The organism is Pseudomonas sp. FG13, from assembly GCF_057809755.1.
This window is the reverse complement of the sequence record NZ_JBMDKO010000019.1, coordinates 56,703-108,215: the sequence shown is the minus strand read 5'-3', so window position 1 is coordinate 108,215 and position 51,513 is coordinate 56,703. Positions and strand designations below refer to the sequence as shown.

At 61.2% G+C, this 51,513-nt stretch carries 41 protein-coding genes and 1 tRNA gene (1 of these 42 cut by a window edge); 27 read left to right on the top strand and 15 right to left on the bottom strand.

The features are described from left to right. Nucleotides 1-94 precede the first annotated feature (94 nt). Nucleotides 95-598 carry an outer membrane protein assembly factor BamE gene (locus ACODTO_RS16845; RefSeq protein ID WP_139647846.1) on the bottom strand — a complete coding sequence of 168 codons (504 nt, stop codon included), beginning with the start codon at nucleotides 596-598 and terminating at the stop codon, nucleotides 95-97. A 456-nt stretch (nucleotides 599-1,054) separates the two neighbouring features. Between ACODTO_RS16845 and mgtE the strand changes: the two genes are divergently transcribed. Then, nucleotides 1,055-2,497 (top strand): magnesium transporter, encoded by a 1,443-nt coding sequence (mgtE, locus tag ACODTO_RS16840; protein ID WP_041023496.1) that lies wholly within the window; start codon nucleotides 1,055-1,057, stop codon nucleotides 2,495-2,497. Between the two features lie 308 nt (nucleotides 2,498-2,805). Here the strand turns inward: mgtE and ACODTO_RS16835 are convergent, their stop codons facing one another. Beyond that, nucleotides 2,806-3,132: an Arc family DNA-binding protein gene (locus tag ACODTO_RS16835; RefSeq protein WP_047701087.1), complete on the bottom strand. Its 327-nt coding sequence runs from the start codon at nucleotides 3,130-3,132 to the stop codon at nucleotides 2,806-2,808. A gap of 530 nt (nucleotides 3,133-3,662) precedes the next feature. On the opposite strand from ACODTO_RS16835, the gene ACODTO_RS16830 reads away from it, so the two are divergent. The 10 genes from ACODTO_RS16830 (at nucleotide 3,663) to ACODTO_RS16785 (ending at nucleotide 22,956) form a co-directional block, all read left to right on the top strand. Then, a tRNA-Arg gene (locus tag ACODTO_RS16830) sits at nucleotides 3,663-3,739 on the top strand. A 284-nt stretch (nucleotides 3,740-4,023) separates the two neighbouring features. Further along, nucleotides 4,024-5,805: a ShlB/FhaC/HecB family hemolysin secretion/activation protein gene (locus ACODTO_RS16825; RefSeq protein WP_139647848.1), complete on the top strand. Its 1,782-nt coding sequence runs from the start codon at nucleotides 4,024-4,026 to the stop codon at nucleotides 5,803-5,805. A 9-nt stretch (nucleotides 5,806-5,814) separates the two neighbouring features. Beyond that, nucleotides 5,815-6,333: a toxin-activating lysine-acyltransferase gene (locus tag ACODTO_RS16820; RefSeq protein ID WP_042728505.1), complete on the top strand. Its 519-nt coding sequence runs from the start codon at nucleotides 5,815-5,817 to the stop codon at nucleotides 6,331-6,333. 47 nt (nucleotides 6,334-6,380) lie between these two features. Then, entirely contained in the window at nucleotides 6,381-15,599 is a 9,219-nt protein-coding gene (locus ACODTO_RS16815) for a two-partner secretion domain-containing protein (RefSeq protein WP_489106746.1), read from the top strand. Next, complete coding sequence (locus tag ACODTO_RS16810) at nucleotides 15,599-15,931, top strand: hypothetical protein (RefSeq protein ID WP_139647852.1); 333 nt, start codon at nucleotides 15,599-15,601, stop codon at nucleotides 15,929-15,931. Before ACODTO_RS16815 ends, ACODTO_RS16810 begins: the two co-directional genes overlap by 1 nt. A 524-nt stretch (nucleotides 15,932-16,455) precedes the next feature. Next, nucleotides 16,456-17,352: a PoNi-like cognate immunity protein gene (locus tag ACODTO_RS16805; protein WP_489106745.1), complete on the top strand. Its 897-nt coding sequence runs from the start codon at nucleotides 16,456-16,458 to the stop codon at nucleotides 17,350-17,352. 321 nt (nucleotides 17,353-17,673) lie between these two features. Next, nucleotides 17,674-19,281: a tetratricopeptide repeat-containing response regulator gene (locus tag ACODTO_RS16800; RefSeq protein WP_175363335.1), complete on the top strand. Its 1,608-nt coding sequence runs from the start codon at nucleotides 17,674-17,676 to the stop codon at nucleotides 19,279-19,281. Next, nucleotides 19,274-19,966 carry a sensor histidine kinase gene (locus tag ACODTO_RS16795; protein WP_139647860.1) on the top strand — a complete coding sequence of 231 codons (693 nt, stop codon included), beginning with the start codon at nucleotides 19,274-19,276 and terminating at the stop codon, nucleotides 19,964-19,966. The genes ACODTO_RS16800 and ACODTO_RS16795 overlap by 8 nt, the downstream gene beginning before the upstream one ends. Nucleotides 19,967-20,307: 341 nt before the next feature. Then, a complete protein-coding gene (locus ACODTO_RS16790; RefSeq protein WP_489106748.1) occupies nucleotides 20,308-21,549 on the top strand; it encodes a glutamine synthetase family protein in 1,242 nt (413 codons plus the stop codon). A gap of 69 nt (nucleotides 21,550-21,618) precedes the next feature. After that, on the top strand, nucleotides 21,619-22,956 hold the full coding sequence (locus ACODTO_RS16785; protein ID WP_139647864.1) for an MFS transporter: 1,338 nt from the start codon (nucleotides 21,619-21,621) through the stop codon (nucleotides 22,954-22,956). A gap of 122 nt (nucleotides 22,957-23,078) precedes the next feature. On the opposite strand, the gene ACODTO_RS16780 is transcribed toward ACODTO_RS16785, so the two are convergent. The 4 genes from ACODTO_RS16780 to flgA form a co-directional block, all read right to left on the bottom strand. Continuing rightward, entirely contained in the window at nucleotides 23,079-23,825 is a 747-nt protein-coding gene (locus ACODTO_RS16780) for a flagellar brake protein (protein ID WP_139647867.1), read from the bottom strand. Between the two features lie 92 nt (nucleotides 23,826-23,917). Beyond that, the gene (locus ACODTO_RS16775) at nucleotides 23,918-24,385 is read right to left on the bottom strand and encodes a flagella synthesis protein FlgN (protein ID WP_139647869.1); all 468 of its coding nucleotides are present in this window, start codon (nucleotides 24,383-24,385) and stop codon (nucleotides 23,918-23,920) included. Between the two features lie 46 nt (nucleotides 24,386-24,431). Then, nucleotides 24,432-24,737: a flagellar biosynthesis anti-sigma factor FlgM gene (gene flgM / locus ACODTO_RS16770; protein WP_139647871.1), complete on the bottom strand. Its 306-nt coding sequence runs from the start codon at nucleotides 24,735-24,737 to the stop codon at nucleotides 24,432-24,434. 171 nt (nucleotides 24,738-24,908) lie between these two features. After that, nucleotides 24,909-25,673, bottom strand: coding sequence for a flagellar basal body P-ring formation chaperone FlgA (flgA, locus tag ACODTO_RS16765; RefSeq protein ID WP_041024270.1), 765 nt, complete (start codon nucleotides 25,671-25,673; stop codon nucleotides 24,909-24,911). Nucleotides 25,674-25,751: 78 nt separating this feature from the next. Between flgA and ACODTO_RS16760 the strand changes: the two genes are divergently transcribed. The 6 genes from ACODTO_RS16760 to flgE all read left to right on the top strand — a co-directional run bounded on the left by ACODTO_RS16760 (nucleotide 25,752) and on the right by flgE (nucleotide 30,880). Further along, complete coding sequence (locus tag ACODTO_RS16760; protein WP_139647873.1) at nucleotides 25,752-26,678, top strand: chemotaxis protein CheV; 927 nt, start codon at nucleotides 25,752-25,754, stop codon at nucleotides 26,676-26,678. 53 nt (nucleotides 26,679-26,731) lie between these two features. Further along, nucleotides 26,732-27,559 (top strand): protein-glutamate O-methyltransferase CheR, encoded by an 828-nt coding sequence (gene cheR / locus ACODTO_RS16755; RefSeq protein ID WP_489106744.1) that lies wholly within the window; start codon nucleotides 26,732-26,734, stop codon nucleotides 27,557-27,559. A gap of 382 nt (nucleotides 27,560-27,941) precedes the next feature. Next, complete coding sequence (flgB, locus tag ACODTO_RS16750; protein WP_024779770.1) at nucleotides 27,942-28,349, top strand: flagellar basal body rod protein FlgB; 408 nt, start codon at nucleotides 27,942-27,944, stop codon at nucleotides 28,347-28,349. Between the two features lie 3 nt (nucleotides 28,350-28,352). Then, a complete protein-coding gene (gene flgC / locus ACODTO_RS16745) occupies nucleotides 28,353-28,796 on the top strand; it encodes a flagellar basal body rod protein FlgC (protein WP_139647875.1) in 444 nt (147 codons plus the stop codon). Between the two features lie 15 nt (nucleotides 28,797-28,811). Next, a complete protein-coding gene (gene flgD, locus ACODTO_RS16740; RefSeq protein ID WP_139647878.1) occupies nucleotides 28,812-29,534 on the top strand; it encodes a flagellar hook assembly protein FlgD in 723 nt (240 codons plus the stop codon). Between the two features lie 29 nt (nucleotides 29,535-29,563). Next, a complete protein-coding gene (flgE, locus tag ACODTO_RS16735; protein ID WP_139647880.1) occupies nucleotides 29,564-30,880 on the top strand; it encodes a flagellar hook protein FlgE in 1,317 nt (438 codons plus the stop codon). Between the two features lie 269 nt (nucleotides 30,881-31,149). Here flgE and ACODTO_RS16730 read toward each other — a convergent pair whose 3' ends face one another. After that, nucleotides 31,150-34,041 carry a ribonucleoside-diphosphate reductase subunit alpha gene (locus ACODTO_RS16730; RefSeq protein ID WP_139647881.1) on the bottom strand — a complete coding sequence of 964 codons (2,892 nt, stop codon included), beginning with the start codon at nucleotides 34,039-34,041 and terminating at the stop codon, nucleotides 31,150-31,152. Between the two features lie 874 nt (nucleotides 34,042-34,915). On the opposite strand from ACODTO_RS16730, the gene ACODTO_RS16725 reads away from it, so the two are divergent. Then, nucleotides 34,916-35,638 (top strand): response regulator, encoded by a 723-nt coding sequence (locus ACODTO_RS16725; protein WP_464709526.1) that lies wholly within the window; start codon nucleotides 34,916-34,918, stop codon nucleotides 35,636-35,638. Next, a complete protein-coding gene (locus ACODTO_RS16720) occupies nucleotides 35,635-37,245 on the top strand; it encodes an ATP-binding protein (protein WP_489106743.1) in 1,611 nt (536 codons plus the stop codon). Before ACODTO_RS16725 ends, ACODTO_RS16720 begins: the two co-directional genes overlap by 4 nt. A 117-nt stretch (nucleotides 37,246-37,362) precedes the next feature. Here ACODTO_RS16720 and ACODTO_RS16715 read toward each other — a convergent pair whose 3' ends face one another. Together ACODTO_RS16715 and ACODTO_RS16710 are read right to left on the bottom strand one after the other, a co-directional pair. Next, nucleotides 37,363-38,088, bottom strand: coding sequence for a 4'-phosphopantetheinyl transferase family protein (locus ACODTO_RS16715; protein ID WP_218938877.1), 726 nt, complete (start codon nucleotides 38,086-38,088; stop codon nucleotides 37,363-37,365). Between the two features lie 213 nt (nucleotides 38,089-38,301). Further along, on the bottom strand, nucleotides 38,302-39,093 hold the full coding sequence (locus ACODTO_RS16710; RefSeq protein WP_139647888.1) for a dienelactone hydrolase family protein: 792 nt from the start codon (nucleotides 39,091-39,093) through the stop codon (nucleotides 38,302-38,304). Nucleotides 39,094-39,248: 155 nt separating this feature from the next. On the opposite strand from ACODTO_RS16710, the gene ACODTO_RS16705 reads away from it, so the two are divergent. The 3 genes from ACODTO_RS16705 (at nucleotide 39,249) to ACODTO_RS16695 (ending at nucleotide 41,975) form a co-directional block, all read left to right on the top strand. Next, the gene (locus tag ACODTO_RS16705) at nucleotides 39,249-39,848 is read left to right on the top strand and encodes an outer membrane beta-barrel protein (RefSeq protein WP_047701062.1); all 600 of its coding nucleotides are present in this window, start codon (nucleotides 39,249-39,251) and stop codon (nucleotides 39,846-39,848) included. Between the two features lie 106 nt (nucleotides 39,849-39,954). Then, nucleotides 39,955-40,632, top strand: coding sequence for a response regulator (locus ACODTO_RS16700; protein WP_139647890.1), 678 nt, complete (start codon nucleotides 39,955-39,957; stop codon nucleotides 40,630-40,632). Beyond that, nucleotides 40,629-41,975, top strand: coding sequence for an ATP-binding protein (locus tag ACODTO_RS16695; protein WP_175385792.1), 1,347 nt, complete (start codon nucleotides 40,629-40,631; stop codon nucleotides 41,973-41,975). The genes ACODTO_RS16700 and ACODTO_RS16695 overlap by 4 nt, the downstream gene beginning before the upstream one ends. A gap of 135 nt (nucleotides 41,976-42,110) precedes the next feature. On the opposite strand, the gene ACODTO_RS16690 is transcribed toward ACODTO_RS16695, so the two are convergent. After that, a complete protein-coding gene (locus ACODTO_RS16690; RefSeq protein WP_139647894.1) occupies nucleotides 42,111-43,109 on the bottom strand; it encodes an AraC family transcriptional regulator in 999 nt (332 codons plus the stop codon). 334 nt (nucleotides 43,110-43,443) lie between these two features. Here ACODTO_RS16690 and ACODTO_RS16685 point away from each other — a divergent pair, with 334 nt between their 5' ends. Next, on the top strand, nucleotides 43,444-44,796 hold the full coding sequence (locus ACODTO_RS16685; RefSeq protein ID WP_139647896.1) for a dicarboxylate/amino acid:cation symporter: 1,353 nt from the start codon (nucleotides 43,444-43,446) through the stop codon (nucleotides 44,794-44,796). Between the two features lie 194 nt (nucleotides 44,797-44,990). Further along, nucleotides 44,991-46,172, top strand: coding sequence for a CaiB/BaiF CoA transferase family protein (locus ACODTO_RS16680; protein WP_489106742.1), 1,182 nt, complete (start codon nucleotides 44,991-44,993; stop codon nucleotides 46,170-46,172). 119 nt (nucleotides 46,173-46,291) lie between these two features. On the opposite strand, the gene ACODTO_RS16675 is transcribed toward ACODTO_RS16680, so the two are convergent. Continuing rightward, nucleotides 46,292-46,786, bottom strand: coding sequence for a SprT family zinc-dependent metalloprotease (locus ACODTO_RS16675; protein ID WP_139647900.1), 495 nt, complete (start codon nucleotides 46,784-46,786; stop codon nucleotides 46,292-46,294). A gap of 155 nt (nucleotides 46,787-46,941) precedes the next feature. Continuing rightward, nucleotides 46,942-47,544, bottom strand: coding sequence for a Yip1 family protein (locus ACODTO_RS16670; RefSeq protein WP_139647902.1), 603 nt, complete (start codon nucleotides 47,542-47,544; stop codon nucleotides 46,942-46,944). A 444-nt stretch (nucleotides 47,545-47,988) separates the two neighbouring features. Between ACODTO_RS16670 and ttcA the strand changes: the two genes are divergently transcribed. Next, nucleotides 47,989-48,813 carry a tRNA 2-thiocytidine(32) synthetase TtcA gene (gene ttcA, locus ACODTO_RS16665; protein ID WP_139647904.1) on the top strand — a complete coding sequence of 275 codons (825 nt, stop codon included), beginning with the start codon at nucleotides 47,989-47,991 and terminating at the stop codon, nucleotides 48,811-48,813. A 28-nt stretch (nucleotides 48,814-48,841) separates the two neighbouring features. Then, nucleotides 48,842-49,516: a DNA-3-methyladenine glycosylase I gene (locus ACODTO_RS16660; protein ID WP_139647905.1), complete on the top strand. Its 675-nt coding sequence runs from the start codon at nucleotides 48,842-48,844 to the stop codon at nucleotides 49,514-49,516. A 99-nt stretch (nucleotides 49,517-49,615) separates the two neighbouring features. Here the strand turns inward: ACODTO_RS16660 and ACODTO_RS16655 are convergent, their stop codons facing one another. The 3 genes from ACODTO_RS16655 to arsC are packed head-to-tail and all read right to left on the bottom strand — an operon-like array spanning nucleotide 49,616 to nucleotide 50,989. Next, complete coding sequence (locus ACODTO_RS16655; RefSeq protein WP_139647907.1) at nucleotides 49,616-50,041, bottom strand: DUF2069 domain-containing protein; 426 nt, start codon at nucleotides 50,039-50,041, stop codon at nucleotides 49,616-49,618. Next, the gene (gene wrbA / locus ACODTO_RS16650; protein WP_041020225.1) at nucleotides 50,034-50,639 is read right to left on the bottom strand and encodes an NAD(P)H:quinone oxidoreductase; all 606 of its coding nucleotides are present in this window, start codon (nucleotides 50,637-50,639) and stop codon (nucleotides 50,034-50,036) included. The genes ACODTO_RS16655 and wrbA overlap by 8 nt, the downstream gene beginning before the upstream one ends. Then, nucleotides 50,636-50,989 (bottom strand): arsenate reductase (glutaredoxin), encoded by a 354-nt coding sequence (gene arsC, locus ACODTO_RS16645; protein WP_175363120.1) that lies wholly within the window; start codon nucleotides 50,987-50,989, stop codon nucleotides 50,636-50,638. Before arsC ends, wrbA begins: the two co-directional genes overlap by 4 nt. Before the next feature lie 89 nt (nucleotides 50,990-51,078). On the opposite strand from arsC, the gene ACODTO_RS16640 reads away from it, so the two are divergent. Next, nucleotides 51,079-51,513, top strand: partial view of a TlpA disulfide reductase family protein gene (locus ACODTO_RS16640; protein ID WP_139647911.1) — the 5' portion only. The gene runs 33 nt beyond the window's last position; 435 of the gene's 468 nt are visible here — the first part of the coding sequence; the start codon lies at nucleotides 51,079-51,081; its stop codon lies off the right edge, out of view.

The window sequence follows — 51,513 nt, the reverse complement described above, 5'->3', positions numbered from 1 at the left end:
AGTACTCGGCTACGAACCGAGCGGTCACAGGTTCGAATCCTGTCGAGTGCACCATATATCAAAAAGCCCGCGTTTAACGCGGGCTTTTTGTTGTCTACGATTTGCCTTTCACACAGCCTTTCTCATCGAACACGACCTCTGCGCTGCGACCGTTTCTCGCTTTATAGGTGTAGCGGGTGCTCGAATTCCTGATCCTGATTGAATCGGGTTTGCCGAGGGCGCTTTCCACGTCCTGCTGGTTCATGCCGGTGACGATTCGCCTGTCCATGATTGCATCACGACGCTGCCCGGGGCTCAGCAGGTTCCCGCAGCGCTCTTCGAGCTGGCCAACGACCGTCGGTTCCCTGCGCTTGGTTTTGTTGCTGGATGTTTGTCGGTGTTCCGCTTCGGGCAGCATAGATTCGCGGGTTGGCTCGGTTGAGCCCGGGCTGTACGGATGGATTCGTTGCAATGACAGATCCTCCCCTGGCCCGCAGCTCAAGGTGGTAAAGGTGACATGCCCTGCGCTGTTTTCGCAGCGATGAACGGTGTGTTCGGTGCCCCATGAGGGCAGGCAGTACAGGGTGGCGAGCAGAAAAATATAGCGATTGAGCGGCATTCGAGCGCCTTCCTTGCGGATGAAAGGTGGGAGTTGATGCATTCATTACCTGTGGGAGCAAAGCTTGCTCGCGACAGCGGCAGCTCAACCGATTCGCTGTCTGTTGACTGGCTGCAATCGCGAGCAAGCTTTGCTCCCACGGCTCGTGATCGGCTGACTGACCTCAGGGTAGCCGCTCCATTTTTGCCGGGTGGTGTGTTTTCTTTTCAGGATAAAACGTCGTAAATCCACAGGTTCAGCCTGTGTTCAGGTTTGTCTCGCAAGCGCTTGTTCTTGCCATGATTTTTTAACGTTTTAAAACGCCAAGCGGTGTATGATTGCGCCCGTCAGCCCCGCCGGGGCTTTGGAATACTTCCATGGACTTACCCAGTAGTTACTCAAAAGCTCGTTTCACCAATCATGAATTGACTGATTGATCCTTCCGGCGCGCCCCACTGCTGGGAGTGGAGTTCGCCTATGACCGAAGTTGAAGTAAAGAAAACGCAGGAAAGCCTTCAGGACCGTCTCGCGCAAGTCGTTGAGCTGCTGCATCGCCAGCGGGTCGTGGAGGACCTGACGCATCGTCAGGAAGGCCCACATCATGACCGGGTCGAGAACCTGGTCCACCGGCAGAACCTCGTTGAGCTGCAACGCAAGCTCGATGACCTGCACTCCGCCGACGTTGCCTACATCCTTGAAGCCTTGCCACTGGAAGAGCGTCTGACGGTCTGGCAACTGGTCAAGGCTGATCGCGACGGTGACATCCTGCTCGAAGTGTCCGACTCGGTTCGTGAAACCCTGATCGCCGACATGGATGATCACGAATTGTTGGCGGCGGCCAAGGAAATGGACGCTGACGAGCTCGCCGACCTTGCGCCCGAACTGCCACGGGACGTTGTTCACGAACTGATGGAAACCCTCGACGGCCAGCAGCGTGAGCGCGTGCGCTCGGCGTTGTCCTATGACGAGGAGCAGGTCGGTGCGCTGATGGACTTCGAGATGGTGACGATCCGTGAGGATGTCAGCCTTGAAGTGGTATTGCGCTACCTGCGTCGTCTCAAGGAACTACCGGGGCATACCGACAAGCTCTTTGTGGTCGATTACGACGGCGTGCTCAAAGGCGTGCTGCCGATCAAGCGATTGCTGGTCAACGATCCTGAGAAGCAGGTCGCCGAGGTCATGGCCAGCGATCCGGTGAGTTTTCATCCAGACGAAGACGCCTATGATGCGGCCCAGGCGTTCGAGCGTTATGACTTGATTTCCGCCCCGGTGGTCGACAAGAACGGCAAGCTGATCGGCCGTCTGACCATCGATGAAATGGTCGACTTGATTCGTGAGGAAAGCGAAAGCGAAGTCCTCAACATGGCCGGTCTGCGTGAAGAGGAAGACATCTTCGCCTCGGTCTGGAAATCCCTGCGCAACCGTTGGGCCTGGCTGGCCATCAACCTGATCACGGCGTTTGTCGCCTCCCGGGTCATCGGTTTGTTCGAGGGCTCCATCGAGCGGTTGGTGGCGCTTGCGGCGCTGATGCCTATCGTTGCCGGTATTGGCGGCAACTCCGGCAACCAGACCATCACCATGATCGTTCGTGCCATGGCGCTCGACCAGGTCAGCACCGGCAATACCTCGCGATTGATGCGCAAGGAGCTGGCGGTGGCCCTGATCAACGGCGTGCTGTGGGGCGGAGTGATCGGTGTGGTGGCGTATCTGCTTTATGGCAGTTGGTCATTGGGAGTGGTCATGACGGCCGCGATGACCCTCAACCTGCTGTTGGCGGCATTGATGGGCGTCTTGATCCCCATGACCCTCGCCCGCTTGGGGCGTGACCCGGCCATGGGTGCGAGTGTAATGATTACCGCCATGACCGACAGCGGCGGGTTCTTTATTTTCCTGGGGCTGGCGACCATCTTCCTGCTCTGAGTCGCTGGTCAAAAAAACCGCTTATCTGGTGTAACGCTGTCCACTTAAGGCTTGCCCAGCTCATTGTGGCGAGGGGATTTATCCCCGCTGGGGCGCGCAGCGGCCCTAAAATCAGACTACTCGGTGCATCAGGCAGAGCGAGTCGACTGCTTTGGGGCTACTGCGCAGCCCAGCGGGGATAAATCCCCTCGCCACAACGGCATTACGCTTGTCTGGCGGTTTTTTATGGGGCTCGAAAATACAAGTCGAGCCCAAATCCCAGGCAAAAAAAAGCCAGCGCAAGGCTGGCTTTGGGTATTGCAGTGCGATCAGGACGCGTCGGCGGCCATCTCTGCGTCGTGGGCAATCAGCGAAACGAGGGCGTTCTGCTGGCGGTGGGAGAGTTGTCGGAAGCGTTGAAGCAGTTCGCGCTCATGGAGTGACAGCTCCGGGCTGTCCAAGCGCATGCTCAATTCTTCACCCAACGCGCCTTCCTGGATAAGGCTTTGCTCGAGGCGCGCGATGATTTCTGAGTTCATGCTGCGGTGATGATTGCGAGCCACCTCGGCAATGCGTTCCCGCATTCCGTCTGGCAGACGTACGACGAACTTGTCAGCCGTACGGCTGGAATAAATTGCCTTTGTCATTGGGCGCATATTTATTTAACCGGTTAGTTCAGGGGAGCGGTTCTCGGGATTGGCCGCAGGATGTCGCATAGGACAAGCACCGTGACCAAATGTTCAACCTGAATTGTTAAGAGGCCCGCATCATGCCTCAAAATTGCCAGATCATTGGCGCCAATTCTGTGACAAATATTGATCCGCGTAAAGGCGTTCTGCCATTACCCTTCATCAAAAATGCGGACTGGTTTGAAAAACCAACAGGTCTGCACGTTGTGACCACCGCATCGTGTCTATGTGCCATACCGTCCGGCGGATAACCGAAACGACAGCAAAGACCGGTGCTGTCCTTGTATTGTATAGGATAGTGGCAATTTGCCGATTTACTAGCAGGGGCGGGCTGGGGAGGATGAGCGGCGTCCCGTTTATCCGTGTCATCGCACGGAGGGGTGGTGAACGGCAGCATTTGCCTACACTTAAAAAGCCTACGGACGACATGACAAACGCCAGGCCGGCCGTTAACATGCACGCCGTCCATCGCACCGCGTTTCTCGTGGTCGACCTGTGTCTCAGTAGCTCAATTGGATAGAGCATCCCCCTCCTAAGGGGAAGGTTGGCAGTTCGAACCTGCCCTGGGACACCACTATTGTCAGCCTGCCTCCCTGTAGCGCATTACCCCTTCCTCTATTCACATGATCGATTGGCGTTAACCGTCAGCCAGCACGGCCTCCCGCAGCCCGTGCTGTGAACCAGTGCCCATTTTTTCAACCGTGTCACAAACGCGTTTACCGGACGCGAAACTTTCTCCTCTGATGGCAATCTGACCGTCTCGGTACGTTGTAGGAAACTTCCTAATTACGTGCCTTTTTAATGGGCATCAGTGCCGATGCTCACCGTACTCCCGGATTCAAGCCACAAGGATGTGTCATGCGCGCAGCCGCACCTTGCCGAACGCGTCAATCACGCACTGCTCGTCGCCCGGTCGACCGCGCTCGTTCTTCTTCACAAAACGCTCAGCGGCTTGCGCTGCTGTTGCTGGCCGCCTGGACGGTGGGGGCGGGGAGCGTTGCCCAGGCGGCTGGGCCGGAAGAAGAGTTGCTGCGTCAGCGTGAGCGTGAGCGGGTGTTGCGTGATCAGTTGGAGTCCCGGCCGGATGTGCGCCTGCAAGCGGCGCCTGTCGCGGACGGTGCCGATCGCCTGCCCGCCAAGGAAAGCCCATGCTTTGCCATCGACGACATCCGCCTGATCGGCGAGGCGTCGGAAAAATTCCAGTGGGCCTTGCGCGCCGCCAACCCCAAGCATGATCCGGCTATCGGTCGTTGCCTGGGGGGCGCGGGGATCAACCTGACGATGAAGCGCATGCAGAATGCGATCATCGAGGCCGGCTATGTCACCACTCGGGTGCTCGCCGAATCCCAGGACTTGAACAGTGGCGTCCTGGTGTTGACCCTGGTGCCGGGGCGCATTCGCGAGATTCGCTTCCAGGAGGGCACCAGTTCCCGGGCCAATGCCTGGAATGCTATGCCGGCCAATCCGGGCGACCTGCTCAACCTGCGGGACATCGAGCAGGCGCTGGAAAACTTCAAGCGCGTGCCGACCGCCGAAGCCGACATTCAGATTGCACCGGCCCGTGCCGCCGACGCCAAGCCCGGTGAAAGCGACGTGGTGATCGCCTGGACCCAGCAGTTCCCGGCCCGCGTCAGCCTGTCGGTGGACAACTCGGGTAGCAAGACCACCGGTAAGTACCAAGGCAACGTGTCGTTGTCCCTGGACAACCTGCTGTCGCTCAACGATCTGTTCTACGCCAGCGTCAACCACGACCTGGGTGGCGGCGAGTCCGGCCATCGCGGCTCCGACGGCAACACCCTGCATTATTCGCTGCCGTTCGGTTACTGGCAGTTGGGTTTCACCACCAGTGAATACAACTACGAACAGTCCGTCGCTGGCGCCAACCAGACCTATCAGTACCGCGGCGAGAGTCGTAACAACGAACTGCGCCTGTCGCGCCTGCTGTATCGCGATGCCGTTCGCAAGACCACCGCGTGGGGCAGCCTGTGGACGCGTTCGTCGGAGAACTTCATTGACGACACCGAGATCGGCAACCAGAAACGGCGCATGGCCGGCTGGCAACTGGGGCTGAACCATCGCGAGTTCATCGGCGCCTCGATTCTCGACCTGGGCGCCGCCTACCGCCGTGGCACCGGGGCCCATGACGCGCTCAGGGCGCCTGAAGAAGATTTCGACGCGGGCACCTCACGCTCGCAGATCATCACTGCCGACGCCCAGTTGCAGGTGCCGTTCCAGGTCAGTGACCAGCGCCTGCGCTACATCGGCGGCTGGCGTGCGCAATGGAACCGGACGCCGCTGGTGCCCCAGGACCGCTTCTCGATTGGCGGGCGCTACAGCGTGCGGGGCTTCGACGGGGAAAACATTCTGTCCGCCGACCGTGGCTGGACCCTGCGCAACGAGGTCGGCCTGTTTTTGGGGCAGACCGGCCAGGAACTCTACACCGGCATCGACTATGGCGAGGTCAGCGGCCCTTCCAGCGAGTTCCTGATCGGCAAGCGTCTGGCGGGGGCCGTGGTGGGTATACGCGGCGGCTACAAGGGCCTGTCCTATGACTGGTCGTTCGGGACGCCATTGAAGAAGCCCGATGGTTTCGAGACGGCCAACGTGACCAGCGCGTTCACCGTCATCTGGTCATTCTGAGGTGATCCCATGCAGTTCGAGACGCTAGACATCATTGCCCCCGGCTTGATCGACGAGCCCTGGAACGAGGCTGCCGTGTTCGGCTCGGCCACTTGGTTGTGGATGCATTCCAAGGCCCACCGCGATGCGCCGTTGCACAGCTTGCCGACGTTGTTGTTGCCGGCCCTCAAGCATCGTCAGTTCGTGCTCGCCAGCGAACAGGGAAAACCGGTGTTCTACCTGTCCTGGCTCAACCTCGACGCGGCCACCGAGCAACGCTACCTGAGGCAATCGCCACTGACCCTGACAGAGGCCGACTGGAACAGCGGCGAGCGCCTCTGGCTCAACGACTGGGTCGCGCCGTTCGGCCACACCGGCGTGGTCACCCGCCTGCTGCATCGACAGTTGTTCGCCAACCGGTGTGGGCGTGCGCTCTATCACCGAGGCGAGGAGCGCGGCCTGCGGGTCAAGACATTCCAAGGGATCGGTGTCATCCCTGAACAGGCCAAGGCCTGGTTTGCCGCTCACCCGCTGGCAGTCGCACCGTAACGCTAACCCCGAGTTAATTGCGGGCCAGAACCGCAAATGGAATTGCCATGAACAAGCACCTGTACCGAATCGTTTTCAACAAGGCTCGCGGACTGCTGATGGTGGTGGCCGAGAATGTCACCAGCCAGGTCAAGGCTCCGGGGACCCGTTGCGGCCCGATGACGGGACCGGTGGCTTGTACGGCGACCCTCGGGCCGTTGCGCTTTGCGGTGATGGCGGCGATCGGGCTGGTGTCCTTGAGTGCGGCGCCTGCCTGGGCCGCTACCATCGTGGCGGACCCCGGGGCGCCGGCCGGCCAGCGCCCCGGCGTGATCGAAAGCGCCAACGGTACGCCCCAGGTGAACATCCAGGCCCCCAGCGCGGGGGGCGTTTCGCGCAATACCTACAGCCAGTTCGACGTCGACAACCGTGGCGTGATCCTCAACAACGCCACGACCAACAGCCAGACCAAACTGGGCGGCTGGATCGAAGGCAACCCGATGCTGGGCAATGGCAGCGCGCGGGTTATTCTCAACGAAGTCAACTCCGCCAACCCCAGCCAACTGCGCGGCTATGTCGAAGTCGCGGGCCAGCGCGCCGAAGTGGTGATTGCCAACCCGTCCGGCATTACTTGCAACGGCTGCGGCTTCATCAATGCCGACCGGGCGACCCTCAGCACCGGTCGGGCGCAGTTGGAGAACGGACGCATCAGCGGCTACACCGTGCAGGGCGGGACGATCAATATTGAAGGCAAGGGCCTGGATGCCCGCGAGACCGACTACACGGACCTGATCGCTCGTAGCGTGCAGGTCAACGCCGGAGTCTGGGCCAACGACCTGAAGGTCACGACCGGACGCAACCAGGTCAACGCCGATAACACCCAGGCCACGCCACTGCCGGGTGACGACGCAGAAAAGCCCAGCGTGGCCATCGACGTCGCCAAGCTGGGCGGCATGTACGCCGGCAAAATCATGCTGGTGGGCACCGAGTCCGGCGTGGGTGTGCGCAACGCCGGGCAGATTGGCGCCATGGCCGGTGAGGTGGTCGTCAGCGCCGACGGTAAGTTGCAGAACCAGGGCGCGATCAGCAGCGCTACCGCGACCCGCATCAAGGCCACCGAGGTCGACAACAGCGGCACGCTCTACGCCAAGGGCGACATGACGCTCGACAGCACTGGCGACATCGACAACAGCGGCACCGTTGCCAGCCAGAACCACACGACGCTGACCGCCCGCAACATCCGCAGCACCCAGGCGTCCAGCGTGGCGGCGGGTGTCGGCGCGGACGGCAAGCTGGCCGGCGCGGGCAACCTCGCGCTGCGGGCCGGCACGGTCAAGGCGCAAGGGCAGAACCTGGCGTCCGGGGACGTCAGCGTCGCCGCTGCTGACCTGGATCTGAGCGGCAGCCAGACCCAGGGGCGCAATGTCACCCTGACCGCCAGCACGGGCGACGCTAATCTCGCCGGCAGCCAGGTCGATGCCACCCAGGCGCTGAACGCAACGGCGGCCAAGACCCTGCGCACCGACGCGGCCAAGGTCAACGCCGGCAACCTGCAATTGAGCGCCCGGGACATTGCCAACACCGGCGGTGAGCTGATCCAGACCGGCACTGCAGACGCCTCGATCAAGGCCAGCGCGACCCTCGACAACCGCGACGGGCGAATCGCCGCCAATGCCGACAACCTGAAGCTGGGCGCCAGTCGCCTGGACAACGGCAAGGGCAAGGTCGAGCACGCCGGCAAAGGCACCCTGGATATCCAGGCCAATCAATTGGCCGGCGGCAAAGGCAGCGTGGCCAGCAACGGCAAGGTGACGATCAAGGCTACTGACGTGGTGGTGGACGATGGCCTGACCCAAGGCCAGCAGATCACGTTCGACACCCAGACCCTGTCCAACCAGCGCGGACAGATTGTGCAGACCGGCGCGCAGCCCTTGCAGGTGACCGCCCGTGAGCGCTTCGACAACCAGGACGGGCGCGTCAGCAGTGCCGGCGCGGTGAACCTGGATGTCGGCACGCTGAACAACCAGGGCGGCAAAGTCGTCGCCACCGACGGCGGGGCGCTGACGGTGACCGCCGGCCAACGGATCGACAACAGCTCAGGCACCCTGGCCGCCAGCGGCAACGCTCAGGTGAAGGGTGCCCGCCTGGACAACAGCCAGGGTACCGTGAGTGCTGGGGGCGAGTTGCGGGCGACGTTCGATCAGTTGAACAACATCGGCGGCACGATGGCCGCCACCCAGCGCATGGAGATCATCGCCGGGCAATTCAATAACACCAATGGCGTGCTGGGCTCGGTGCAGTCCGGGCTGCGGGTCAGCGTCTCCGGCGATGGGCTGAACAACAGCGGCGGGCGTCTTGAAGCGCTGGGTGACATCACACTGTCGGCCCTGGGCCTGAATAACCAAAGTGGCGTGATCAGCGGCGGCGCCCTGGACCTGGACAGCCACGGCAACCGGGTGGACAACAGCCAGGGCACGCTGAACGCCACCGCAACCCTCGACCTGCGCAGCGGCCAATTGCATAACGCCGCCGGCTTGATCCAGGCCAAGGGCAAGCTGCTGATCGACACCGGCAACCAGGCGCTGAACAACCTGCAGTCGGGCACCACCCAAGGGATCAGTGGCCAGGACAGCGTCGAGATCCGCACGGCCAGCCTCGACAACAGCGCGGGCTTCCTGGGGGCCAAGGGGGCCCTGTTGCTCAAGGCCACCGACCTGGGCAATGGCAGCGGCGGCCAGATCATTGGCGAGAAAACCGTACGGGTCGAGAGCGCCCGGGTGGACAATCGTGGCGGTCAGTTGCAAGGCCTCGGCGATGTCCAGATGGTGCTGGGGAAGACGCTCAATAACCAGGGCGGGTTGATCCGCAGCGCAGGAACGCTGGACGTACGCGCCGACGTGCTCGACAACAGCGCCACCCGAGGCACCCAGCAAGGCCTCGAAGGCCGTGCCATGACCCTGGCGGTCAATACGCTTTCCAACCAGTCCGGTGCGATCCGCGCCGACCAGGGGCTGAGCCTGGGGATCAGCCAGGCGTTGAACAACGAAGGCGGGCTGATTTCCTCCGGCGCTGGCTTGAGCATCAGCGACCGCGACCCGGCGCAACGGCGCCAGGCCGTGCACAATCAGGGCGGCACCTTGCTCGCGGGCAGCCTGCTATCGCTCAATGCGGCCTACTACGGTGGCACCGGCAGGGCCCTGAGCCTGGGTGACCTGACCTTCAGGCTGCAAGGCGGCCTGGACCTGAGCGGCCAGATCCAGGCCAACGGTCAGGTCGACCTGAGCACCGAGGGCGCCTTCAACAACAGCGGGCAACTGCTGGCCGGTAACCTGCTGACGGTCCGGGCGCAGACGCTGGACAATGCCGGCACCGGCGAGATCAGCGCCGGCCAGGTTCGCCTGACCGTCAACGACAGCCTGACCAACCGTGGCCTGATAGATGGCCAGCAGGTGCGGGTGCAGGCCCTCTCGCTCAACAACATGGGCACGGGCCGGCTCTACGGCGACCGCCTGGCGATCAGCGCTTCGACGCTAAACAACCGGGACGAAAACGGCATCGGCGCGACCATCGCCGCCCGCGAGTCGCTGGACATTGGCGCCGGTAGCCTGGACAACCGCGAGCAGGCCCTGATCTTCAGCGCTGGCGACCTCGCCATCGGTGGCGCATTGAGCGCGGCTGACAAGGCCCAGGACCGCGCCCAGTTGCTGACCAACGCCAGCGCGACCATCGAGGCCCTCGGCAACCTGTCGCTGAACGTGCAAAGCGTGCGCAACACCAACGAGCATTTCAGCACCCGGCAGGTGGAAGTCAGTCGTACCGCCTTGCAGGAATTCCAACTCACCGGTTCGACGAACCGCTACCAGGGCAACCAGGTTTCGGTCAGCAGCGACGAGGTGCTCTACCTGGCCACCCCCGAGGGCCGGCAGGACAACTGGAACCGCTACGACTACACCCGGGTGGTGGAGGAAACCCAGATCGCCACCTCGGCACCGGCGCAGATCCTCTCCGGCGGGACGATGCAGATCAGCGCCGGCGACGTGCTCAACGACAAGAGCCGGATCATTGCCGGCGGACTGCTGCAAGCCGACATCGGCAGCCTGACCAACACTGAGCTGACGGGCCAGCGCACCACCACCGACAGCGGCACCGCCACCCACTTCTATCGCATCCAGCGCAAGGGGCGCGACCGCCAGGGCACGGCCGTCACAGGCTACACGCCGGCACCGATGATCCAGGACATCACCCTGCAACCGACCGTGTTCGCCGAGAACACCGCGGGCAACGGCACCGGCACCCAGATCGCCGCGCGCGCCACCCAGGGCGTCACCGAGCAGGTCGCCGCCGCAGGCGCGGTCAACGCCACGGGCAGCCGCACCCACCAGGTCGCGCCGATCGTCCAGGTCGCCGCCCAGACCACCCTGAACAGCAAAGGCGTGGCCGAGCAGATCCGCAGCGGCGGGCCGTCCCTCGAGCTGCCCAACAACAGCCTGTTCAACACCAACCCGCAGAACACCGGCGGCTACCTGATCGAAACCGACCCGCGCTTTGCCAGCTACCGCACCTGGCTGTCCTCGGACTACATGCTGCAGCGTCTGCAAGTCGACCCGGCCCTGACCCAACAGCGCCTGGGCGACGGTTTCTACGAACAGAAGCTGATTCGCGAGCAAGTGGCGCAACTCACCGGCCGACGTTTCCTCGATGGCTACGCCAATGATGAACTGCAGTATCGTGCCCTGATCGACAACGCCGTCACCGTCGCCAACCAATGGCAATTGGTGCCCGGCGTGGCGCTGACGTCCGAGCAGATGGCCCAATTGACCAGTGACATCGTCTGGCTGGTGCAAAAGCAGGTGACCCTCCCTAACGGCGACACCCGCAACGTGCTGGTGCCGCAGGTCTACGTGCGGGTCCAGGAAGGCGACCTCAACGGTTCCGGTGCGCTGATCGCCGGGCAGCGCCTGAACCTGAACATCGCCGGCGACCTGGTCAACAGCGGCAGCCTGGCCGGGCGCAGTGTCATGGCGATCACCGCGCAGAACATCGAGAACCTGGGTGGGCGTATCCAAGCCGACAACGCCTCGGTCACCGCCAGGGACAACCTCAACAACCTCGGTGGCCTGATCGGCGCCGTGGACAATCTGTCGGTGAAGGCTGGGCAGGACATCAACGTCATTTCCAGCAGTCGCGACAGCAGCAGTGCCCAAGGTACCCGGACGCAGTTGTCACGGGTGGCCGGGCTGTTCGTCAGCGGTGCCCAGGGCACGATGAATGTCAGCGCCGGCAAGGACCTGAATCTCACCGGGGCCCAGGTCGTGAATGCAGGCCAGGGCGGCAGCACGTCGCTGGAGGCCGGCAACAACCTCAACCTCGGCACCGTGGGCGAGGCGCATCAGCAAGCGTTGACCTGGAACAGCAGCAACTGGCGCAACGACGCCAGCCAGACCGAAGTCGGCTCGCTGATCCAGGGCCAGGGCGACGTCCGCCTGAGCGCGGGCCAGGACCTCAACGCCCGCGCCGCCCACGTGACCAGCGAGCAGGGCGCGGTGTTTGCCGAGGCCAAGCGTGACGTCAACCTCACCAAGGCCCAGAACTACCAGTTCGCCGACGAAGCGCACAAGGTCAAAGGCAAGAGCGGGTGGTTCTCCAGCAAGACCACCACCACCCGCGACACCGTCAGCCAGACCCAGGCCGAAGGCTCCACCCTGAGTGGCGAGCAGACTTATGTGCAGGCTGGTCGCGACATCAATCTGAGTGGCAGCAACGTGGTTTCCACCACCAAGACCATCCTGGTGGCGGACAACAACGTCAACATCGAGGCGGCCACCGCCAGCAGCAGCGAACGCCACGACAAGACCGTCAAGAAAAGCGGCTTGTTCAGCGGCGGCGGCATCGCCGTGACCCTCGGTACCCAGAAACAGAGCGTCAAGGATCTCGCCACGGAGCACACGGCCGTGGCGAGCACCGTGGGCTCGACCACCGGCGATGTGCTGATCGAAGCGGGCAAGGGGTACCGTCAGGTGGGCAGCCAGGTGTCGGCGCCCCAAGGCAACATCGACGTCACGGCGCAGACCATTGATGTCGTCGAAGCCCGTAACACCCGTGAGCGCGAGCGCGAAACCCTGTTCAAGCAAACCGGGTTCACCCTCACCGTGACCAACCCGGTGATCAGCGCGATTCAAACCAACCAGCAGATGAAACGGGCCTCGGAGAAAACCGACGACGGACGCATGAAGGCCCTGGCCGCCGCGACCGCCGTGCTGGCGACCAACAACGCCGCCACCGCCGTGGCGATGGACCCAGGCTCGGCCGGCGGGATCAACATCAGCCTGTCGCTGGGCACCAAGAAAAACCAAAGCACCACCACCTACACCAGCGACAGCGCGGCCGGCTCGACCATGACCGCCGGCAACGACATCCGCCTGCGTGCCACTGGCGCGGGGGCGGCCAGCGACATCACCGTGCAAGGCAGCGATATCAAGGCCGGACGCAACGCCAGCCTGCTGGCGGACGGCGACATCAACCTGCTCGCCGCCCGCAATGTCGACAAGCAGGAGACCGACAGCAAAGGCAGCAGCGCGAGCATCGGCGTCGGCTTTTCCCTCGGTGCCCGCAACGGTTTCACCCTGGACCTGGGAGCGTCCGGCAGCCGTGGCCAGGCAGACGGCGATGGCCTCACTCACACCAATACCCATGTGCAGGCGGGTAACCAGTTGCTGTTGTCCTCGGGCGGCGATACTCACCTCAAGGGCGCGGTGGCCAGTGGCAAACAGGTACTGGCCGACGTCGGCGGCGACCTGACCATCGAAAGCTTGCAAGACACCAACACCTACGTCGTCGATGAGAAGAGCCTGGGCGTTGGCATCAGCCTGTGCGTCCCGCCGTTCTGCTACGGCATGAGTTCGGTCAACGGCATGAGTGGCAGCTTCGGGGCCACGGACATCGACTCCAACTACGCCAGCGTGATCGAGCAATCCGGGATCAAGGCCGGCGACGAGGGCTTCGACATTCGCGTGGGCGGCAACACCGACCTGGTCGGCGGGGTGATCGCCAGCAGCGACAAGGCCGTGCAGGACGGCAAGAATCGCCTGGTCACCGCCAGCCTCACCAGCCGCGACATCAAGAACAAGGCCGAATACGACGCCAGTTCCGTCAGCGTCGGGGGCGGCTATCGCGAAGTCGGCAAGGACCAGCAGGGCAACGCCACCAGCGGCGGCACGCAAACCCCGGGTACCGGGCTGCCGCAGAACGGCAATGAGCTCAGCGCCACCATGCCGATTGCCATCAGTGCCAGCGACGACGCCAGCAGCGTCACCCGCAGCGGCATCAGTGGCGGCACGGTCGTCATCACCGATGATGCCGAGCAGCAGAAGCGCACCGGCAAGAATGGCGAGCAAACCGTCGCCAGCCTCAATCGCGACGTCTCCAGCGACCGCGATACCAGCAACGCGCTCAAGCCGATCTTCGACGAAGATGAGATCCGCGCCGGTTTCGAGATTGTCGGCGCGTTCGCCAACGAAGCCAGCACTTTGCTCGCCAACAAGGCCAAGGAGGTCGATGCCAAGCGCAACCAGGCCGAGGAAGACAGGGCCAAGGCCCTCGACCCGAATGCGAACCTGACCGACGCCGAGCGATTGGCGTTGCTCAACAATTCCCAGCGGCTGACTGTCGAAGCCCGCGACATCGCCGACAAGTGGGGCGCGGGCGGCACTTACCGCCAGATCACCACCGCCCTGGTGGGCGCGGCCAGCGGCAACATCAGCGGCAGTAACGGCGCATTCGTCCAGAGCCTGGTGGTCAACTACGTGCAACAGCAAGGCGCGGGCTACATCGGCGACCTGGTGGCGGACGGCAAACTCACTGAAGGCTCGCCGCTGCATGCCGCGCTGCATGGCATCGTCGCCTGCGCGGGCGCCGCGGCCAGTAGCCAGAGCTGCGGCAGTGGCGCAGCGGGCGCGGCGGCGTCGAGCCTGCTCACTGGCTTGTTCTCCGAAGCCAGCCCCAACGAAAGCGAAGCCCAGCGCGAAGCCAAGCGAAACCTGATCGTCAGCCTGGTCACCGGCCTGGCCGCCAGCAGCGCCTCGCTCGACCCGGCCACCGCCAACAGCGCGGCCGGCGCGGCGGTGGACAACAACTGGCTGGCGACCCAGCAACTGGTCCAGGCCGAGAAGGAATACAGCGCAGCCGATGGGCTGGCGGCCAAGGCGCAGGTGCTCGCCAAATGGGCCTACATCAACCAGAAACAAGACGTACTGACCCGCTTCGGCGTGGGCAAGGGCCTGGTGCAGGCGGGATGGGGCGACGTCGAAGGCCTGGCGCAGTTCCTCCTCCATCCGATTGACGGAATCAACGGCCTCAAGGCCCTGATCAACGACCCCGAGGCCCGCAAGCAGTTCGGCGATGGCGTGGTCAATGAACTCAACGCCAAACTCGATCGCGTCAAGGATGCCCTGGAAAATGGCGGCGACGACCGCGCCGTGCAGTTGGGTCAGGACCTGGGCGAACTGGTTTGGCAGGTGGGTAGTATTGCCACGGGCGTGGGTACGGCGGCCAAAGGCGGCGTGGCGCTGGCAAAAACAGGGATCAAGGTTGGGGCGCAAGGGCTTGAAAAGATGGCCGATATGGCCAAAATTGCCAAAGCTGAAGCGTCGGCTGGTAAGCCGGTGCAGTGGAGCAGCGTGGAGGGAGCCTATAGCGGGAAGCTTGAGGGGGGGTATGGCCCTGGCACGACGACCGTTAATGGGAAGGTTGTTGAAAATCCTGGGGATTACAGTGCTGGGATAAAAAAACCTAGTAAAGTGCTTCGCGAAGTAGAAATTAACTCTGGTGGTAAGGGCGCATGGTCCAAAGAGCTCAACAAACCTGAACCCAATACAATTTATAAAGTTGATGGGAACAAAATTTATCAAACAGATAGTTTGGGGCGCGTTGAAAAAGTTGAGTCTGATCTTTCTTTTGTGAAGAATGACAGGAACACGTATCAGCAGTGTGTGGCTGGTAAATGCGGGGTGGCGGGTGATGAGGGTGGGCACCTAATTGCAAGTATTTTTAACGGTCCAGGTGAAAAGTTAAATCTACTCCCCATGAATGGGAACTTAAACAAGGGTGTCTGGAAAGCAATGGAGAATGCTTGGGCGGATGCTCTAAAGGAGGGTAAGGCTGTTAGGGTAAAAATTGAGCCTGTTTACTCTGGTGGGAATGTTCGGCCAGATAGTTTTAACGTCGAGTACTCAATTGGTGGTGGTCGTCCTAAAGAAGTTTTGTTTAATAATTCACCAGGAGGTATCTGATGCGTAACGATAGCGATATTTATAATGATATTGGCGCGATTTTATTTGATGTCGCTCCAGAGGGGGCGTGTAAAGTTGTAATGCGCGCACAGTTAGCGCAGGAGTTGGACAGCTGCGAATATGAATATGACTTCGTGGATGAGCAAGGTAACGTGTCCTGGTTTACTGCTGGAGGACGTGCAAATGCTGATATGTTGAAGCTGTTGGTGGAACTCCGAAATTGGTATTTCCAGAATAAGCTAACGGCAGGTATGTCTGTTTGGAGTGGCTGTGAAGTGACGATTGACTTGGTTGAGGGAAAAATCGGGATTGAGTTTGTATATCCGCAATGAGGACGACTTCTGTGCGGGAAGTTTTGGGTCTTAAGTTTTGATTATGGGGCGGGACAGGATGTATTTAGAGGGAGGGTTTTTAATTGCTTGATTTTTAATGGTTTTTCCCTGTTTTATGAGGATTTCTGGGGCGAAGTGATGGGGGGAAGTGTTGTTTCAATCTTGAGAGAAGGGCTAGCTCAAGCACTGGAGGAACTATGTAAGTTTCATTTCTCCAATTCTTAGGACGGCGGTGCGGCGTGGGGTCCTGAGTTCAAATACACACCTTTCGATCTGCTACCTTTAGAGATTCACGCAATTTTCCGTGTGCGATAAAAACTAGGTTTGACTACGCCGGTTGTGGCAAGTCCTTTGCTGTTTGCCGAGGCGGTTGAGCTAGAGAGCATAGGCATCATTCTGATCAGCTTGTTGACCGGGTGGAGGCAGCCTACGCGCGTTTCTTCGGACTTCAGCAGCAAGAGTGACTACGGGTTCCTAACGTAAATACCAGAAATTTTCACGATATGGGCTTGAAGGAAACTTAAATGGTTCGGGCACCACTGGGAGATTCTCGCTACTGGTCTGAATGGGTTGCGTATGTTGACGAACGCATTGCCCGAGCGCTTGAGAACGCGCGGGCCCCGGCGGGCGATCCCGACTACGCGCCGCAGTACGTCTATACCATCGCCCAGGACCATTGGCACCAGATGCTAAGTCGCTACTCTGCCGGATGCCCTGTCGCCGACTTGCCTCCTTATTTCCCTGGGCTACTCGATGCCTGGGAAGAGGCCGAACGCCTGGGGGCAACGGTCTGGACACCTGAGCAGCAATTCACCCGCCACAGCTGGCGCGTCAACTATGACCATTACATCGTCTGCTTCTGGCTGGTGGGCTTGGGGTTGGCTCTGGAGATACCAGATGATCAATGGCGAAGGCTGCTGACCCTTATCGGCAACGAAGGCGAGGACGTGTTGCTCGACCGGGTCATCGCGAGTCGCACTCCCGAGCGCAAAGTGGGGGCCGCTCTCCTTTATCCCAAACCTTATGGACGACTGTTGGCGGCGGTGGATGCGCCGGTGGAGACGCAGGCTTCCAAGTTGGAAGCCTTTGTCAGTCACTGGTATCAGGAAGTCCGAACAGGGGCGAAATCCGGCTCCGATCCCCAGGCAGTCAGTTACAAGCATCCCTACTGGTACACCTATGGCGACGAGAATTTTGAAGGTGGCGCGTATTTCGGTCGCTGGTGCGTGGAAGCCGTGGCGGCGGTGAAGGCTTTTGGGTTGGATGATTCGCAGTGCCTGGGGCTTGAGCATTATCCAGGGGATTTACTCCGGTCCGATGGTCCGAGTACGCATCCGGTAAGGCAGGAGGTCGTGCCACCTGCGCCAGTGGTCGAGGAGACTAAAGTGGGATTTTGGGGACGGCTGTTGGGGCGTCGCTAAGTGACGATCTGACGAGCAAAGCCGGGCATGGCGCTGCCAGTTCAGCGAATCCCAAGTGGGCACGCTGTGGCGAGGGAGCTTGCTCCCGCTGGGCTGCGCAGCGGCCCCGACAAGGCAAGGGCCGCTTCGTGCCCCCGCGGGAGCAAGCTCCCTCGCCACAGATTCCACCTGGGGCTGCCAGATCTTTCTGACGAACTGGCATTAGCGCCTTTCTCGCACTAAACCTCTCCCATACGATCGGTTAACGGAACGCCACTTGCGGCCGATAAGCTGACGAGCACCCTTTTGGGCGCATCTTTTTTACTTGCCTGGACATCCTCGATGCTGGCGTACCACCAAAAAAGTTTTCTGATCGTCGATGATTTCTCGGATTTCCGCAGCTCGATCCGTTCCATGTTGCGTGAGCTGGGCGTCAAGGACGTGGACACCGCCGATACCGGCGAAGTGGCGCTGCGCATGTGTTCGCAGAAGCGCTATGACTTCATCCTGCAGGACTATCACCTGGGCGACGGCCGCAAGAACGGTCAGCAGGTGCTGGAAGACCTGATGATCGAGAAGCTCATCAGTCATGAAAGCGTGTTTCTCATGGTGACTGCCGAGACCAGCCAGGCCATGGTACTCAGTGCCCTGGAGCATGAGCCCGATGCCTACCTGACCAAGCCTTTCAACCGCTCCGGCCTGGCCCAGCGGCTGGAGCGGCTGGAGCAGCGCAAGACCCTGCTCAAGCCGATTCTCCAAGCGCTGGATCGTGGCAAGCCGCTGGAAGTGCTCAATGCCTGCATCGCCCTGTGCAAGCAGGATCCGCGCTACGGGCCGTTGTGCCTGCGATATCGGGCCGATGCGCTGCGGGACCTGAACCAGAACGAAGCCCTGGAGCGCCTGTACAACACCATCCTGGCTGATCGTCCGTTGCCTTGGGCCTATGCGGGCCTGGGCAAATTGATGTTCAAGCGCGGTCAGGTGGCGCAGGCCAAGGCCGTTTATGAAAAGGCCCTCAAGACATTTCCGATGATGCCTGCCTTGTATGACGGCATGGCCGATGTCCTGGTGGCCGAAGGTGACACGAAACAGGCGCAGGAGGTGCTGGAGGAAGCGGTTCGCCTGTCGCCCCTGGCGGTGCGTCGACAATCGCTGCTGGGCAAGTTGGCAATGACCAACGAAGATTACGACACCGCCTCCAGGGCCTACCGCCAGGCGGTCGGGCAGGGCGCGCAGTCGCGTTTCAAGGATCCGGAAAGCAACCTCGGCCTGGCCCATGCACTGATCAGCAAGGGCAGCGAGAAAGGCCTCGACACCCGGACCCGGCTGGAGATCAACACGACCCTCAGCGCGGTGGCGAAGGAAAATCTCAACGACCCGGGACTGCAGGTCCGGGCGCGACTGATGAAAGCCACGAGCCTGTTGCTGAACGATGCCGAAACCGCGGAAAAACTCACCGAGCAGGCTTTGCAGCGTCTCGACGGCATGGAGCAATTCATGAGCGCCGAGGCCGCGCTGCTGGTGGCCAAGCAGTTGCAGATGCTCGGCCAGACCAGCGCCGGCGAATCGATGCTCAAGAACTGTGCGGAAATCTACGGTGATGACCCGACGGTAATGCAAGGCATTGCCAAGCTCACTGACGACCCGAATATTCTCAATCAGGGCAATGCCGCCGCCGAGCTGAACCGCGAAGGTGTGCGTGTCTACAAGACCGGTGCGTTGCCCGAGGCGCGGGAGTTGTTCCGCCGTGCGCTGAAGATGCAACCGAAGAACATCAGTATTGCCCTGAACATGGCGCAATCCCTGCTGCATGGCACCGATACCAGTGTGGAATCGGAGCTGCTGGAGGAATGTCGCGCCTGCCTGAAACTGGTGGGCATGATGCCCGACACCGATGCGCGTTTTGCGCGCTATCAGAAACTGCGAAGCAAGGCATTTGGCGATGAATGACAGCGAACAGGCACTCGATTTTTCCACGGTGATCGCGTCGACCGTGCACGACATGAAAAACTCCCTGACCTTGCTCATGCAGGCTCATACCCAGTGGCTCGAGCGCCTGCCCGAAGCGGCGCAGCAGACCCCCGAGCAGGGTGTGATGGAGTTTGAGTTCGCCCACCTCAATGGCTTGATGGTGCAACTGCTGGGACTGTACAAGCTGGGTGTCAACCAGTTGCCGCTGCACCCGGCCTACCATGAGTTGGACGATTTCATCGAGGCGCAGTTGGCCGGCCATCAGGAGGTGTTCCGCAGCCGTGGGATCATGGTCACCTATGAGGTCGATCCTTTGAGCCCCCTGGGCTTTTTCGACCGAGAGCTGATTGCTTCGGTGCTCGACAACTGCATCAACAATGCCATTCGCCACGCCCGGCAGACGCTGTTGATCAGTGCGAGCGATGAAGCCGGGCAGTTGGTGCTCACCATCAACGACGACGGCCCAGGCTACCCACCCGAAATGATCGAGCGTCAGGCCGACTATGTTCAGGGCATCAATCACAGCAGCGGCAGCACCGGGCTGGGCCTGTACTTCGCCGCGCGGATCGCCGGGCTGCACCAGCGCGGCGGTGTGTGCGGGCGAACCGAAATTGCCAATGGCGGTGTGCTGGGGGGAGGCGTGTTCAGGATTTATCTGCCCTGAGCCTGTCCCACGCAGGAGGCCCTGGCCGCCTGCATCCTTGTGGGAGCGAGCCTGCTCGCGATAGCGCCGGGTCGGTTTATGCCGGGTTGTCTGATACGCCGCCATCGCGAGCAGGCTCGCTCCCACAGGGTGTTCCCAGGCTCGATGTTTATTGTCTCCAGGTGCTTGATATTCCGAACAGCTGAAGCCTATTTTGTACGGGTTGCCGTTCGCGGCTCGCACATAACAAGGAATGCGTCATGACGACCGATGGCCTGGGTTCACTCGCGCAGCGACTGACGGGCATTGATGAGATTGAATGTGTCACGCCGGACCTCAATGGCGTACCGCGGGGCAAGGTGATGACCGCTGCGGGTTTCCTGGAGGGGCGGCGGTTGCAGATGGCCCGGGGTGTGCTGCTGCAATGCATCATGGGCGGTTATCCGCCATCGCGCTTCTATGGCAGTGACGATGGCGATCTGGCGTTGGTGGCCGATCCGAAACAGATCCACCGTCTGCCCTGGAGTTCGCACCCCCGCGCCCTGGCAATCTGCGATGCCGATGAACTGACCGGTGAAAGCTCTCGTCTCTCGACACGCGGCCAGCTCAAGACGGTGATCGCCCGGTATGCTGCCCGGGGCTTGGCGCCGGTGGTGGCGACCGAACTGGAATTTTTCGTCTTCGCGCCCAACCCGGATCCGACCCAGCCATTCCAGCCCCCGGTGGGCTTGGATGGACGTCGTGAAGACGGCCACTCGGCATTCAGTGTCAGTTCCAACAACGGCCTGCGCCCATTCTTCAACGAGGTCTATGAATGCATGGCAGCCCTGGGGTTGCCGCGCGATACCTTCATGCATGAAATGGGTGTGAGCCAGTTCGAGATCAATCTGCTGCATGGCGATGCTCTGCTGCTGGCCGACCAGACCTTCCTGTTCAAGCACCTGCTCAAGGAGGTCGCTCTCAAGCACGGCCTGACCGTGGTGTGCATGGCCAAACCGCTGGCCCATACGCCGGGCAGTTCGATGCATATTCACCAGAGTCTCGTCGAGCTGGACAGCGGCCGTAATGTGTTCAGCGACGAGGCCTGCGAGCCAACGGCGGCGTTCAGGCACTTCATCGGCGGGCAACAGGCCGGCATGGCGGACTTCACGGCGCTGTTCGCGCCGAACGTCAACTCCTACCAGCGCCTGTGTCATCCGTTCGCGTCGCCGAACAATGCCTGTTGGTCTCACGACAATCGCTCGGCCGGGTTACGGATTCCGGCCAGTTCACCAGTGGCCCGACGGGTCGAAAATCGCTTGCCCGGGGCCGATGCCAACCCTTACCTGGCTATCGCTGCCAGCCTGGCGGCCGGTCTTCATGGGATTGAAAATCGCCTGGAGCCGAGCGCTGCGATCCAGGGTGAATTCCAGGTGCCGGATAATCTATCGTTGCCATGTACCTTGCATGCTGCCCTGGAGCGTCTGAGACGTAGCCTTCTGGCGAAGGAACTGTTCGGTACAGAGTTCATCGAAGGCTACATCGCGACGAAAACCCTGGAACTGACCAGCTACTTTGATGAAATCACGCCCTGGGAACGGCGTGTGCTGGCAGCCCAGGCTTAACGAAACGTCGCATTCGGGCTGCCTTCACAGGCGGCCCCTACTTATCTCAAGGAGCCGCTCGGAACGCCGATGCGCCAAGTCTGGAAACCTTTTCGAGCGCTTTATTTCGCCTCGCTGATGATGCTGATCGGTTCGGGGCTGTTGAGTACTTACCTGGCCTTGCGCCTGGCTGCCGAGCATGTGGACAGCCTGTGGGTCGGTGCGCTGATGGCCGCCAACTATTTCGGCCTGGTGCTGGGCGGCAAGATCGGCCATCGGCTGATTGCCCGTGTCGGGCATATTCGTGCCTACTCGGCCTGTGCAGGGATCGTCGGTGCGGCGGTGCTGGGTCACGGCCTGGTGAGCTGGCTGCCGGCCTGGGTGGTGCTGCGGGTGATCGTCGGTCTCGGCATGATGTGCCAGTACATGGTCATCGAGAGCTGGCTCAACGAGCAGGCCGATGCGAAGCAGCGTGGGGTGGTGTTCAGCGGCTACATGATCGCCTCGTACCTGGGGATGGTGCTGGGTCAACTGATCCTGGTGATCCACCCGGCCCTGGGGCTGGAACTGCTGATGCTGGTGGCGCTGTGCTTTGCCCTGTGCCTGGTGCCGGTGGCGTTGACCCGCCGGATCCACCCGGCGCCGTTGCGTCCGGCACCGATGGAGCCGCGGTTCTTCATCAAGCGCGTGCCACAGTCATTGAGTACGGTGTTGGGCTCCGGGCTGATCGTTGGCTCGTTCTATGGCCTGGCGCCGCTCTATGCCTCCCAGCAAGGGCTGTCGACCGAGCAGGTCGGCCTGTTCATGGGTAGCTGCATCTTTGCCGGCCTGCTGGTGCAGTGGCCGCTGGGTTGGCTGTCCGACCGTTACGATCGCGCGCTGCTGATCCGTTGCTTTGCCCTGTGCCTGGCGGTTTTCGCAGCGCCATTGGCAATTCTGTCGGCGGTGCCGCTGGAGGTGCTGTTCATCGCGGGGTTCTTCTGTTCGCTGATGCAATTCTGTTTGTACCCGCTGGCGGTGGCGTTTTCCAACGACCACGTCGAAGCTGATCGCCGGGTGTCGCTGACCGCCATGCTGCTGGTGACCTACGGTGTGGGTGCGAGTATCGGCCCGTTGGTGGCCGGGGTGCTGATGAAGTCGTTCGGCAGCCACATGCTGTATGCCTTCTTCACCTTTTTTGCATTGGTACTGGTGTGGCGCATACGGCCGAAAGCGGTGACCAACCTGCATCAGGTCGATGACGCACCGCTGCATCACGTGGCGATGCCCGACAGCATGTCCAGTTCGCCGCTGGTGGCGTGTCTCGATCCGAGGGTTGATGAGCAGGTGGTGCAGGAGCAGATGCAGGTGTCGCCGAATCCGGAGGTCGAGCCGGTGGCAGAGCCGGTTACCGAGGCGGCTGAGGCTGAGGAGCCTCAGGCCAGGTAAGAGAAGTGCGGCGCGCCCATCGCGAGCAGGCTCGCTCCCACAGGGACTTGGGTAACCCTTGTGGGAGCGAGCCTGCTCGCGATGAGGTCAGTCCAGAAGCAGCGATACTTTAGGGCTGAAGATCAGAGATCGTCTTTATCGAAACGGCGAGCTTCACGCTGCAACTGATAAACGAAACGCTCGACCTGCCGCTGCACCAGGCCACTGATATTGTGGAAGCGCACGCCGGCGAAAGTGGTGTTGATGCGCTCTTCGAAATGCAGGTAGCGCAGCTCGACCGGCGCCGTCATATTGCCAAAGGGCAGGGCGGCGATGAAGCGCTCATACACCTGGCCCAATTGCAGGCGCTCGGTGATGTCGCCATCGAAGCGCAGCTTGCAGCCGGTGGCGGAGATATCCAGCAGTTTGCCGTTCACCGGTGACTTGAGCTTGTCGCCGCCCAGTTCGATGTTCACCAGTTGCGCCAGTTTCAGGGCGGCGCGGAAGGCGTTGCGACGTTGGTGATAAACCACTTCGTCGGGCAAGGCGCCGCGATAGCAGCGGCCATCGTTGGACTCATTGATCGTCAGCGGGCCATTGCCTTCCCATGCGATGCGCACGCCATCATGGAAACCCTCGACCCGAAACGGCTCGCCCGCGAGCAGGAAGCGTTCTCCGTCGCGAGGGATCATTTCATCCAGGGCAATGGTGTTCTTCTCGCGGTCGACGTCGACCAGGTAGCTCTGGAAGCGTTGGGTGCGTTCATGAAAGGTAATGATCAGTGGATCGTGACTATCTTGCAGCATCCGCAAGTTGCCGGAGATTTCCAGGGGCGTGGTAAGGACCTTAGGCGGTTGCGGAGCATCATCCGCGTTTGAGGCGTTGAACACGGTGGGTCAATCTCCAGGCAAAATACGACTACGAATGGCTGGCATTTTGCCAGCATCTATCGCGGGTTGATAGAGCGCATGCATGGTTCGTTTCATGCCTGGCTGAGCGGGCGATGCTTGACCATTTTGGCGGTCGAGCCGCGAGCATCGTAAAGCGTCGGGATTTCACCGCCATTGAGGATGCGCAACTGGTTGGCGGTAGCGGCCTGCTGGAGTTGGATCGATTGGCCATTGCGGGCGTTGGCGGCCTGGCACTGGGCGAGCAGCTCATTGAGCACTGCACTTTGGGAGAGCAACTGATCGCCGATCGTCGACTGGCTCGCCAGTTGCTCGAGGCCATCGTTGTTCGCGGGCAGGTTAAGGCTGGCGAGAATCTCGCTACGTTTACGGCCATGCTGATCGAGCAAAATGATCAATGCCTGTTTCTGTGCCAGGATATTTTCCAGCAAGGGCATGTCGCGACCGTGCAGCGCCAGGGATTCGGTCTGCAGGAGTTCCAGCAATTGTTGCGCTGGAACAAAATCGTCGATGATCAGTTGCAATAAATGAGTGTCGTGCATGGCTGGCCTTGGGTCTTAGCGTCCAAAAGCCTGCGCAGGCGGCGGCCTAGCGCTGGGCTTCGAAGTTGAGCAGTTTGCTGGCTACACGGTTGCTGTCGACTTTATAGCTGCCATCGGCGATGGCTGCTTTCAACTCGGCCACGCGGGCGTTGTTGACGACAGGTTGATCGCGCAGCTTGTCAGTGACCTTCTGCAACTGTTGAGCCTCATCACTGAGGTGTACCGATTCCCCATTCTTGACGACTGTCGCTTGCTCGGCCGGCGAGGATTTTTCGGTTTCCTTGCTGGCGCTGGGGCGCGTGGTGCCCGTCAATGGTGAAGAGCTGTTTAAACGGTTGAAATCGATGACCATGGTAAAAAACCTCTGGGTATTTGGACGCTTGCCATGTTTTCGGCCATCCCCAAAAAAACTTTAGGCTCATTTGTTCAATGAGCGTGCGCACGTCTGCGCTTGCCTTGCGTAAGGCACAGTCTAGGGAACAGCAGGGTCAAGCGCCAGCTTTCTACCCATTTCCACCGATCGCTACATAGCCACTTCCACCTGGCCTGGGGCTATCACCTGCGCCTTGATGACGCGCTGGGAATTGAGGTTTTTCACCCGAATCTGTTCATTCATGCCGCCATTGGACAGGGCTTCACCAGGCATTCGTACGGCCAGGGTGCCGCTGCGGGCGGTGATCACTACCTGGTCACCTTTACGAACGACTTCGGCCTGCTCCAGATGCACGAGGGTCACGATCTGATCGGCTACCATTGGTCGGACAAGTTTCTGTCCAATGGCCTGATCGACGGAGGTCAGGAAGCCCTGGGTTATCTGGCTGACGTCCCGTTCACGCAGCGTCACGTCCTGAGGTTCAACGATTCCGGCCCGTTTCAATGGTCGGGTGGTGGTGACGATTTCGCGGAACAGGCGCACCTGGGCCGGCACGAATACCGTCCAGGGCGCCGCGCTGTCGCAACGGACCTTTACTGTTACACGTCCCAGGGGCCTGGCGGGGCTTTCCAGGGAGGCAGTCAATTCCTTGTCGCACATCGGCATGCGCAGGCGCGGGTCGATCTGGTTGACTTCGATTTCGTAGCGACCTTCGGTTTGACTGGAAGCCAGATAGTCTTCTACGGTGAATTCAAGAAAGCCCTGAGTGACGCCGATAAGGAGATCAGGCAAGGTAACCGGAGCATCGGCAAGGGCACGTCCCCCCGAGGCGAACAGGCAGGCAGCCAACAGCACACCGAGCCAGAGGCGGCAATGAGTGGTCAGGCGTCGAGAAAATGTCGTTTGTGCGTTCATGCCGGTTGAATAGCAAGCCCCGTGCCGTTTAGTGATGAATGCGCGTCGGACACATTAGCGTTAGGTAGGAGTCAGGGCATGGCGGGAGTGATGGATTCGGTAAACCAGCGCACGCAGCTGGTCGGTCAGAATCGCCTGGAGCTGTTGTTGTTCCGTCTCGATGGCCAGCAGTTATATGGGATCAACGTATTCAAGGTCCGCGAGGTGCTGCAATGCCCCAAGCTGACCTTGATGCCCAAGTCCAGTCCCGTCGTGTGCGGTGTGGCGAACATTCGGGGAGCGACCATTCCGATTCTCGATCTGGCGATGGCCACCGGTTCCGGTCGGCTGCTGGATCAGAGCAGTCCGTTTGTGATCATCACCGAGTACAACACCAAGACCCAGGGATTCCTGGTGCGCTCGGTGGAGCGCATCGTCAACATGAACTGGGAGGAGATCCATCCACCGCCCAAGGGGACCGGCCGCGATCACTACCTGACGGCGGTGACCCGGGTTGATGGCCAGTTGGTGGAAATCATCGACGTGGAGAAAATCCTCGCCGAAGTGGCGCCGACCACGGAAACCATCTCCCACGGTGTGGTGGATGCCGAAACCCAGCACAAGGCGGTTTCGCTGCGGGTGCTGACGGTGGACGATTCGTCGGTGGCGCGTAAGCAGGTGACCCGTTGCCTGCAGACGATCGGCGTCGAAGTGATTGCATTGAACGATGGGCGGCAGGCGCTGGATTACCTGCGCAAGTTGGTCGACGAGGGCAAGAAGCCGGAAGAAGAGTTCCTGATGATGATCTCCGACATCGAGATGCCGGAGATGGACGGGTACACCCTGACATCGGAAATCCGCAGTGATCCGCGTATGCAAAAGCTGCACATCATCCTGCATACGTCCCTGTCGGGTGTCTTCAACCAAGCGATGGTCAAGAAAGTCGGTGCCGATGATTTTCTCGCCAAGTTCCGCCCTGACGACCTGGCTTCCCGGGTAGTCGATCGGATCAAGACAGCGGAATAAAGGTCGGGCGCGTTGTGCGCCCGGCAAATCAACACAATGAAAGAGGCGGTAACTTGTCTACGGGTAATTTGGATTTCGAACAGTTCCGGGTCTTCCTGGAAAAAGCCTGTGGCATATTGCTTGGTGAAAACAAGCAATATCTGGTGTCGAGCCGTCTCAACAAATTGATGGAGCAGCAGGGCCTCAAATCGTTGGGCGAACTGGTGCAGCGTATCCAGACCCAGCCGCGCAGCGGTTTGCGCGAAATGGTGGTGGACGCCATGACCACCAATGAAACCCTGTGGTTTCGTGATACCTATCCGTTCGAAGTCTTGAAGAACAAAGTGCTGCCGGCGGCCATCAAGGCCAGCCCGGGCCAGCGCCTGCGGGTCTGGTCGGCCGCCTGTTCGTCGGGTCAGGAACCGTATTCGCTGTCGATGTCCATCGACGAGTTCGAGCGGACCAATATCGGCCAGTTGAAGGGGGGCGTGCAGATCGTCGCCACGGACCTGTCCGGAACCATGCTCAACAACTGCAAGACCGGTGAGTACGACAGCCTGGCTATCGGCCGCGGCCTGTCGCCCGATCGCCTGCAACGCTACTTCGATCCGAAAGGGCCGGGGCGCTGGGTGGTCAAGGCACCGATCAAGAGCCGGGTGGAGTTCCGCTCGTTCAACCTGCTGGACAGCTACGCCAGCCTGGGCAAGTTCGACATCGTGTTCTGCCGCAACGTGCTGATCTACTTCTCCGCCGAAGTGAAGAAGGACATCCTGTTGCGCATCCACGGCACTCTGAAGCCCGGCGGCTACCTGTTCCTAGGCGCCTCTGAAGCACTGAACGGCTTGCCGGATCATTACCAGATGATCCAGTGCAGTCCGGGGATCATCTACCAGGCGAAGTGATGCAGTCGGGTCGTCAAAAAGCGGGAGCCCCTACAGGCTCCCGTTTTTTTTTGCCTGCTGATTAGTGCTTCGCTCACTCTGTGGAGCGAGCTTCTGTGGGAGCCGAGCTTGCTCGCGATGCAGGCAACACGGTTTCAACTCCCGTCCGCGTCATCGTTCATCGCGAGCAAGCTCGGCTCCCACCAAAGCTCGGTCCCACTGTAATTGCCAGTGTCACTCAAAAAGCGGCAGAAAAGCGGCAGCCGGCGGAAAACGGTTGCCGCTTTTCTGGCATTGCCGCCTTGCCGATGCCCGCAAAGCCCCGGTTTATGGGGTTTTGGGAAGTGGCACGACGCTTGCTAGGTCCATGTACGTACATTCTGGTCACCCAAAGGTTTCCGACATGAGCATCAGCTTCGATAAAGCGCTCGGTATCCACGAACAGGCCCTGAGCTTCCGCGCCCAGCGTGCCGAAGTTCTGGCCAACAACATCGCCAACGCCGACACCCCGAACTACAAGGCTCGGGATCTGGACTTCTCCAAAGTGCTCGCCGAGCAGAATGAGAAAACCAAGAACGGCTCCTTCGCCCTGAACATGACCAACAGCCGTCATATCGAGGCCGAAGGCTTGGGCAACGGCGACGAGTCGCTGATGTATCGCACGCCGATGCAGCCTTCGATCGACCAGAACACCGTGGACGCTCAACTGGAACAGTCCAACTACGCGGAGAACTCCGTGAACTTCCAGGCCAGCTTCACCCTGCTCAACAGCAAATTCAAAGGGCTGATCTCGGCCCTGCGCGGAGAGTAAGTCATGTCGATTGCGAGCGTATTCAACATCGCCGGCAGTGCCATGAGTGCCCAGACCACTCGCCTGAACACTGTCGCCAGTAACATCGCCAACGCCGAGACCGTTTCGTCGAGCATCGACCAGACCTACCGCGCCCGTCACCCGGTGTTCGCCACCATGTTTCAAGGTGGCCAGTCGAATGGCAGCGGCTCGCTGTTCCAGGAGCAGGACGCGGCCGGGCAGGGCGTGCAGGTAATGGGCGTGGTCGAAGACCAGAGCAACCTCGAAGCGCGCTATGAGCCGAACCATCCGGCTGCCGACGCCAAGGGCTATGTCTATTACCCGAACGTCAACGTCGTCGAAGAAATGGCCGACATGATTTCCGCCAGTCGTTCGTTCCAGACCAACGCCGAAATGATGAACACCGCCAAAACCATGATGCAGAAGGTCCTGACCCTGGGTCAGTGATAAGGGGCGAGTCACATGAGCGTTACCAACACCACCAGCGGTTTGAGCCTCAACGAGATTCTGGCCAACTCCTCGGTCAAGACCAACACCACCACCGACGGCCTGGGCTCGCTGACAGGTGCGGCGACCGGCAAGAAGGAGCTGGGCAAGGATGCGTTCCTGCAACTGCTCGTCACCCAGCTGAAAAACCAGGACCCGTTGTCGCCGCAGGACAACGGTGAGTTCGTTGCCCAGCTGGCCCAGTTCAGTAGCCTGGAAGGCATCACCACCCTCAACGATACCGTGAGCGGGTTGGCCAGCAACTACAACTCGTCCCAGGCCTTGCAGGCCTCGTCGCTGGTGGGGCGTTCAGTCATTGCCCCTGGCGACAAGGCGGTGGTCGACACCTCCAAGAGCCTCAACGGCACGGTGGTGGTGCCCTCGGCGGTATCGTCCGTCGCGGTCAAGATCGTGGACAAGGATGGCAAGACGGTTCGCACCATCGACTTGGGCAGCCAGAAGGCCGGTAACTCCGCCTTTATCTGGGATGGCAAGAACGATGCGGGCACGACGGTCGAAGCGGGTACTTACAGCTTCGTAGCCTCGACCACCATCGACGGCCAGGCCACGTCGCTGATCACCAACCTGCCGGCGACCGTCAGCAGCGTGACGATCAGCCAGACAGGGGGAGAGCTGATGCTCAACCTCGCCGGGCTGGGCAGCATCGCCCTGTCCAAAGTACAAACTATTGGTATGTAGAGCCGACTAACCCGGCAAAGGAGTGGAATATGTCTTTCAACATCGGCCTTAGCGGTCTCTATGCTGCCAACAAACAGCTGGACGTCACCGGTAACAACATCGCCAACGTGGCAACCACCGGCTTCAAATCGTCCCGCGCGGAATTCGAAGACGTCTACTCGGCCACCAAGCTGGGTTCGGGCAGCAAAACCGTGGGTAACGGCGTGCGCCTGTCCAACGTTTCCCAGCAGTTTGGCCAGGGCGACGTCAACAACACCGGCAACGTGCTGGACATGGGTATCCAGGGCCAGGGCTTCTTCGTCCTGAGCAACGACGGTTCCCTGAGCTACACCCGTGCCGGTACGTTCAAGACCGACAAGGAAGGCTATATCACCAACAGTGACGGCACTTCGAGGCTGCAGGGCTATGGCGTGGATGCGAACGGCAAGATCCAGAACGGGATCCTGACCGACCTGCGTATCGACACCTCCAACCTGCCACCGAGCGCTACCAGCCTGGTTTCGTCGACCATCAACCTGAACTCCACGGCCACTGCTATTACCGCTGCGTTCAATCCGACCGATACTTCGACCTTTACCAAGCAGTTCACTACGCCGGTCTACGACACCCAGGGTAACCAGCACTCCATGGACCAGTACATGGTCAAGACGGCTGGCAATACCTGGAACGTTTATACCTTGATCGATGGTCGTAACCTGGACGGTAGCTTGCCGACCACGACCGGTGCGACCGCGCCGATTCCTTCGACCATGACCTTCGATTCGAGCGGCAAACTGACCCAGGTCAGCACTCCGCCAGTGCCACCTGCCACTGTGCCGACTATCAACAGCGATCTGGTCTTGACTGGCTGGGTGCCTGGCACAGTGACCAACGGCGTATGGGCCGCCAACGGTGCCGCGAGTGCGCCAACCATCACGATCTCCATGGGCAACACCACCCAGTTCAACGCCGACACCGCGCGTTCGATCCCGACCCAGAACGGTTACGCCACCGGCCAGATCACTAACCTGACCATCGATGGTTCTGGTGTACTGCTGGCCAACTTCAGCAACAACCAGACCAAGCCGATCGGTCAGCTCGCCCTCGCCAGCTTCACCAACGAGCAAGGCCTGCAGCCGGTAGGCGGCACCAGCTGGAAGGAAACCTTCTCGTCGGGTATCCCGGGCTACGATGCTCCAACCACCGGTACCTTGGGTTCCATCGTTTCCAACGCCTTGGAAGAGTCCAACGTCAACCTGACCAACGAACTGGTCGAGCTGATCAAGGCCCAGAGCAACTACCAGGCAAACGCCAAGACCATCTCCACCCAGAGCACGATCATGCAGACCATCATTCAGATGGCCTGATTCTCGATGGTTGCTTGAAAGGTTACACAAGGAGCCCCTCGCAAGAGGGGCTTCTTTTTGGGCGGGTGTTTTGTGCTGCCTGGACTGGCCTCATCGCGAGCAGGCTCGCTCCCACAGGGGAACGCATTCCAATGTGGGAGCGAGCCTGCTCGCGATGAGGTCAGCCCGGCCACCACTTTCCTCCAGGCAAAAGAAAACCCCCGATAAACCAGCGGTCTATCGGGGGCTTTCTTTAAAGGTAGGCGCCTTGCAGCGCCCACCCGCTCAGCTTATTGGCAAGCTTCGCAATCCGGTTCGTCGATCGCGCAGGCCTTTGGCACTGGCGCCGGGCCTGCTGGAGCAGCCAGGACCGAATCGTCACCGTGGTTGCCGCCGCTGGAAACAGCGTTCAGCTTGCCGGTGTTGATGGTCGACTTCTCGGTGCTGGTGGCGGCCAGGGCACGGAGGTAGTAAGTGGTTTTCAGGCCACGGTACCAGGCCATGCGGTAGGTCACGTCCAGCTTCTTGCCCGAGGCGCCGGCGATGTACAGGTTCAGCGATTGAGCCTGGTCGATCCACTTCTGGCGACGGCTGGCTGCGTCGACGATCCAACGGGTGTCCACTTCGAACGCGGTCGCGTAGAGCTCCTTGAGCTCCTGCGGAATGCGCTCGATCTGCTGTACCGAACCGTCGTAGTACTTCAGGTCGTTGATCATGACCGAGTCCCACAGGCCGCGGGCCTTGAGGTCGCGGACCAGGTACGGGTTGATCACGGTGAACTCGCCCGACAGGTTCGATTTCACGTACAGGTTCTGGTAGGTCGGTTCGATCGACTGCGACACGCCGGTGATGTTGGCGATGGTGGCGGTCGGTGCGATGGCCATGATGTTGGAGTTACGGATGCCTTTCTGTACACGGGCGCGAACCGGTGCCCAGTCCAGGGACTCGGTCAGGTCGACGTCGATGTACTTCTCGCCACGGGACGCGATCAGGATCTGTTGCGAGTCCAGCGGCAGGATGCCCTTGGACCACAGCGAGCCCTGGAACGTCTCATAGGCGCCACGCTCGTCGGCCAGGTCGCAGGAAGCCTGGATCGCGTAGTAGCTGACCGCTTCCATGGACTTGTCGGCGAACTCGATGGCCGCGTCCGAACCGTACGGGATGTGCTGCAGGTACAGCGCGTCCTGGAAGCCCATGATGCCGAGGCCGACCGGACGGTGCTTGAAGTTGGAGTTCTTCGCCTGCGGCACCGAGTAGTAGTTGATGTCGATCACGTTGTCGAGCATGCGCACGGCGGTGTTCACGGTGCGTTGCAGCTTGGCGGTGTCCAGCTTGCCGTCGACGATGTGGTTCGGCAGGTTGATCGAGCCCAGGTTGCAGACGGCGATCTCGTCCTTGTTGGTGTTCAGGGTGATCTCGGTGCACAGGTTCGAGCTGTGGACCACGCCTACGTGCTGCTGCGGGCTGCGCAGGTTGCACGGGTCCTTGAAGGTCAGCCATGGGTGGCCGGTCTCGAACAGCATCGACAGCATCTTGCGCCACAGGTCTTTGGCCTGGACGACCTTGAACAGCTTGATCTTGTTGTACTCGGTCAGGGCTTCGTAGTACTCGTAGCGCTCTTCGAAGGCCTTGCCGGTCAGGTCATGCAGGTCCGGTACTTCGGATGGCGAGAACAGGGTCCACTTGCCGTCGTCGAAGACACGCTTCATGAACAGGTCGGGGATCCAGTTGGCGGTGTTCATGTCGTGGGTACGACGACGATCGTCACCGGTGTTCTTGCGCAGCTCGATGAACTCTTCAATGTCCATGTGCCAGGTTTCCAGGTAGGCACAGACCGCGCCCTTGCGCTTGCCACCCTGGTTGACCGCGACAGCGGTGTCGTTGACGACTTTGAGGAACGGTACGACGCCCTGGGATTTACCGTTGGTGCCCTTGATGTACGAGCCCAGCGCACGAACCGGCGTCCAGTCGTTGCCCAGGCCACCGGCGAATTTCGACAGCATGGCGTTGTCGTGGATCGCGCCGTAGATGCCCGACAGGTCGTCCGGCACGGTGGTCAGGTAGCAGCTCGACAACTGTGGACGCAGGGTGCCGGCGTTGAACAGGGTCGGGGTCGATGCCATGTAGTCGAAGGACGACAGCAGGTTGTAGAACTCGATGGCACGCTCTTCTTTCTGCTTCTCTTCGATGGCCAGGCCCATGGCCACACGCATGAAAAAGATCTGCGGCAGTTCGAAGCGGATACCGTCCTTGTGGATGAAGTAACGGTCGTACAGGGTTTGCAGGCCCAGGTACGTGAACTGCTGGTCGCGCTCGTGGTTGATCGCCTTGCCGAGTTTTTCCAGGTCGAAAGAGGCCAGGACCGGGTTCAGCAATTCGAATTCGATACCCTTGGCTACATAGGCCGGCAGGGCCTTGGCGTACAGGTCGGCCATTTCGTGGTGGGTCGCGCTCTCGGCGACTTCCAGGAAGCCCAGGCCTTCGGCGCGCAGGGTGTCCATCAGCAGACGGGCGGTCACGAAGGAGTAGTTCGGCTCGCGTTCCACCAGGGTCCGCGCAGTCATCACCAGAGCGGTGTTGACGTCCTTGAGCGCGACGCCGTCATAGAGGTTCTTCAGGGTTTCGCGCTGGATCAGGTCGCCATCGACTTCTTCCAGACCTTCGCAGGCCTCGGTGACGATGGTGTTCAGGCGGCCCATGTCCAGCGGCGCCAGGCTGCCATCGGCGCGAGCGATGCGGATCGACGGGTGGGCCTGGACCGGTGCGTCGGCCGGGTTGCGGGTGGCGCGTTCCTTGGCACGGGAGTCGCGGTAGATCACGTAGTCACGCGCTACCTTTTGCTCGCCGGCACGCATCAGGGCCAGTTCGACCTGGTCCTGGATTTCTTCGATGTGGATGGTACCGCCCGACGGCATGCGACGCTTGAAGGTCGCGGTGACCTGTTCGGTCAGGCGGGCCACGGTGTCGTGGATGCGCGACGAAGCGGCAGCGGTGCCACCTTCAACTGCGAGAAATGCTTTGGTGATGGCGACGGTGATCTTGTCATCGGTGTAAGGAACGACAGTGCCGTTACGCTTGATCACACGCAGTTGGCCAGGCGCGGTGGCAGCCAGATCCGGAGTCGAATCAGCGGCCAGCGGCGCGGTGCCCTGCGGGTTCTCGCGAGTTGTGTCGGTGTGCATGGGTGTCTCCACGTTCTCTATGTTTGTTTGGGCACCATCACGGTGCCCACCGTTCCGTCCTGAAGCACTACAACCGACTGGCGCCGGGTATAACAACTTCGGGACAGTAGGAAGCAGCCCTGTGGGGCTGCGTCCATCCGAAGTTCATGGGTTGCGAGCCTGGGCTCGAAACCGGGGTTGCAGGGGTGGCAGCAATGGACTGCAACACCCGTACCGTTTCGGTCGTTTTCGACCTTTGAAACAGTGGCCATCCGCAGGGGCGGTCTGGTCTTGGGAAAACACGATGTTTCAAGTGGAGAGAGGCACGAAAAGCGCTTGAATTCTCTGTCCGACTTGTGTTTGGTTTTTGGCTTCAACCCCTACATGTAGGGTTTTTTTTGCAGCGGGCTACAAGATAATGCGTTTTGGGGGATGAATGCAACGTACTGCCTGTGGATAAACCTGTGCGTAATTTGTGTGCGAAACAGGGAACTGCGCTGTAGGCCGCGACCCTGCTGGAGTGGGCCTTTTTTCATCGTTTTCGAGGCGCTGAAAACAGCCTGCCGGTTTTTGCGGGCGCGGACGTTACCACACAAATCCCGCTCGACCGAACGCATTTGTCCGCTTGTTTTCTCCCAAGGCGCCGTTTATACAATCGGCCCGTGCGTCGGACAGGGTTATCCTCCTTTGACATGACAAAAGAGCGAGGGGGCGAGCTCGAATATCCTTGTGGCGAGGGGATTTATCCCCGTTGGGCTGCAAAGCAGCCCCAAATCAGTCGCTTAGCTGTGTCAGGCAGAACACAGGAGTCGCTTCGCGACCCAACGGGGATAAATCCCCTCGCCACAAGGGATGAGCATTTGTCCTTTTATATTCACAGCAGACGAGGTCCCCCGTGGAACAAGAAGCCTGGCATATATTGATCGTCGAGGATGACCAGCGTCTGGCCGAGCTGACCCGTGACTACCTGGAAAGCAACGGGCTGCGTGTCGCCATCGAAGGCGACGGCGCGGTGGCGGCGCAGCGGATCGTCGCCGAGCAGCCGGACCTGGTGATCCTCGACCTGATGCTGCCCGGCGAAGACGGCCTGAGCATCTGTCGCAAGGTCCGCACGCAGTACGACGGGCCGATCCTGATGCTCACGGCCCGCACCGACGACGCCGACCAGATCCAGGGCCTGGACCTGGGCGCCGACGATTATGTCTGCAAGCCGGTTCGCCCGCGTTTGTTGTTGGCGCGTATCCAGGCCCTGCTGCGGCGTAGCGAGCCGGAGCCGTCCTCCCCGCAGAAATCGCGGCGCCTGCAATTCGGCCCCTTGGTGGTGGACGACGCTCTGCGCGAGGCCTGGTTGCAGGGCAACGGCATCGAACTGACCAGCGCCGAGTTCGACCTGCTGTGGCTGCTGGTGTCCAATGCCGGGCGCATCCTGTCCCGGGAGGAAATCTTCACCGCCCTGCGTGGTATCGGGTATGACGGCCAGGATCGCTCCATCGACGTAAGGATCTCGCGCATCCGGCCCAAGATCGGCGATGACCCGGAGCATCCACGGCTGATCAAGACCATCCGCAGCAAAGGTTACCTGTTCGTGCCTGAAGCTTGTGTAGACCCGGCACCGTGAATTCGATCTTTCTGCGCATCTATGGCGGCATGTGTGCGGCGCTGGTGCTGGTGGCGGTGCTGGGAGTGCTGGCCCTGCACTTGCTCAACCAGACCCGTAGCGAGCAATACCGCGAGCGCCTGGCCCATGGTACGTTTTCCCTGATGGCCGAAAACCTGCGGCCGATGAACGACACCGAGCGTCACCGGGCGCTGCTGTTATGGGAGCGGCTGCTGGGGATCCCCCTGGCGTTGCAGACCTTCGCCCAGACCGACCTGGACCTGAGGCAGCGCACCCGCGTGCTGCGTGGCCAGGCGCTGGTCGAACAGACCGGGCCCCATGCGGCGAAGGTCTATCGACTGGTCAGCGATGGCGAGCAATTGATGTTGGTGGGGGAAGTCCAGCAGATCAGCGAGCAACTGGCCCGGGCAACTATCTATCTGCTGGCCGACGAACTGGTGCGCTACCCGGTGGGCGAGCAACCCCGGCGACTCGCCCAGCTCATGGAAGAAAAAGGTTTCGGCTTCGATCTGCGGTTGATGACCGCCGAGCAGGCGGACATGGACGAAGACCAGCGCCGTCGTGTGTCCGAGGGCGATACGGTGATGGCCTTGGGCAAGGGGGGCGATTCGATCCGAGTGTTCGCCGGCATGGTGGGCACGCCGTGGGTATTGGAAATCGGCCCGCTGTACCAGATGAATCCTTACCCGCCCGAATGGCTGGTGCTGATCGCCGCGTTGGGCTTGAGCCTGATCGGGTTGATCGTCTACCTGTTGGTGCGTCAGTTGGAACGGCGCCTGAGTGGCCTGGAGGCCGCCGCCACCCAGATTGCCCAGGGCAGTCTGGAAACCCGCGTGCCAGCTCGTGGTGCCGACTCGGTCGGTCGGTTGGCCGCCGCGTTCAACGGCATGGCCGAGCACCTGCAACAACTGTTGGCGATCCAGCGTGAGTTGGTACGGGCGGTTTCCCACGAACTGCGTACCCCGGTGGCGCGCCTGCGTTTCGGCCTGGAAATGCTCGGCAGCGCTGCCACCCCCCAGGCCCGGGAAAAATACCTGGCGGGCATGGACCATGACATCGAAGACCTGGATCGGTTGGTGGACGAGATGCTGACCTATGCGCGACTGGAGCAAGGCTCACCGGCGCTGAACTTCCAGCGGGTGGATCTGGATGCGCTGGTCAACCAGGTAATCGAGGAACTCGGCCCGTTGCGGGCCGGGGTCACGGTCGAGCGCGGGCTGTGCCTGTCTGCCGTCGATTGTGACGGCGCCTGGGTCGAGGCCGAGCCACGCTTCCTGCATCGCGCCTTGCAGAACCTGGTGGGCAACGCCATGCGCCATGCCAAGTCCCGGGTGACCGTCAGCTATCAGGTGGGCCAACTGCGTTGCCGGGTGGACGTCGAGGATGACGGGCCCGGTGTGCCGGAGGCGGCCTGGGAGCGGGTGTTCAAGCCCTTCCTGCGCCTGGACGACAGCCGTGCCCGGGCTTCGGGCGGTCATGGGTTGGGGCTGTCGATCGTGCGACGGATCATTTACTGGCATGGCGGCCGGGCGTTGATCGCCAAGAGCAAGAGTCTGGGTGGGGCATGTTTCAGCTTGAGCTGGCCGAGGCATCAGGACAGAGGTTGAAGGATATAGCGACTGGATTGTCCTCATCGCGAGCAGGCTCGCTCCCACATGGGAACGCATACCCCCTGTGGGAGCGAGCCTGCTCGCGATGGCGCCGTCAAAAGCGACAGGAAAGCTTCAGGCCTTGACGCCCACCAGACTCAACAACTGCCCATCCTTCACCCCAAACCGCGCCTGCAACTCACTGCCATGGCGCCATTCGGCCGACAGGTCCGTCAGCAAGCGCAATCGCACCTGCCCGTCGCGGGTCCATTCCAGCATCTCGGCATGTTCGAAATAGAAGCGCTGCCCGACGATCGGGTACAACGCCTTGAACAGGCTTTCCTTCACCGAAAAGGTCAACGTCACCAGCAAGGCCCGGTCATCTCGCCGGGTGGTGGCCATGCGTTGCAGTTCCGGTGGGGTCAGGATTTCACTCGCCAGCCGCTCGGCGCGCTCCGGGTCGAGCAGGTTCTCCAGATCCATGCCGAGCCCTTGCCAGTGGTCCTTGCTGGCGACGATGGCCGCCGCCCGGCCGGTGCTATGGGTGATCGAGCCGCTGACATGGGCCGGCCAGATGGGAGCACGGTCTTCGCCGATCGCCGGTACGCAGTGCTGGCCGTTCAGCTGATGAAGGGCTGCCCGGGCACAGATCCGCCCGGCAAGGAATTCGGCCTGGCGCTTGGGCACCGAACGCTGGATGCTCGCGGGCGGCTCGATGGCACTGTTCGGAAAGTCGTCACCGATCAGCAACAGCGGATCGAAGCGGGTGCTCAGCAGGATTGTATCGGGCAGGGCGTCGGGCAACAGCCAATGTTCATCCAGGGGCGAGCAGCAGGCGGGCAGGGCAGGAAGTCGGTTCATGCCGGGCATTTTGCCGGGTTGGCTTGATGCTGGGTAGTGGGTGACGCCGGGGAGTTGTGAACACTGTTGTGGCGAGGGGATTTATCCCCGCTGGGCTGCGAAGCAGCCCCATCCCAGAACACTCGATCTGTCTGACATACCGAGTCAGCAGGTTTTGGGGCTGCTGCGCAGCCCAGCGGGGATGAATCCCCTCGCCACAGATAGCTTCAGTGATCAACCAAAGATCTTCTTGAAGAACTTCTGCATATCCGCCCACGACTGCTCATCGGCCGCCTTGTTGTAGCCGATGTCCGGTCCGCCATGTTCACCGTGGCTCAAGCGGTCGGCATCGGGGTTGCTGAAGCCGTGCTTGGCGCCTTTCAGGCTGACGAACTTGTAGTCGGCGCCGGCCTTGTCCATCTCGCTCTTGAACGCGCTGACGTTTTCTTCGGTGACCATGCTATCCAGCGCGCCGTGTTCGACCAGTACCTTCGCCTTGACGCTGCCGGGCGTGGCCGGGGTGTTGGTCACCAGGGCGCCGTGGAAGCTCACCACGCCGGCCAGCGGAACGCCCTGGCGAGCCGCATCCAGCACCACTTTGCCGCCGAAGCAGTAGCCGATGGCGGCGAGTTTGTCCGGATCGGTCTGGGGCTGTTTCTTCAACAGGTCGAGCCCGGCCTGGAATCGCGCGCTGGCGGCTTTGCTGTCCTTGAGCGCCGCTTGCATGAACGCCATGGCGTCCGTGGGGTGCTCGGTGTTCTTGCCATCGCCGTACATGTCGATGGCCATGGCGCTGTAGCCCAGGCCAGCGAGGTCGCGGGCACGGCGCTTGGCATAGTCGTTCAGCCCCCACCATTCATGCACCACCACCACGCCCGGGCGCGGCCCCTTGATCGCATCGTCGTAGGCGTAATAGCCGATCAGCTTCGTGCCGTCGGCACTGGTGTAGGGGATTTCCTGGGTCTGGACGGCGGCGTGGCCCGCGCCGCTCAAGGCCAGAAGTACAACTGCAAGCAACCTGCGCATGGGGAATCTCCTTGAAAGAATGGGTTCGCTCGAGACTGGACACTCTAGCCGATTCATTCAGCGCAGGTTCAGAGAACGTTCAAGGGGTGTTCAGGGACCGCTGGTTAACGTGACCACGACTTCACACACCACCCACGTTTCAAAGGAACCTGAACATGACACACATGAAAAAACTGCTGCTGGCTTTCACTGTGCTGGGTGCCAGCGCCATGGCCCATGCCGATGACAACTTCGCCAGCCTGACCCTTGGCCAAACCAGCGACAAGGTCAAGAAGTCCAGTGCCCTGGACCAGGCGCTGAACAATCCGAACGCCGACGGCGTGATCGGCAAGGACACCACCTATGGCCTGCGCCTGGGCAAGCAGAACGACCAGGGCCGCTACTACGCCACTTACGACAACGTTTCAGGGACCCACAACGGCATCAAGTTGCGCCAGGAAAACCTGCTGGGCAGCTACGACCTGTTCTACCCCGTCACTGGCAGCACCAAACTGTTCGGCGGTGCGACGGCGGGCCTGACCAAAGTCACCCAGGACTCCCCCGGCTTCAGTCGCGACAGCGACATCGGTTTCACGGCAGGCCTGCAGGGCGGCGTCCTGCAACAAATTTCGCAGAACACCTCGGTGGAACTGGGTTACCGTTACCTGCGCAGCAACGCCAGCACCGAGATGAGCCCCCACGGCGGCGACAAGGTGGGGTCGCTGGACCTGACCAGCAGTGCCCAGACCTACCTGTCCGCCAACTACACGTTCTAAGCGGTCGGAGGGTGAGCGTGTCCCGCCGGATCGGCCCAAGACGATCCGGCGGCTTTCGTTGCGCTGCACAGCATCGGATTGTCTGATTTGCCTGGAGAGAGGCTCCATGAAGTTACTGGTCGTCGAAGACGAAGCGCTGTTGCGCCATCACCTGCAAACCCGTCTCACCGACAGCGGCCATGTGGTGCAGGCCGTCGCCAATGCCGAGGAGGCGCTGTACCAGGTCGCGGAATTCAACCACGACCTGGCGGTGATCGACCTTGGTCTGCCCGGGATCAGCGGCCTGGAGCTGATCCGCCGGCTGCGTGCCCAGGACAAGACCTTTCCGATCCTGATCCTCACCGCCCGTGGCAACTGGCAGGACAAGGTCGAAGGCCTGGCCGCCGGGGCCGATGACTACGTGGTCAAGCCGTTCCAGTTCGAGGAACTGGAGGCCCGGCTGAATGCCCTGTTGCGCCGTTCCAGTGGTTTTACCCAGTCGACCATCGTCGCCGGTCCGTTGCTGTTGGACCTCAACCGCAAGCAAGCCTCCCTCGACGAGGAGCCCCTGGCACTGACGGCCTACGAATACCGCATCCTCGAGTACCTGATGCGCCATCACCAGCAGGTGGTGGCCAAGGACCGCCTGATGGAGCAGCTGTATCCCGATGACGACGAGCGCGACCCCAATGTCATCGAAGTCCTGGTCGGGCGCCTGCGCCGTAAACTCGAAGCCCCCTCCGGCTTCAAACCGATCGATACCGTGCGTGGCCTGGGCTACCTGTTCAACGAGCGCTGCCAGTGATTCGTTCTCTGCGGCTGCGGTTGATGCTGGCCGCCACGATCCTGGCGGTGTTGTTCATGCTGGCACTGCTGCCTGCCATGCAAGGCGCGTTCAGCCTGGCGTTGCAGGAATCCATCCAGCAACGCCTGGCCTCGGACGTGACCACGCTGATTTCCGCCGCCCGGGTGGAAAACAATCACCTGAAGATGCCGGCACAGTTGCCCGACGAACGTTTCAATCTCGCCGACGCCCGTCTGCTGGGTTACATCTATGATCGTGACGGGAAACTGGTATGGCGGTCGAAGGCGACCCGGGAAGAAAACATCAACTACACGCCTCGCTATGACGGCCAGGGCAATGAGTTTGCTCGCATTCGCGAGCAGAGCGGCGAGGAGTTCTTTGTCTATGACGTCGAGATCAAGTTGCTCGCCGGCCAGAACGCGGCGTTCAGCATCGTCACCTTGCAGCCGGTGCGCGATTACGAAGTGACCCTGCAGGGGTTGCGGGACAAGCTCTACCTGGGGTTCGGGGCGGCGCTGGCGGTGTTGCTGGCGTTGCTGTGGATCGGTCTGACCTGGGGGCTGCGGGCGTTGCGCCGCCTGAGTCAGGAGCTGGATGAAATCGAAGGCGGCACGCGGGAGAGCCTCAGTACCGAGCATCCCCGGGAACTGCTGCGCCTGACCGGCTCTCTCAACCGACTGTTGTACAGCGAGCGGGAGCAGCGCAGCCGCTATCGCGACTCCCTCGACGACCTGGCCCACAGCTTGAAGACGCCGTTGGCGGTGTTGCAGGGTGTCAGTGAAGACATGGCCCGACGCCCTGAAGACCGTGGGCAGGCCTGGGTGCTGCAAACCCAGATCGAGCGCATGAGCCAGCAGATCGGCTACCAGTTGCAGCGGGCCAGCTTGCGCAAGAGTGGGCTGGTGCGCCATCAGGTGCGCCTGCGACCGGTGCTGCAAAGTCTCTGCGACACCCTGGACAAGGTCTATCGCGATAAACGGGTCAACGTCCGTTTCGACCTGCCGGAGCACTGCCAGGTGCCGATCGAGCAGGGCGCCTTGCTCGAGATGCTCGGCAACCTGCTGGAGAATGCCTATCGGCTGTGCCTGGGCGAAGTGTGCGTCAGCGTGCACCAGACCCTCGGCGGGATCGAGCTGTGCGTCGAGGATGACGGGCCGGGCGTGCCGCCGGACCAGCGTGCGCGGATTCTGCAGCGCGGCGAGCGGCTGGACCGCCAGCATCCGGGACAGGGGATTGGCCTGGCGGTGGTCAAGGACATCATCGAGAGCTATGGCGCACGCTTGACCCTAGGGGATTCGGAGCTGGGTGGGGCGGCGTTCAGGGTGCTGTTTCCGGTGGTTTGACGGGAGTGGAGGCAGACCTGTGACTCGAATGTTCATCAATCCTGTGGGAGCAAGGCTTGCCCGCGATGGCGTCCTTGAAATTGTCATCGCGGGCAAGCCTTGCTCCCACAGGGATGTCATAGACCGGGCTATTACTCAGTTCTCCTGCTCCCGATAAGCCCCTGGGGTCAGCCCCGTCCATTTCTTGAATGCCCGGTGGAACGCCGACGGCTCCGAGAACCCCAACTGCTCGGCGATCTGCTGCAACGACAGGTCCGCGCGTCCCAAGTGGTAGATGGCGATATCCCGCCGCAGGTGATCCTTGAGCTCCTGGAAGCTGGTGCCTTCCTCCCGCAGATGGCGGCGCAGGGTCTGGGGGCTCAGGTGCAGGTGATTGGCGGCAGCCTCCAGGTCCGGCCAGCGTGCGGTATCGCGGCCGAGCAACCGACGCAGTTGGCTGCTCAGGCTGTGGCCATCGTCCGGACGCGAGAGCAGATCGGCGGGGGAGTGCTCGAGAAAACGCTTGAGGGTCCGTTCGTCCTGAAGCAACGGCATGTCCAGGTAGCGGCTGTGGAACAGCAGGCCGCTGTGTTGCGCCTCGAACGCCAGCGGACAGGGGAACAGCAAATCGTACTCGGCGCCATGGGCGGGCCTGGCATAACTGAAGCTGGCCTGCTCCAGGGCGATTCGCTGACCTATCAGCCAACTGGCGAGGCGATGCCATACCACCAGCAGGCTTTCGGCGAGGAAATGATCCGGGTCCCACAATGCCGAATCGTTCAGCACCAGGCGCACCCGTTCGCCTTCGGCGACCAGTGTCAGGTCCGGGGCGTCGGGGAACAGGCGGTAGAACAACAGCCCACGTTGGAGAGCCTTGCCCAGGGTCCGGCAGTGGATCAGCGTATGGCACATCATGGCGAACGTCCCGGGTTTACTCGGGGCGCTGCCAAATCCAAGGTATTCATCACCCAATGCCAGCCACAGCGATTGCAACAGACGGGCGAACTGCTCCGGCGCGATACGCGCGCGGGGTTCGTCCAACAGCTCAGGGCTGATGCCCAGTTGTTGCAGCAGGGGAAGAGCGTCGAATCCCTGCCGACGTGCGCCGCCCAAGGCTGCGCGGGCAAAGTGACTGGCGATCGTGCGTTGGCGCATGGCATCAATCCGTTCGATAAGCGACCGATGGTAGCAGGGAGCTCCATCGCGACAAGGCGGATATCCGCCAAATCCTGGAACAGGAATCAAGCTGTTGGCGGAAATCCGCCATCTTATACGCTATCGTTCAACCTTTGATTAGTCATAAAACCTGTCTGCCATGGCGGCTGTAGGGCATTTCTGAGAAATGGCACGGGCTTTGCGATGCGTTACGTAGGTCTGCCCCTGTGCAGCCGACAAAACAAATCCCTCCAGTGCAGGAGGGTTCGCAAAGTTGAGGTGTCGTGGACAACAGATGGATGTTGTCACACGGGACGCTTGAGGAAGGTTTGCCATGACGACTCGTCAGCCCTTGTACAAATCCCTGTATTTCCAGGTGATCGTTGCCATTGCCATCGGTATTTTGCTCGGTCACTTCTACCCGCAGACCGGTGTGGCCCTCAAACCGTTCGGTGACGGGTTCATCAAACTGATCAAAATGGTCATCGCCCCAATCATCTTCTGTACTGTTGTCAGCGGTATCGCCGGCATGCAGAACATGAAGTCGGTGGGCAAGACCGGCGGCTACGCGCTGCTGTACTTCGAAATCGTCTCCACCATCGCCCTGCTGATCGGCCTGGTCGTGGTCAACGTCGTGCAACCGGGCAACGGCATGCACATCGACGTGACGACCCTGGACACCAGCAAGATCGCCGGCTTCATTTCGGCTGGTAAAGACCAGAGCATCATCGCCTTCATCCTCAACGTGATCCCGAACACCATCGTCGGCGCATTCGCCAACGGCGACATCCTGCAAGTGCTGATGTTCTCGGTGCTCTTCGGTTTCGCCCTGCATCGCCTGGGCGCCTATGGCAAGCCGGTGCTGGATTTCATCGATCGCTTCGCCCACGTGATGTTCATCATCATCAACATGATCATGAAGCTGGCTCCCCTGGGGGCGTTCGGTGCCATGGCGTTCACCATCGGCGCCTACGGCGTGGGTTCGCTGGTGCAGTTGGGTCAGCTGATGATCTGCTTCTACATCACCTGCGTCGTGTTCGTGCTGGTGGTGCTGGGCGCCATCTGCCGCGCTCACGGTTTCAGCGTCATCAAGCTGGTCCGCTACATCCGTGAAGAGCTGCTGATCGTACTGGGTACTTCCTCGTCGGAATCGGCTCTGCCACGCATGCTGATCAAGATGGAACGCCTGGGGGCCAAGAAGTCGGTCGTAGGCCTGGTCATCCCGACAGGTTACTCGTTCAACCTCGACGGTACTTCGATCTACCTGACCATGGCTGCGGTGTTCATCGCCCAGGCCACCGACACCCCGATGGACCTGACTCACCAGATCACCCTGCTGGCCGTGCTGTTGCTGTCCTCCAAGGGTGCTGCTGGCGTGACCGGTAGCGGCTTCATCGTACTGGCGGCCACCCTGTCGGCCGTAGGCACCCTGCCGGTCGCCGGCCTGGCGCTGATCCTGGGTATCGACCGCTTCATGTCCGAAGCCCGCGCCCTGACCAACCTGGTGGGCAACGCCGTTGCCACCATCGTGGTTGCCAAGTGGGTCAAGGAGCTGGATGAGGAGCAGTTGCAGACCGAGCTGGCTTCCGGCGGTCGCGGTATCTCCGACGTCCGTGAAGACGACGAGCAGATCGCTGCGGCTCAAATTGCGGCCGCTGAAACCTCTGCGCCAGGCGCGGTGAGGTAATCATCAGGCAGCCATGAAAAAACCCGCTTCGGCGGGTTTTTTCATGGGCACTTTCTAGAGGTTGGCTAAATCCCCTCGCCACAACAGAGGTGCGCAAGTCTTGAGCGCATTGGTCATCCCAAACGACACCTGCGGTAATTGCCCCGCCGCCAGCGCCTGCCTAGTCTTTGCTCATCATCCTGCGGAGACCTTTCATGCAAGGCCCATTGGCATCGCTCAAGGTTCTGGATTTCTCGACCCTGCTACCCGGTCCGTTCGCCTCGCTGCTGCTGGCGGACATGGGCGCCGAGGTGCTGCGCATCGAATCACCGACCCGCCCGGACCTGCTACGGGTTCTGCCGCCCCATGACCGGGGTGTTTCCGCCAGCCATGCCTACCTCAATCGCAACAAGCGCAGCCTGGCCCTGGACCTCAAGCAACCGGAGGCGCTCGAGGTGATCAAGCGGTTGCTGGCCGACTACGACATTCTGCTGGAGCAGTTCCGTCCCGGCGTGATGGAGCGACTGGGGCTCGGGTATGAGGCGTTGAGGTCCATCAATCCCCGGCTCATCTATGTGTCGATCACCGGTTACGGCCAGACCGGCCCCTACAGGGACCGCGCCGGGCATGACATCAACTACCTGGCCCTGACAGGGCTGGCCAGCCATACCGGGCGTGCCGACAGCGGTCCGCTGCCGCTGGGCATCCAGGCGGCGGACATCGCCGGTGGGTCGCTGCACGGAGTGATCGGGTTGTTGGCGGCGGTGATTGCCCGTCAGCAGAGTGGGCAGGGCCAATACCTGGATGTGAGCATGGCCGATTGCGTGTTCAGCCTGAACGCTCTGGCGGGCGCCGGTTACCTGGCCAGCGGTGTCGAACCCGGCTGGGAAAAGCACCTGCTCAATGGCGGCAGCTTCTATGACTATTACCGCACCCGGGATGGCCGCTGGATGTCGGTGGGCAGTCTGGAACCGGCCTTCATGCAAGCGTTGTGTGAGGTCCTGGGGCGGCCGGAACTGGCCACTCACGGGCTGTCACCCGAGCCCGAGCGACAGCAGATGCTCAAGCAGGCCCTGCAAGCCGAGTTCGAAAAGCATGACTGCGCCGAACTCTGCCGGTTGTTTGCCGATATCGATGCCTGCGTCGAGCCGGTGCTGAGCCTGGAAGAAGCGCTCGGGCATCCGCAATTGCAGGCCAGGGCAGTGGTCACCCAAGTGCCTCGCGGCGATGGTTCGAGTCAGGCGCAGATGGCTTGCCCGTTGAAGTTCTCGGAAGGCTTGCCCGAGCCCCGGCATATTGGTGCCGGGCTGGGGGCGCATACGGATCAGGTGTTGGCGGAGTTGGGGTTCAGTGCCGAGCGGATTGCTCGACTGCGGGAGGGCAGGGTGGTTGTGTAGTGGTGTTGCCGGCCTCATCGCGAGCAGGCTCGCTCCCACATTGGCTCTGTGGGCGCTGCACCCCCTCTGTGGTAGCGAGCCTGCTCGCGATGAGGCCGGCCCAGGCACCCCAGATCCCGCTACTCCACCCGCGTCTCCCCGCTGAACACCAATGTCCCGCGACAACTGCGACACAGATACCGCCGTCCCTGGCGCACCAGGCTATGGCGCTGGGCCGAGAACGGGAAATCGCTGCCTTCGCAGGGGCATTTGTAGATGTAGCGGGTGACGCTGCGGCGTTTGATTTCGTAGGTATGGCAGCGGTTGGGCGGCAGTTCGTACACCCCGCGCATGATCAGTTGCCATTCTTCGCCATGGGGCTGGATGCGTTCGCCAAACAATTGATGGGCGATCAGGTGCGCGACTTCGTGGGCGACGGTCTGCTTGAGGAAGTCCTCGGCATTTTCCCGGTACAGCTGCGGATTGAAGCGCAGCAGGTTTTCATGCAAATGCGCGACACCGGCTTTCTGGCCACGCAATTTGAAGCTGACCACCGGGCGTTTGAAAGGACGTTTGAAAAAGGATTCGGCTTGTTGGTAACACTCTTCGACGCGGGTATTGAGTTGCTCGAGCATGCTTTACGGGTCTCCAGAAACCCGAGTATGCCGCAAGCGTCGGCCGTTGCGAATCGCTCAGGTGCCCAGCGGTCGTCTCACCGTCAGACATAGGAAGGCCGCCTTGCGGCGGCCTGTGTCGGCAGACCCTGTTTTTTTAGGAGAGCCTTGGTTTTTCAGTTGGTATAGACCGGGCCGACGCCCAACCCCCAGACAATCACTGTGAACGCCATGATGGCAACCAGCACCACCAGGCCGACGGCAAGTACCGAACTGGAAAACAGGAAGCCTTCGTCCTGGGGAATATTCATGAAGGTCGGCAAGCCCACATACAACAGGTAGACCGTGTAGCAGATCGCCGCCGTACCCACGATCATTCCCAGCCACATGTGGGGATAGAGCGCTGCCAGGCCGCCGATGAACAGGGGGGTGGCGGTGTAGGTGGCGAACGCGACGCAACGGGCCAGGCTCGGGTTGGCGTCATAGGTGCGGGCCATCCAGTGGATGAACGCACCCATCACCGCGACACCGCCCAGCATGGCCAGGTAGGACATGATGGTCATCCACAGTGCGCTTTCATGGGTGAGCATGACCGGGGCACGATTGCCTATGACCCATCCTACCTGCGTCGTGCCGATAAACGCCGATACAGCGGGAATCGCCGCCAGGATCAGCGTGTGGGTGAGGTACATGTGGCTGATGCTTTCCTCCTGATCGCCACGGATGTCTTTCCATTCTTGATCAGGGTGGGTAAAGAGCCCCACGACATGATGGATCATAGTCAGTCACTCCTTTGTTATTGCCATCGCCCCCCAACGGAGCGCCTACGGGCCAAATGGCCAAGTAAGTTAAGGTCTGAATATGTGTGCGACCTTATGACGCAGTATAGAAAGGACTCATCCCGAGGGGGATGGGGGGCTTAGAGCAAATCGCGCTGTAGGTGGGCGGATTAATCGCCGATAGGTCTGTGTACACAGTCTTGAAACGGGTGAATAACCCTGTGGCGAGGGGATTTAGCGAAACGTCGCACCGCCCCGCTGGGGTGCGAAGCAGCCCCTACGTTCGGCCTGCTCCACCGTTGGTTGCATTGAGATATTGGGGCCGCTACACGCCCCAGCGGGGATAAATCCCCTCGCCACAACAGGGGTGTGCCAGCCTCTTCGCCGCAGGCCTGTTTTTGCGTAAAATGCCGGCCCTTCGTCACACCTCACGGATTTCGCGTCATGGGCACTCTTACGGTCAACCAGAACAAACTGCAAAAGCGCCTGCGCCGCCTGGCTGGTGAGGCGGTTGCCGATTTCAACATGATTGAAGACGGCGACAAGGTCATGGTCTGCCTGTCCGGTGGCAAGGACAGCTACACCATGCTCGATGTGCTGATGCACCTGCAGAAGGTTGCGCCGATCAAGTTCGACATCGTCGCGGTGAACATGGACCAGAAGCAGCCGGGGTTCCCCGAAGATGTGCTGCCGACGTACCTCAAGTCGCTGGGCGTGGAGTACCACATCGTCGAGAAAGACACCTACTCGGTGGTCAAGGAACTGATTCCAGAAGGCAAGACCACCTGTTCGCTGTGCTCACGCCTGCGTCGCGGCACGCTCTACACCTTCGCCGACGAGATCGGCGCAACCAAGATGGCCCTGGGGCATCACCGCGACGACATCGTCGAGACGTTCTTCCTGAACATGTTCTTCAACGGCTCGCTCAAGGCCATGCCGCCCAAGCTGCGCGCCGATGACGGGCGCAACGTGGTGATCCGCCCGCTGGCCTATTGCAGCGAGAAAGACATCCAGGCCTATTCGGATCTCAAGCAATTCCCGATCATCCCCTGCAACCTGTGCGGTTCCCAGGAGAACCTGCAGCGCCAGGTGGTCAAGGAGATGCTTCAGGACTGGGAACGCAAGACGCCAGGCCGTACCGAGAGCATCTTCCGTGGTTTGCAGAACGTCGTTCCCTCGCAGTTGGCGGACCGTAACCTGTTCGACTTTACCAACCTGCGTATCGACGAAAGCGCTGCTTCGCGCTTCGTCAACGTGGTGAACCTCTGACCCGCTACACCGGACCCAAGGAGCAGGAATGCGCGATTACAAGTGGCTGCATGAATACTGCCTGAACCGCTTTGGTTCGACGGCTGAACTGGAAGCCCACCTGCCTGTTCCCAAGACCCCGGCGCAACTGCGCAAGATCGGTGATGACCGTTACCTCTCGACCATGTCGCTGCGGATCTTCCGCGCCGGGCTCAAGCACAGCCTGGTGGATGCCAAGTGGCCGGCGTTCGAGGAAGTGTTCTTCAAGTTCGATCCGGAAAAAGTCGTGCTGATGAGTGCCGAGCACCTGGAGCGGCTGATGCAGGATGCGCGGATCATCCGGCACCTGGGCAAGCTCAAGAGCGTGCCCCGCAACGCGCAACTGATAGTGGACGTGGCCCATGAAAAAGGCAGCTTCGGCGCGCTGGTCGCCGACTGGCCGGTGACCGACATCGTTGGCCTGTGGACCTACCTGAAAAAGCATGGCCATCAACTGGGCGGTCTGTCGGCTCCGTACTTTTTACGGATGATGGGCAAGGACACCTTCGTGACCAGCTACGACGTCGTGGCGGCGCTCAATGCCCAGGGCATCATCGACAAGGTCCCCACCAGCCTGCGGGACCTGGCGACGGTGCAGAATGCCTTCAACCAGTGGCATGAAGAGAGTGGCGGGCGGCCGATGAGCCATATTTCGAAGATGCTGGCGTATACCGTGAATCATTGAGACCGAGTCGGATCCATCGCGAGCAGGCTCGCTCCCACAGGGGATTTTCGGTGTTCATAAATCCAGTGTGGGAGCGAGCCTGCTCGCGATAGCGGTCTATCAGGCGACGGAGATGTCTCCCTCGCCAGCCAACCGCCGGTTCAACTGAAACCGCCAGCGCACATACAACAACGCCGAACAGAACACCGCCACGCTCGCCAGCATCTCCAACACGCCGAACAGTTGCCGGTTCGGGTCATAGGCCGCCAATGCGCCCTTGATGAAATACAGGTTCACCACGAAGCACATCCATGAATGGCCGCGAGCGCTGCCGGTGAGCATCCCGGGTGCCAATATCAAAAGCGGCACCAACTCGATCAGCAGGATCACCCAGGGCCGTGCGCCGTGCAGATCGGCGATCAGCAGGTAATACACGCTGAGCACCCCCACCAGGCCGAAAAAACACAGCAGACTGAGGACGCGGGCGATGCGTACGCGCGGCTCCAGCCATTGGATGGAGGGCAGGATCTTCGGCTTTTTAGCCACGGCCGCTCTCCAGCAATTGTGCGGTTTTCGCCAGGCGCGAACCCAGGGCCCGGCACAGGGCGACTTCATGCTCGTTCAAGCCGCTTTTACCGTCACTCCCGGCGTGATGGCTCGGCCCGTAAGGCGTGCCGCCGCCCTCGGTATCGATCAGGGCCGACTCGCTGTAGGGCAGGCCGGTGATCAGCATGCCGTGGTGCAACAGCGGCAGCATCATCGACAGCAGGGTGGTTTCCTGGCCGCCGTGCAGGCTCGCGGTGGAGGTGAACACCCCAGCCGGCTTGCCCACCAGGGCACCGGTCAGCCACAGGTTGCTGGTGCCGTCGAGAAAGTACTTGAGCGGCGCGGCCATGTTGCCGAAACGGGTCGGGCTGCCCAGGGCCAGGCCGGCACAATTCTTCAGATCGTCGAGGGTGGCGTACAGCGGACCCTGCTCGGGGATGTCCGGGGCCACCGCTTCGCACTCGGTGGAAATCGCCGGCACCGTGCGCAACCTGGCTTCCAGCCCGGCCTGTTCGATGCCGCGGGCGATCTGCCGGGCCATTTCGTTAGTGGAGCCACTGCGGCTGTAATACAACACCAGGATGTACGGTGTGCTCACGGCAGGATCTCCAGGATTTTCTCCGGCGGACGGCCGATCACGGCTTTGTCGGTGGTTTCGAGAATCGGCCGTTCCATCAGTTTCGGGTGGGCGGCAATGGCGGCGATCAATTGCGCCTGGCTCAGGCTTTCGTCGGCCAGGTTCAGGCTGGTGTATTCGTCTTCGCCGGTACGCAGCAGTTGCCGGGCCGTGATGCCGAGCTTGCCCAGCAACCGTTCGAGCTGCGCTGCATCGAGCGGCGTCTCCAGGTAGCGGACCACGGTGGGCGTCAGGCCGCGGGCCTCCAACAGTTCCAGCGCACCGCGGGATTTAGAGCAGCGCGGGTTGTGATAAAGCGTCAGATCGGTCATGAGCGGGTCGCATCTTGCGTAAGGTGGCGGCTATTCTACTGTGCCACGATGGGTCGTGGCAGCGTTCACATTCAGACAAGGATTGGCACATGGCAAGGCGATTGACGGCGGCACTGGCATTTATTGGCATTCTGTTGCTCGCCGGTTGCGGAAACGACTACGGAGTCGACCAGAACGGCCAGGCGATTGCCTCGCAACGGCTGGACAAGCAGTGGCTGGTCATCAACTACTGGGCCGAATGGTGCGCGCCGTGCCGCACCGAGATCCCGGAACTCAATGCCTTGGCCGAACAGCTCAAGGGACGCGGTGTCGGTGTGTTCGGAGTCAATTTCGATCAGGTGCAAGGCGAGGAGCTCAAGAGCGCCAGCGACAAGATGGGTATCCGGTTCACCGTGCTGGCCCGGGATCCGGCCGAGATCTTCGACCTGCCGCGCAGCGAAGGGTTGCCGGTGACCTACATCATCGACAACGAGGGCAAGGTGCGCGAGCAATTGCTGGGCGAGCAGACGGCGGCGGGGGTGATG

What these genes read in the sequence shown, in the direction of transcription:
- ACODTO_RS16825 (WP_139647848.1), top strand. Translation starts at nt 4,024, where the DNA reads ATGCGCGCAGCCGCACCTTGCCGAACGCGTCAATCACGCACTGCTCGT.
- ttcA (WP_139647904.1), top strand. Translation starts at nt 47,989, where the DNA reads ATGGGCACTCTTACGGTCAACCAGAACAAACTGCAAAAGCGCCTGCGC.
- ACODTO_RS16730 (WP_139647881.1), bottom strand. Translation starts at nt 34,041, where the DNA reads ATGCACACCGACACAACTCGCGAGAACCCGCAGGGCACCGCGCCGCTG.
- ACODTO_RS16705 (WP_047701062.1), top strand. Translation starts at nt 39,249, where the DNA reads ATGACACACATGAAAAAACTGCTGCTGGCTTTCACTGTGCTGGGTGCC.
- ACODTO_RS16685 (WP_139647896.1), top strand. Translation starts at nt 43,444, where the DNA reads ATGACGACTCGTCAGCCCTTGTACAAATCCCTGTATTTCCAGGTGATC.
- flgB (WP_024779770.1), top strand. Translation starts at nt 27,942, where the DNA reads ATGAGCATCAGCTTCGATAAAGCGCTCGGTATCCACGAACAGGCCCTG.
- arsC (WP_175363120.1), bottom strand. Translation starts at nt 50,989, where the DNA reads ATGACCGATCTGACGCTTTATCACAACCCGCGCTGCTCTAAATCCCGC.
- ACODTO_RS16700 (WP_139647890.1), top strand. Translation starts at nt 39,955, where the DNA reads ATGAAGTTACTGGTCGTCGAAGACGAAGCGCTGTTGCGCCATCACCTG.
- ACODTO_RS16845 (WP_139647846.1), bottom strand. Translation starts at nt 598, where the DNA reads ATGCCGCTCAATCGCTATATTTTTCTGCTCGCCACCCTGTACTGCCTG.
- flgC (WP_139647875.1), top strand. Translation starts at nt 28,353, where the DNA reads ATGTCGATTGCGAGCGTATTCAACATCGCCGGCAGTGCCATGAGTGCC.
- ACODTO_RS16800 (WP_175363335.1), top strand. Translation starts at nt 17,674, where the DNA reads ATGCTGGCGTACCACCAAAAAAGTTTTCTGATCGTCGATGATTTCTCG.
- flgE (WP_139647880.1), top strand. Translation starts at nt 29,564, where the DNA reads ATGTCTTTCAACATCGGCCTTAGCGGTCTCTATGCTGCCAACAAACAG.
- ACODTO_RS16810 (WP_139647852.1), top strand. Translation starts at nt 15,599, where the DNA reads ATGCGTAACGATAGCGATATTTATAATGATATTGGCGCGATTTTATTT.
- ACODTO_RS16785 (WP_139647864.1), top strand. Translation starts at nt 21,619, where the DNA reads ATGCGCCAAGTCTGGAAACCTTTTCGAGCGCTTTATTTCGCCTCGCTG.
- ACODTO_RS16815 (WP_489106746.1), top strand. Translation starts at nt 6,381, where the DNA reads ATGAACAAGCACCTGTACCGAATCGTTTTCAACAAGGCTCGCGGACTG.
- ACODTO_RS16820 (WP_042728505.1), top strand. Translation starts at nt 5,815, where the DNA reads ATGCAGTTCGAGACGCTAGACATCATTGCCCCCGGCTTGATCGACGAG.
- flgM (WP_139647871.1), bottom strand. Translation starts at nt 24,737, where the DNA reads ATGGTCATCGATTTCAACCGTTTAAACAGCTCTTCACCATTGACGGGC.
- ACODTO_RS16760 (WP_139647873.1), top strand. Translation starts at nt 25,752, where the DNA reads ATGGCGGGAGTGATGGATTCGGTAAACCAGCGCACGCAGCTGGTCGGT.
- ACODTO_RS16835 (WP_047701087.1), bottom strand. Translation starts at nt 3,132, where the DNA reads ATGCGCCCAATGACAAAGGCAATTTATTCCAGCCGTACGGCTGACAAG.
- ACODTO_RS16660 (WP_139647905.1), top strand. Translation starts at nt 48,842, where the DNA reads ATGCGCGATTACAAGTGGCTGCATGAATACTGCCTGAACCGCTTTGGT.
- ACODTO_RS16795 (WP_139647860.1), top strand. Translation starts at nt 19,274, where the DNA reads ATGAATGACAGCGAACAGGCACTCGATTTTTCCACGGTGATCGCGTCG.
- ACODTO_RS16675 (WP_139647900.1), bottom strand. Translation starts at nt 46,786, where the DNA reads ATGCTCGAGCAACTCAATACCCGCGTCGAAGAGTGTTACCAACAAGCC.
- ACODTO_RS16790 (WP_489106748.1), top strand. Translation starts at nt 20,308, where the DNA reads ATGACCGCTGCGGGTTTCCTGGAGGGGCGGCGGTTGCAGATGGCCCGG.
- ACODTO_RS16775 (WP_139647869.1), bottom strand. Translation starts at nt 24,385, where the DNA reads ATGCACGACACTCATTTATTGCAACTGATCATCGACGATTTTGTTCCA.
- flgD (WP_139647878.1), top strand. Translation starts at nt 28,812, where the DNA reads ATGAGCGTTACCAACACCACCAGCGGTTTGAGCCTCAACGAGATTCTG.
- ACODTO_RS16690 (WP_139647894.1), bottom strand. Translation starts at nt 43,109, where the DNA reads ATGCGCCAACGCACGATCGCCAGTCACTTTGCCCGCGCAGCCTTGGGC.
- mgtE (WP_041023496.1), top strand. Translation starts at nt 1,055, where the DNA reads ATGACCGAAGTTGAAGTAAAGAAAACGCAGGAAAGCCTTCAGGACCGT.
- ACODTO_RS16805 (WP_489106745.1), top strand. Translation starts at nt 16,456, where the DNA reads ATGGTTCGGGCACCACTGGGAGATTCTCGCTACTGGTCTGAATGGGTT.
- ACODTO_RS16710 (WP_139647888.1), bottom strand. Translation starts at nt 39,093, where the DNA reads ATGCGCAGGTTGCTTGCAGTTGTACTTCTGGCCTTGAGCGGCGCGGGC.
- ACODTO_RS16670 (WP_139647902.1), bottom strand. Translation starts at nt 47,544, where the DNA reads ATGATCCATCATGTCGTGGGGCTCTTTACCCACCCTGATCAAGAATGG.
- flgA (WP_041024270.1), bottom strand. Translation starts at nt 25,673, where the DNA reads ATGAACGCACAAACGACATTTTCTCGACGCCTGACCACTCATTGCCGC.
- ACODTO_RS16680 (WP_489106742.1), top strand. Translation starts at nt 44,991, where the DNA reads ATGCAAGGCCCATTGGCATCGCTCAAGGTTCTGGATTTCTCGACCCTG.
- ACODTO_RS16715 (WP_218938877.1), bottom strand. Translation starts at nt 38,088, where the DNA reads ATGAACCGACTTCCTGCCCTGCCCGCCTGCTGCTCGCCCCTGGATGAA.